This is a genomic window from Pararhodobacter sp. CCB-MM2, from assembly GCF_001691415.1.
In the GTDB taxonomy this organism is placed as follows: Bacteria; Pseudomonadota; Alphaproteobacteria; order Rhodobacterales; family Rhodobacteraceae; genus Pararhodobacter.
In genome coordinates, this window is sequence record NZ_LRRR01000010.1 from 1 (window position 1) to 54,525 (window position 54,525).

Genomic DNA, 54,525 nt, shown 5'->3' on the forward strand with positions numbered 1-54,525 from the left:
CCACCCACCCGCCCGCGCGCTCCGGCCGCCCGTGCTCCTGCCTAAGGGTGGTGTGGATAGGCTAGGGTTTCTGAGTATCGGAAGCAGAATGAAACGCAGGCGCCGGTATCATGCGTCGCTTGAGTACTTGGAACAAGGTTAGACAGGCGCGCGCCTTTTGTTCATCTTCGTTCCGTAGATATCCCGGGGGGAGCCGAAGGCGGGGGGCAGAGCCCCCCTCTTCCGGCGAGCGTAGCGAGCCGCCCGGTCGCCCGAGACCTGCGTGGCGGAGCCATGCCGGGTGAGGGCGAAACCTCTCACCCGCGCGGTGGTCAGGCGTTGAACAGGAAGTGCAGGACGTCGCCGTCCTTGACCTCGTAGGTCTTGCCCTCGACGCGGAACTTGCCCGCTTCCTTCGCGCCACTCTCGCCTTTGCCCGCGACGTAATCGTCATAGGCGATGGTCTCGGCGCGGATGAAGCCCTTCTCGAAATCGCCATGGATGACGCCCGCCGCCTGCGGCGCCAGCATGCCCTTGCGGATCGTCCAGGCGCGCGCCTCCTTGGGGCCCACGGTGAAATAGGTCTGCAGGCCCAGAAGCGCGTAGCCCGCGCGGATCAGGCGGTCGAGGCCAGCCTCTTCCAGACCCATCTCATCGAGGAACATCGCGGCTTCCTCGGCGTCGAGCTGGCTGATCTCTTCCTCGATCCGGGCCGAGATCACCACCGTGCCCGCGCCTTGCTGCGCCGCCATCTCGGCCACGCGGGCGGATTGCGAATTGCCTTCCGAGGCCGCCGATTCCTCGACGTTGCAGACATAGAGCACCGGCTTCGAGGTCAGAAGCTGGAGCATTTTCCAGGCCTTCTGGTCATCCTCGGAGACCTCGACCGTCCGGGCCGGCTTGCCGTCTTCCAGCGTCTTCTGCGCGAGCGCCAGCAGGCGATCCTGATCGGCGGCTTCCTTGTCATTGCCCTTCAGCTTGCGCGCGAGATTGGCGCGGCGACGTTCGATCGACTCGAGGTCGGCAAGCATCAGCTCGGTCTCGATCGTCTCGGCATCTGCCACCGGGTCGATACGGCCTTCGACATGGGTGATGTCGCCATCCTCGAAGCAGCGCAGCACATGGGCAATGGCGTCGCATTCGCGGATATTGGCGAGGAACTGGTTGCCGAGGCCTTCACCCTTCGAGGCGCCCCGCACGAGGCCGGCGATGTCGACGAAGGTCATCCGTGCCGGGATGATCTGCTTCGAGCCGGCAATCGAGGCCAGCGTGTCGATGCGCGCATCGGGCACGGCCACTTCGCCGACATTCGGCTCGATGGTGCAGAAGGGGAAGTTCGCAGCCTGCGCGGCGGCGGTCTTGGTCAGCGCGTTGAACAGGGTCGACTTGCCGACATTCGGCAGACCCACGATGCCCATCTTGAAGCCCATCTCATACCCTCCGGCGCTGGTTTCGCGCCGCTTCTAGGGCCTTGCGGGCTTGGCGGCAAGGGCCGGATGGGGGCTCAGAAGGGTTTGACGACCACGACCCAGAGGATCGCGATCACGCCGATCACGCTGACCTCGTTGAAGATGCGCAGGAACATGTCGCTTTCACGGAACTCGCCGCGTTTCGCCCGGCCGACCATCAGGCCAGTGTAGACGTAATGCGCGGCCAGAAGGGCCACGAGGGTGATCTTCAGATGGGTCCAGGGCGCGAAGCTCCAGAGCGACCAGGCCATCCAAAGCCCGGTGATCGCCGCGAGGATCCCGAGGCCAGAAGAGAAGCGATAGAGCCGGTAGGTCAGCTCGCCGATCTGGGTGGCGTCGCCTCCTGCGGCGGCCCGCTTCCAGTAGATCAGCGCGCGCGGCACGGCGAAGATGGAAGTCATCCAGCCCATGACGCAGAGAATGTGAATGATGAGAACCCAATCCATGCGGCTGTGATGCCGCGATGCGCCGCCCGGCGCAAGAGGGGTTGCCGCGCCTTTAGCGCGAGAGGCATCATCGCGCGGTGAAGACCGACCAGCCCGTCCGCTCGGCCAGCCGCTCGAGCGCCGTCGAGGCGAGGAGCGAGTTTCCGACCGCGTTCAGCCCCGGTGACCAGCAGGCGATGGCGGCCTGTCCCGGTGCCACCGCCATGATCCCGCCACCAACGCCGCTTTTCCCCGGCAAACCAACGCGAAAGGCGAATTCGCCCGAGCCGTCGTAATGCCCGCAGGTCAGCATCAAAGCGTTGATCTGCCGCGCCATCCGGGGCGAGACGGCGCGCGGCCCCTCGGGCCCGAGCCGCCCGTCGAAGGCCAGAAACCGCGCCGCACGGGCCAATTGGCGCACCGTCATCGCAATCGCGCAATGGTGGAAATAGACGCCCAGCACCTTCGCTGGCTCACCCGTGACGATGCCGTAGGAACGCATGAAATTCGCCAGCGCCACATTGCGAAACCCCGTCTCCTGTTCCGAGGCGGCGACGGCGGGGTCGATGGCAATATCCTCGTCGCCCGAGAGGTAGCGCAGAAATCGCAGGATCTCGCCCAGAGCCTCGCGCGGGGCGTAGTGGGACAGCAGCGCATCGGTGACGGCGATGGCGCCGGCGTTGATGAAGGGATTGCGGGGCTTCCCGCGCTCGTGCTCCAGCTGCACGATCGAGTTGAACGGATCGCCCGAGGGCTCGCGTCCGACGCGCGACCAGACGCTGTCGCCATGCCGTCCCAGCGCAAGGGCCAACGTGAAGACCTTGGAAATGCTCTGGATCGAGAAGGGCACCTCGGTATCGCCCGCCGCGATCACCCGGCCGTCGGGCAGGGATAGCGCGAGGCCGAACTGGCCGGGATCGACCCGCGCCAGCTCCGGGATGTAATCCGCGACCGCGCCGCGTTCGGTTTCCGCAGCCATCTCGGCGGCGATCTCGGTGACGATCAGGGGCAGGTCGAGGTCCATCATCGGGCGGAGATACGCTGGCCCGGGCCCGGCTGTCACGGGGATTTCTTGCGCGAAAGGCAAGATCGGCGCAGGTTGGCACGGCAACCGGAGGATCCCATGAGCCTGCATCCCTATATCCACTTTCAGGGCCAATGCGCCCCGGCGCTCGCCTTCTATGCCGAGGTCTTCGACGCGCCCGCGCCCAAGATCATGACCTTCGGGCAGGCCCCCGGCGGGCCTCAGGGGCCAGCGGGAGAGCGGGTGATGCATGCCCATGTCGAGATCGCGGGCGGGCTGCTGATGGCCTCGGACTTCCCGCTGGGCTTCGAGGGCGACCCGCAGAAGGCCTTCTCGGTCACCGTGCTTCTGGACAGCGTCGAGGCCGCGCGACGGATCTATGACCGGCTGATGGAGGGCGGCGACGTGATCCATGAATTCGGCGCGAGCTTCTTCTCCGAGGGGTTCGGGATGCTCCGTGACCGCTTCGGCACGCATTGGATCGTGATGAAGGAGAGCGAGGGCCTGCGCTGAGGCGCCTTCGCCCTTGATTTCCCCCGCGCTCCCATGCAAGGCCTGTGGCCGAGACCGACGGGGGCCCTGATGACACGGATCGACGACACTTTCGCCCGCCTGCGCGCCGAGAAGCGCAAGGCTTTCGTGGCTTACATGATGGGCGGCGACCCCGACATGGCGACCTCGCTGGAGATCATGAAGGGTCTGCCGGGCGCCGGCGTCGACATCATCGAGCTGGGCCTGCCCTTCACCGATCCGATGGCCGACGGCCCGACGATCCAGCTGGCCGGGCAGCGCGCGCTGGACGGCGGCATGACCATGGCCAAGGTGCTGGAGATGGTCCGCGCCTTCCGCGAGGGCGATGCGACCACGCCGATCGTGCTGATGGGCTATTACAACCCGATCTATTCGCGCGGCGTCGAGCGCTTCCTCAAGGACGCGACCGACGCCGGTATCGACGGCCTGATCGTCGTCGACCTGCCGCCCGAGGAAGACAGCGAGCTCTGCCTGCCCGCACAGGCCGCCGGGATGAACTTCATCCGCCTCGCCACGCCGACCACCGATGACAAGCGTCTGCCGGCGGTGCTGACCAATACTTCGGGCTTCGTCTATTACGTATCGATCACCGGGATCACCGGCTCGGCCGCCGCGCAGGCGGGCGACGTGGCCCCCGAGGTCGCGCGGATCAAGGCGCAGACCGATCTGCCGGTGATCGTCGGCTTCGGCATCAACACCCCCGAGCAGGCGCAGTCCATCGCCTCGGTCGCCGATGGCGCGGTCGTCGGCTCGGCCATCGTCAAGCAGATCGGCGAGGGCAAGCCGGTGGCCGAGGTTCTGGCCTTCGTCGCCTCGCTGGCCGAGGGCGCGCATAAGGGCTGATCCGGCCCTTTGCTGCGGTGATCAGGCGGGCCCCTCGGGGCCCGTTTTTCATGTCAACGCCTTGACTTGGCGGGCGTCGTTGCTTTCCTTCCTGCCGCAGACAGGAGTGCCCCATGACCGATGCCATCACCTACCGCGAAGCCCGCCCCGAGGATGCCGAGGGCATGACCCGCGTGACCGAGGCGCTGGCTGCGGCCGGGATCCGCGTGCTGCCCTCGGACCGGGCCTATATTGAGAGCGCCTATCTGGACAACCCGCAGCGCGTCGCCTGCACGGTTGCCGTGGATGGTGCGGGCCGTGTGCTGGGCTTCCAGTGGCTGGGGCACGCCAAGGCCGGCAATCCCTATGGCACGCCCGAAGGCCGCGGCTCGATCGGCACCCATGTCGCGCCGGATGCGCCGCGCAAGGGCATCGGCCGGGGCCTGTTCGCCGAGACGCGCAAGGCCATCGCCGCCGCAGGCCTGCCGCATGTCGAGGCCTGCATCGGGGCCGACAACACCCCGGCCCGGGCCTATTACGCGGCGATGGGTTTCGTCACCTGCCGCGAAGGGCCGGGGCCGCGCGGGCCGCTCGACGTGAAGGCCTTCCCGCCGGTCGTCTGATCTCACGCCCGGCGCGGGCGGCTGCCGAGCCAGACACAGCCCAGCACGATCGCCGCCCCGGCCAATTGCACGGGCGTCAGCGCCTCGCCGGCGATGGCCCAGCCCAGCAGCACTGCGGTCAGCGGGCTGAGGAAGCCGAAGCTGGTAACCGTGGCCGGTCCCAGCCGCTCGATGCCGCGAAACCAGAAGACATAGCTCAGCGCCGCGCCGATGAGCCCCAGCCACAGGAAGCCTGCGATGTTGAGCGGGCTCATCGCGGGCAGGGCGGGTTCCAGCGCCAGGGCCACGGGAAGCAGCAACAGTCCGCCCGCCGTCAATTGCCAGGCGGTGAAGGTCAGGGCCGAGACCTCGGGCCGCCATTTGCGCGTCAGCACCACGCCCGTGGCCATCGACACCGCGCCCAGAAGCGCCGCCGCCATCCCCAGCGGGTCCAGCGCCGCCGTTGGTCCCAGCACCAGCAGCGCCACGCCGAGGATGCCGATCAGCGCCGCCGCAACGCCGCGCGCCGATAGCGGTGTGCCCAGCGCGAAACGGGCGAGGAACAGCACGATCAGCGGCTGCACCGCGCCCAAAGTCGCCGCGACCCCGCCGGGCAGGCGATAGGCGGCGATGAACAGCGCGCCCCAGAACAGCGCGAAATTCAGCGCGCCGAGGATCAACAGCTTCCCCCACCAGTCGCGTGACGGCAGCTGCCGGGTCAGCGCCATCAGCAGCAGGCCGGCGGGCAGGGCGCGGAGCGCCGCATCGGTCAGCGGCGTGCCGGGCGGCAGCATCTGCGTCGTGACGATATAGGTGCTGCCCCAGATCGCGGGGGCCGAGGCGGCGAGGGCCATGTCGAGGCTGCGGGACATCGGGATCTCCTGTCTTGACGTCAAGATAACTATCTCGACGTCGAGATAACTGGAGAAATCTTGACGTCAAGGGATCTCGGGTTAGAAACGGAGCATGGATCAAGTGGACCGCATCGTCGCGCAATGGAATGCCGAGAGGCCGGACCTCGACGTCGGGCCGATGGCGACGTTGGGGCGGCTGAAGCGGCTGGCCGATCATCTGTTGGCCGAGGTCGCCGAGGTCTACAAGGCGCATGACCTGACCGCGGCCAGCTTCGACGTGCTGGCCACGCTGCGGCGGGCGGGGGCGCCCTATGCCCTTAGCCCCTCGGCGCTGATCGGCTGGACGATGGTGACCTCGGGGACGATGACCAACCGGCTGGACCGGCTGGAGGAGGCGGGGCTCATTGAACGGCGGGCCAATCCCGAGGACGGGCGTGGCTCGGTCGTGGCCCTGACGCCTGCGGGCTTCGCGCTGATCGACCAGGTGGTGGCCGAGCATGTCGCCAATCAGGCGCGGCTGGTGGCGCTGTTGCCCGAGGATTTGCGCGGTCCGATGGATGCGGCGTTGCGCGTCTGGCTCGCGGCGTTCGAGGGGGACGTTGCCGGCTGACGGGCTGCGACCTTGAAATCCGGCGCGACAGCTGTCATATCTGATGCGACAGGTGTCGCCAATGCGGCGCCGGGCATCGGAGGCTGTGATGGCGGTACAGGAAATCTTCCCGACGGACACGCTGCTGGCGCGCACCATGGCGCTGCTGGGCGGTGAGCGTGCGTTCCGCCGCCCGCTCAGCTCGCGGATCGAGGCGCATGATGCGTTGGCCGAGGGTTTGCCGGGCACCGCCTTGACGACCTTGCTGCGCGAGTTTCCGTTCCTGACCTCTTCGGGTGAGGTGCTCGATCGCGCGCTGGGGGTGAGCCTGCGCACGGTGCAGCGGCGGGCCGGGGCCTCGGACAAGGCGCTCAACGCCGAGCAATCGAACCGCGCGTGGAAATTCGCCGAGATCGTCGCGCGGGCAACCGAGGTTCTGGGCTCGCAGGACGAGGCCGTCGCCTGGTTGCAGCGCCCGGCCCCCGCGTTGGATCAGCGCCGGCCGATCGAATTGCTGGGCACGGCGGCGGGGGTGGAGCTGGTCGAGGATCTGCTGACCCGGCTCGATTACGGGGTGTATTCGTGATCCCATTGCCGCCGCCTCTGGGCGCGGGCGGGATCACCCTGTGGCGGCTGGACCGGGCCCGCCATGCCGCCAGCTGGGCCAGCGGCGAGGGGGCCTATCAGGTTGGTGGGCGCTGGAATCCCAAGGGGATGCGCGCCGTCTATGCCGCGCTGGACCCGGCGACGGCCATTCTGGAAGTGGCGGTCCACAAGGGGTTCACGGCGCTCGATACCGAGCCGCATGTGCTGACCCGTGCCCGCTGGGCCGATCCTCAGACGCTGAAGGTCGTGGGGGCGGGCGATGTGCCCAACGCCAACTGGTTGGTGCCGGGGGTGGTCAGTGCGGGGCAGCAGGCCTTCGGTGCTCAGGTCTTGCGCGAGCACGGGGCGATGCTGGTGCCCTCGGTCGTCTCGCGCCACAGTTGGAACTTGGTGTTCCTGGCAACGGCGGCGGGGTTCGAGGAGATGGGACAAGAGGCCTTCGCGCTGGACCCGAGGCTGCATCCGGCAGGGTAGCGAGAAGGGGGGCTTTGCCCCCCTCGGCCTTCGGCCTCACCCCCTAGGATATTTGCAGCACAAAGACGCAGGCAGGATGTCGCTTTGTCATCGATCCGTCATGGGGCTGTAACCGCGCTGTTTCCGTGTTTCCCGATGGTGCGCGCGAGCCAAGACTCGCAACCAAGGAAACGGGTAGCCAGATGACCGACAAGACCAAGCTCAGCGCCGACGAATGGGATGAAGTGAACTTCCCGCGTCCGGCCGAGAACGATTTCGACCGCGTGGTCGAGCGCGCCCTCAGCCGCCGTGGCTTCATGGCCGGCATTCTGGCCTTCGGTTCGGGTGCGGCTGTCATGGGCACCGGCATCCTGTCGCCGCGCGCGGCGCTGGCGCAGACGACCGCGCGCTTCCCCTTCACCCCGATCGACGCGCAGACCGATTTCGAGGTCCATGTGCCCGCGGGCTACAAGGTGCAGGTTCTGGCCAAATGGGGCGACGCCCTGTTCGGCAATGCCGCCGGCTATGACGTGGCCGAGGGCGGCCCGGTCGAGGCTTCGGACCGCATCTTCGGCGAGAACACCGATGGCATGGAAACCTTCTCGTACCGCGGGCATCAGCTGATCGCGGTGAACCACGAATACACCAACAACGACATCAACCTGCCCGCGGCGCAAGAGGGCGTTCCGGCCTCGGCCGCGGATGTTCTGAAGCTGCAGAACCTGCAGGGCGTCACCGTGATGGAAGTGGCCGAGGACGAGAGCGGCTGGAAGGTCGTTGTCGACAGCCCCTTCAACCGCCGCATCCACCACAACACGCCGATGACGCTGGTGGGTCCGGCGGCCGGCCATGCGCTGCTGCAGACCTCGGCCGATGCCTCGGGCATGCAGGCTTTGGGCACGCTGAACAACTGCGGCTCGGGCACGACGCCCTGGGGCACCTATCTGACCTGCGAAGAGAACTTCAACGGCTACTTCGGCGCGACCGGCGAGATGCCCTCGGACGAGACGCTGGCCGGCGGGTACACCCGCTATGGTATCGGCGCTGACGGCTGGGGCTACGATTACCACAAGCATGATGCGCGCTTTGACGTCTCGGCCAACCCGAACGAGCCGCATCGTCACGGCTGGGTCGTCGAAATCGACCCGACCAACCCCGATGCCGCGCCGGTCAAGCACACCGGTCTGGGCCGCATCAAGCACGAGAATGCCGAGGTCGTGCTGGCCCGTGACGGCCGTGTCGTGGTCTACATGGGCGACGACGAGCGGGGCGAGTTCCTGTACAAGTTCGTCTCGAACGGGGTCTATGTTCCGGGCGGCTCGACCGAGGGTCTCTTGGATGACGGGCAGCTCTATGTCGCCAAGTTCAACGACGACATGACCGGCGAATGGCTGGCCCTGACGCCGGAGACCACGGGCATGGACGCCGTCGAGATCCTGATCTTCGCCCGGACCGCCGGCTCGGCCGTCGGCGCGACGACCATGGACCGCCCGGAATGGGTGTCGGCCAACCCGCATGCCTGCGAAGTCTATTGCGCGCTGACCAACAACACCCGTCGCGGCACCCGGACCAACGCCGGTGGCGACGAGACCCCGGTCGGCGGCCCGAACCCGCGCGAAGCCAACCAGTTTGGTCAGATCGTCCGCTGGTTCCCGCATGACGACGATCATGCCGGCACCACCTTCGACTGGGATCTCTATGTGATGGCGGGCAACCCCTCGGTGCATTCGGACGCCTATGGCGGCTCGGAGAATGTCACCGCGGGCAACATGTTCAACTCGCCCGATGGCATGGCCTTCGACACGACGGGTCTGCTGTGGATCCAGACCGATGGCGACGATTCGAACGAAGGTGACTTCGCCGGTCAAGGCAACAACCAGATGCTGGCGGGCGACCCGGTTTCGGGCGAGATCGCGCGCTTCCTGACGGGGCCGAATGGCTCGGAAGTGACAGGTCTGGCCTGGTCGACCGACCGCCGCACGATGTTCGTCGGCATCCAGCATCCGGGCGGCTCGTGGCCGACGGGGTCGGGTCTGCCGCGCTCGGCGCTGATCGCGGTGACGCGGGAAGACGGCGCGCTGGTCGGCTGACGCTCTTCGGGGTGAGATAAGGGGGCCGGGCATCCGATGGGATGTCCGGCCTTCGCCGTTTCGGGGGCGTGGGTCGTAAAGGATGGGCCGCACCTCCTGCGGGCAGGGGCAGGGGTGCGGGCCTCGTCGGCATAGGGGAATAGTGATGAGCGGGGCAGGTGGGGTGAAACCCCACCCTACGCCGCGCCGAGAGAGGCTAGCGGCGGCGCGGGCCGTTCAGGACTGGCGGAGGGCGCCGTTTGTCGTGCCAGATCGCTCCGGCGACACACATGCGTCCGCGCAAGTCGAGGCGCCAATCCACGGGCTGTCGCTGGCCCGGTTTCAACGAGCCGAGCCGGCGTAGGGTGGGGTTTCACCCCACCTTTGCGCCCGATGTCAGAGGCCGGTGCCCTCATCCACCCCTAGGAGGATGTTGAGGTTCTGCACCGCCGCGCCCGAGGCGCCCTTGCCGAGATTGTCGAGCACTGCAACCAGCGTCGCCGCCCCGCTTTTCGCGTTGCCATGCACCGACAGCTCCAGCCGGTTGGTGCCGTTCAGGCGCTCGGGCCAGACGCGCGGCTCATGCGTGGCGGGATCGACGACGGCGACGAAGCGTTCGCCCTCATAGGCGGCACGCAGCGCTTCCTCGGCCGCTTTCATCCCGGTCTCGCCGAGATCGCGCATGTGCAGCACGACGGCCATCCCCTGTGCATACTGCCCGACGGACGGCACGAAGACCGGCACCGTCGACAGGTTGCCGTGCAGCTTGATTTCGGGCAGGTGCTTGTGGCCCTGCGTCACGCCGTAAAGGAACGAACCCTGCACTTCGCCGGTCTCGTACTCCGCGATCATCGATTTGCCGCCGCCGGTATAGCCCGACACGCCCGAGATCGCCGGCGGCGAGGCCGGGTCAATGAGACCGGCCTCGACCAGCGGGCGGATCAGCGCGATGGCGCAGGTCGACCAGCAGCCCGGGTTCGACACGCGGGTCGCTTGCGACAAGGCCGCGCGCTGGCCCTTGCTCATCTCGGGGAAGCCGAAGACCCAGTCCGGGTCGACGCGATGCGCCGTCGAGGCATCGATCAGCCGCGTGCCGTAGGGCGCGGCGAGGGCTGCGGCTTCCTTGGCGGCCTCGTCGGGCAGGCACAGGATCGCAACATCCGCTTCGGCGAGGGCTTCGCGGCGGGCCTCAGGGTCCTTTCGGCGCTCAGGCGCGACCTGCACGAGGCTGATATCCTCGCGCGGGGCCAGGCGCTCGCGGATCTGCAGACCCGTGGTGCCGACTTCGCCATCGATGAAGACCTTGTGTGCCATCGGAAAACCCTTTCATGGATGCCCGTGAGATAGGGCAAGCGGGGGCATGGGGCAAGGAAAGTCTGACGCGATCAGACTTGCGTTGGCCACGGTCGAGCGGTAAGGAAACTTGACCAATTCGGGAGGGGCAGATGGCCGTCATCACCACGATCGAGGATCTTCACCGGCTCTACAAGCGCCGCGCGCCGAAGATGTTCTACGATTACTGCGAATCCGGCAGTTGGACCGAGCAGACCTTCACCGAGAACAAGACGGATTTCCAGAAGATCCACCTGCGCCAGCGCGTCGCCGTGGACATGTCGAACCGCACCACGGAATCGACGATGATCGGCGAGAAAGTCTCGATGCCGGTGGCGCTGGCGCCCGTGGGCCTGACGGGCATGCAGCACGCGGATGGCGAGATCCTCGCCGCCCGCGCGGCCGAGAAATTCGGCGTGCCCTTCACCCTGTCCACCATGTCGATCTGCTCGATCGAGGATGTGGCCGAGCACACGACCAAGCCCTTCTGGTTCCAGCTCTACGTGATGAAGGACGAGGATTTTGTCAGCCGGATCATCCAGCGGGCAAAGGATGCGGGCTGCTCGGCCTTGGTGTTGACGCTCGACTTGCAGCTGTTGGGCCAGCGGCACAAGGACCTGAAGAACGGCCTCTCGGCCCCGCCCAAGCTGACCCCCGCGGTCATCGCCGATCTGGCGACCAAATGGCGTTGGGGCATGGGGATGCTGGGCACGAAGCGGCGCTTTTTCGGCAATATCGTCGGGCACGCGAAGGGCGTCAGCGACGCCTCGGCTCTGGGCGCCTGGACGGCCGAGCAATTCGATCCGCAGCTCGATTGGAGCAAGATCGAGAAGCTGCGCGACATGTGGGGCGGCAAGCTGATCCTCAAGGGGATCAACGACCCCGAGGACGCGGTCATGGCCTCGAAAATTGGCGCCGATGCGATCACCGTCTCGAACCATGGCGGGCGCCAGCTCGACGGGGCGATGTCCTCCATTCGCATGCTGCCGTCGATCATGGACGCCGTGGGCGACGAGATCGAAGTGCATCTGGATTCGGGCATCCGCTCGGGTCAGGACGTGCTGAAGGCGCTGGCTCTGGGGGCGAAGGGCACGATGATCGGGCGCTCCTTCGTCTATGGCCTTGGTGCGATGGGCGAGAAGGGCGTGACCACGGCGCTGGAGGTCATCCGCAAGGAGCTGGACATGACCATGGCGCTGTGTGGCGAGCGGGATGTGAAGGCCTTGGGCAAGCACAACCTGCTGATGCCGCAGGGCTTCGGCGATCCGACGGTGGTTCTGTGATGGGATGAAAGGGGGGGCTTGGGCCTCCCTTTTGCATTCGGGGGAGGGGTTTCGCCCTCAGCCGGCATGCCTCCGGCACGCAGGTCTCGGGCGACCGGAGGGCCTCGCTTCGCTCGGCCCCGAAAAAGGAAGGGAGGGGGCTCTGCCCCCTCGGCCTTCGGCCTCACCCCCGGGATATTTGAGGAACGAAGATGAAGGGGGGCGGTGCATTGGCCCCCTCGGGTTTTCCTTCCGGGCCGGGACTGATAGGGTCGGGGCTTCACCGGAGCAATCCGCGAAACGCGACCTCCGCCATTCATCCCGACATCAGGAGCAATCCATGACCAAGGCCACGGCGGGTAACACCGTCCAGTTTCACTATACCGGCACGCTTTCCGACGGCAGCGTCTTCGACAGCTCGGAAGGCCGTGAGCCGCTGTCCTTCACGCTGGGTTCGGGCCAGATCATTCCCGGCCTCGACGCCGCCATCGACGGCATGGCGCAGGGCGAGCAGAAGACCGTGACCATCCCGGCCGCCGAGGCCTATGGCGAGGCCGATCCGCGCGCCCGTCAGGCCGTGCCGCGCGCGCAGATCCCGGATCATATCCCGACCGAGCCCGGCACTTCGCTGCAGATGCAATCGCCGGACGGCCAGGTGATCCCGGTCACCGTGATCGAGGCCAATGACGAGCATGTGGTGCTGGACGCGAACCACCCGCTCGCCGGCAAAGACCTGACCTTCGCGGTCGAGATCGTCTCGGTCGCCTGACGGCTTCAGGCGCGGCGCAAGGTGGCGGTCATCAGGCCCATGCCCACCAGCGCCGCGCCGCCAAGCCGCGTGACGCCCGCCGCCGAGCGCGGCGTTGTCAGGAAGCGGCGCATCCGGTTGGCGAGCAAGGCGAAGAGCAACGCGTTCAGCGCCGCCATGCTGACGAAGGTGGCGATCATCACCGTGAATTGCGGCGCCAGCGGTGCGCCCGGGGTGATGAATTGCGGCACGAAAGCCACGAAGAAGGCGATGGACTTCGGGTTCAGCACCGTGACTAGCGCCGCGTGGCGGAACACCTGACCGGCCGGCAGGTCCTCTGGGCGCGAGAGGCCCGCAAGCCCCGCCTTGCCGGCGCTGCGCCACAGGCCGATGCCCATCCACACCAGATACACCGCGCCCACCCATTTCAAGATAGTGAATAGGGTCGCCGAGGTCGCGACCAGCGCGCCCAGCCCCAGAAGCGAGGCGCTCATCGCCAGCAGATCCCCCAGCGCAACACCCGCCGCCATGGCCAGTGCCACGCGGCGGCCTTGGGTCAGGGCGTAGCTCACGACCAGCAGCAGGGTCGGGCCAGGGATGACCAGAAGGGCGAGCGAGGCGGCGACGAAGGCCAGCCAGAGGTGAAGGTCCATGCGAGGGCTCCCTGTTTCAGCGCCTTCAGCAAAGACAGAGCCGCGACCCGCTGTCCAGAGGCGGGAATCGGGTTTTCCCCTCGGCAGCTGCGCGCTATGACCCGGGCATGGCCAAGCTCTATTTCCACTATTCCACCATGAACGCGGGCAAATCGACGATCCTCTTGCAGGCGTCGTATAATTACCGCGAGCGGGGGATGGACACCTATCTGATCACCGCTCAGTTCGACAATCGCGCGGGCGAGGGGCGGGTCGGCTCGCGCATCGGCATTGGTTCCGACGCCGATACCTTCGGACCGGGCGAGGATCTGTTCGCCAAGATCGAGGCGCGGCTGGCGATGGGTGCAGTGGCCTGCATCTTCATCGACGAAGCGCAGTTCCTGTCGAAGGAGCAGGTCTGGGATCTGGCGCGGGTCGTCGACGATCTGAATGTGCCGATCATGTGCTACGGTCTCCGCGTCGATTTCCGTGGCGAGCTGTTCCCGGGATCGGCCGCGCTGCTGGCCCTGGCGGACGAGATGCGGGAAGTGCGGACCATCTGCCACTGCGGAAAGAAGGCGACGATGGTGATCCGGCAAGGCCCTGACGGGATGGCCCTGAAGGACGGTGCGCAGGTGCAGATCGGCGGAAACGAGACCTATGTCTCGCTGTGCCGGCGGCACTGGCGGGAAGCTGTCGGCCGGTAAGCCGCTAAATTTTCAACGAAAAAGGGCGATCTGACGCGCTGTCGTCAGGGATGTTGACACGACTCATTCCGGCTGTCACCGTATTCTGAATTCAGAATTCGGAGATACCGTGAAGATCCTCGCCCTCAAGCCCAGCCTTGCCGAACAGGTCTACGAGGTCATCGTGGCCGGCATCTGTGACGGCGACCTGCCGGCGGGCGCGCATCTGGTGCAGGAGCAACTGGCCGAGCAGCTCGGCGTCTCGCGTCAGCCGATCCAGCAGGCAATGGCCTTGCTCAAGGCGGATGGCATGGTCGAGGAGATCGGCCGGCGCGGTCTCTGTGTCGCGGCCCTCGATCCGGCGTTGATGCGCCATCACTACGATATCCGGGCGACGCTGGACGGCTTGGCGGCGCGCTTGTCGGCCCTCAGGCTTGCGGCGGCGCCGGGGCTGGCCAAATCCTTCTCGGACCGGGCGGCACAGATCCTCGAGGCGGGGCAGGCGGCCGTATCCAGCGGCGAAGTGGCCGGGCAAGTGCGCCACGACATGGCGCTGCACACCTTGATCTACGAGACCTCGGGCAACCCGTTGCTGGCGCGGACGGCCGAGCCGCATTGGCGCTTCCTGCGCCGGGCGATGGGCGAGGTTCTGCGCCGCGCGACCCTGCCGCGCGAAATCTGGCGCCAGCATGCCGAGATCGTCGAGGCGATTGCGCGGGGCGATGCGCAAGGGGCCGAGGCGCTGATGGTGCATCACGACCTGTCTGCGGCGGGGACGCTGCAAGCGGCGCTGGAGGCGATGGAGGCGGCCAGCGCCTGACCAAACACGCGCCGGGGCGGGGAGGCCTCGACGCTTGTGTCTCACCGGGGGGAGGAACCCATGAAAGACGTCCTGACGGTCGGTCAGGTGCTGTCCGCGCAGGCGCGCGTGCAGCCTGACCGCATCGGCGCGCGCGATCTGGAGCGCAGCCTGACTTTCCGGCAATGGAACCAGCGCGCCTGCCAATTGGCGAATGCGCTGCTGAAGCTGGGACTGACGCCCGGCGAACGGGTGGCGGTGCTGGCCTATAACCGGCTCGAATGGGCGGAGATCTATGCCGCCGTGGCCAAGGCCGGGCTGGTCGCGGTGCCGTTGAACTTCCGCCTGACCGCGCCGGAGGCCCAGTTCATCGCGCAGGATTGTGCGGTCTCGGCTTTGATCTGCGAGGAGGCGCTGATCGACATCGGTGAGGCCCTGCGCAGGGCGCTGGCGTTGCCGTCCGAGCGGGCCGTGGTGATCGGAGCCGCCGAGGGCTGGGGAAGTTATGAGGGCTTGGTCGCAAATGGTGACGCGGGCGAACCCGATACGGCCCCGCAACCCGGTGACCCGTGGTGCCTGATGTACACCTCGGGGACTACGGGCAATCCCAAGGGCGCGATCCGCAGCCATCGCGGCATGGGTATGCTGGCGATGATGACGGCGGTGGAACTGGGGCTCGTCCGCGGCGACGATGCGCTGCTGGTGATGCCGATGTGCCATGCGAACTCTCTGAATTTCTTCACGTCGTTCCTGTTCGCGGGCGCCTGCAACACGATCTATTCTCGCGCCAGCTTTGCTGCGGGCCACGCGCTGCGCACCATTGGGGCGCTGGGGATCAGCTTCACCTCGCTGACGCCGACACATTTCATGATGATGCTCGACATCCCCGAGGCCGACCGGGGCGCGGCGGATTTCGGACGGGTGGCGAAGCTGATGATCTCCTCGGCGCCCGCCCGGATCGAGACCAAGCGGGCAGTGATGGACATGTTCCCGAACTCGGGCCTGTTCGAGCTCTATGGCTCGACCGAGGCGGGGTGGGTGACCATGCTGCATCCCGACGAGCAATTCGACCATCTGGGATCCGTCGGGCGCGAGGTCATCGGCTCGGCCCCGATCCGCCTGCTGGACGAGGCCGGGAACGAGGTGCCCGACGGCACGGTGGGCGAGCTTTACTCCTGCGGCCCCTATGCCTTCGAGGGCTATTGGAACCTGCCCGAGAAGACGGCCGAGGCCTTTCGCGGCGATTACCTCAGCGTGGGGGACATGGCGCTGCGCGATCCGCAGGGCTTCATCAAGCTGATCGACCGCAAGAAGAACATGATCATCACCGGCGGCGAGAATGTCTATCCGACCGAGGTGGAGGCCGTGTTGGGCCAGCATCCCTCGGTGCGCGACGTAGCGGTGGTGGGCGTCGCGGATGACCGCTGGGGCGAGCGGGTCGAGGCTGCCGTGGTCCTGCGCGACGGCGCCGAGACCAGTGCCGAGGCGCTGATCGACTGGTGCCGAAGCCGGCTGGCCGGGTTCAAGCGCCCGAAGCGCATCACCTTCCTTGCCCCCGGCGAAATGCCCCGCAACGCGACCGGCAAGATCCTGCACCGGGTCTTGCGGGACACATTGGCCGAACGCCGCGAAGGAGAGAGCGCATGACCGACCGTCAGGACCTGAACCTGCATGACGATACCGTGGCGGCGTGGATCGCCCATGTCCTTGCCGCGCGCGGTGTGGATCGCGTCTTCGGCCTGCAGGGCGGGCATATCCAGCCGATCTGGGACCATCTGGGTCGCCGCGGCATCCGCATCATCGATGTCCGCGACGAAGGCGCCGCGGTCCATATGGCCCATGCCCATGCCGAGCTGACGGGCGGCTTTGGCGTGGCGATGGTCACGGCCGGACCCGGCGTGACCAATTGCGTGACCGGCATCGCCAATGCGGCCCTCGCGCGGGTGCCGCTGCTGCTGATCGGCGGCTGTACCTCGCGGCCACAGGCGAACATGGGCCCGTTGCAGGACATCCCGCATGTCGAGATCATGAAGCCGGTGACGCGCTATTCCCGCACCGCCCGCGTCGCGGAGCAGGCGATCCGCGAGCTGGACGAAGCCATTGCGCGGGCGATGGGGGATATGGGCGAGCCGGGGCCGGTCTATCTGGAGGTGCCGACCGATGTGCTGCGTCAACGCGTGGCTGCAACGCTGATCCCGCAGGACTGGATCGACCCCAAACCGCCGCGCCTGCCTGCGCCCGAACCCGCGCGCATCGATGAGGCGATCGCGGCGATCCGCGCGGCCAAGCGCCCCTTGGTGGTCAGCGGTCGTGGCGCGTGCGGGGCCGGGGCCGCGTTGACCGCGTTCCTTGACGCGGCGGATGCGCTCTACCTCGATACGCAGGAAAGTCGCGGGTTGGTCGACGCCGGGCACCCCTCGGTCGTCGGCGCGGTCCGGGCGGCGGCCATGGCACAGGCGGATCTGGTGATCACGCTGGGGCGGAAGTTGGACTACCAGCTAGGCTTCGGCTCTCCGGCGGTTTTCCCGCAGGCCCGGTTCCTGCGCATCGCCGATACGGCGGGCGAGCTGGTCGACAACCGACGCGGCACGCCCGAGATCCTCGCGCCGGTTGCCACGGCGCTGGAGGCGATCACGGCGGGCTTGGCCGGTACCCCTGGCGCGCGCGACGAGGCCTGGCTGGAGGGGCTGCGCGCCAAACACCGCGACCGGATCGCGCAGGGCAAGGCCCGCAACGGGCCGCAGCGCGGCAGCGACGGCAAGATCCATCCGATGGCGATCTTCGAGGCGCTGCAAGAGGTGGTCGAGCCCGATCACATCGCCGTCGCCGACGGGGGCGATCTGTTGAGCTTCGCGCGCGTCGGGCTGACGGCCTCGACCTATATGGATGCCGGGGCGTTTGGCTGCCTCGGGGTCGGGGTGCCCTTCGCCGTCGCGGCGGCGCTGGCGTTTCCGGGACGGCAGGTGATCTCGGTCAATGGCGACGGGGCCTATGGCATCAACGCGATGGAGATCGACACCGCGGTGCGGCACGGGGCCAAGGCGGTGTTCATCGTCTCGAACAACGCGGCCTGGAACATCGAACGCTTCGATCAGGAGTTCAACTACGGCGGCCGCGTCTTGGGAACCACCCTGCGCCATTCCGATTACGCGGCCATGGCCCGGGCCCTCGGCGCGCATGGCGAGCGGGTCGAGGATCCGGCAGAACTGGCCGCGGCGATCCGTCGGGGGCTGGAGAATGCGCCGGCGGTGATCGACGTAGTCACCTCGCAGGATGCGGTCTCGTCTGATGCGCGTAAGGGGCTGGGATTCGTGCCCGATTATCAGGCGCTGACGGCGTGGGACGATGCCGAGCGTCGACGGCGGGAGTGATCGCGGACGGCCTGAGTGACGGCCAAAATGACAAGGGCCGAGGGGGCAGATCGCCGCCTCGGCCCTTGACGTTGGTCGGAAGGGGAGCCGCTGTTGCGGATCAGTCCTCCATCGCCTCCAGCTCGTCGATGAAGCCCGAGATCATCGACAGACCTTTGTCCCAGAAAGCCGGGTCCGAAGCGTCGAGGCCGAAGGGCGCGAGCAGCTCCTTGTGGTGCTTCGAGCCGCCCGCCGAGAGCATCTCGAAATACTTGTCCTGGAAGCCCTCGGGCGCGTCCTTGTAGGCGGCGTAGAGCGCGTTCACGAGCCCGTCGCCGAAGGCATAGGCGTAAACGTAGAAGGGCGAGTGCACGAAGTGGGGCACGTAGGACCAGAAGGTCTCGTAGCCGTCCATGAAGCGGAACACCGGCCCGAGGCTTTCCGCCTGCACCGACATCCACAGCGCGTTGATGTCGTCGGGGGTGAGTTCCCCCTCGCGGCGCGCGGCGTGCAGCTTGCACTCGAAGTCGTAGAAGGCGATCTGGCGCACGACTGTGTTGATCATGTCCTCAACCTTGCCGGCCAGCAGCGTCTTGCGCTCGGCCTTGGTCTTGGCATTGGCCAGAAGGCGCTGGAAGGTCAGCATCTCGCCGAAGACCGAGGCCGTCTCGGCCAGCGTCAGCGGGGTCGACGACAGCAGTTCACCCTGACCCGCCGCGAGGCGCTGGTGCACGCCATGGCCCAGCTCATGCGCCAGCGTCATCACGTCGCGCGGTTTGCCGAGGTAGTTCAGCATCACATAGGGATGCACGGTCGTGACGGTCGGATGCGCGAAGGCGCCCGGCGCTTTGCCGGTCTTCACGCCCGCGTCGATCCAGCCATCGGTGAAGAAGGGTTTCGCAAGCTCGGCCATGCGCGGGTCGAATTCGGCATAGGCGTTCATCACCGTCTCGCGTGCGTCGTCCCAGCCGATCAGGCGCGGGTTCTCCAAGGGCAGGGGCGCGTTGCGGTCCCAGATCTCCAGCCGCTCCAGCCCCAGCCATTTCGCCTTCAGCGCGTAATAGCGGTGCGAGAGGCGCGGATAGGCGGCGACAACGGCGTTGCGCAGGGCCTCGACGACCTCGGGCTCGACATGGTTCGACAGGTGGCGGCCATGTTGCGGCGAGGGCATCTTGCGCCAGCGGTCCGAGATCTCCTTCTCCTTGGCCAGCGTGTTGTGGACGCGGGTGAAGAGGCGGATGTTCTTCTCGAAGACACCGGCCAGCGACTGGGCGGCAGCTTCGCGCTTGGCGCGGGCCGGGTCCGTCAGCAGGTTCAGCGTGGCCTCAAGCGGCAGTTCCTCGTCCTCGCCTTCAACCTCGAAGGACAGGCCGGCCATGGTCTCGTCGAACAGTCGGTTCCAGGCGGCGGCGCCGACGGTGGATTGGTCGTGCAGGAATTTCTCCAGCTCGTCCGACAGCTGGTGCGGGCGCATGGCGCGCATGCGTTCGATCACCGGGCGGTAGCGGGCCAGATCGGCATTGGCTGTCAGCAGCGCCTCCATCCGCGCGTCCTCGATCCGGTTCATCTCGAGCGAGAAGAACACCAGAGGCGTCGTGGCGACGGTCACCCGGTCCTGCGCGTCGGCCATGAATTTGGCGCGCTCGCTGTCGGTGGTCATCTGGTAATAGCGCAGGCCGGCGAAGCTCATCAGGCGGCCGGCGATGATGTCGATTTCCTCGTAATCCCGGATGCACGTCAGCATCGCCTCCGCGTCGAGCGTGTCGAGCTTGCCCTCATAGGCCGCAGCGAAATCGGCGCAGGCCTGATCCAGCCAGTCGAGGTCGCGATCAACCTCGGGCGCGTCCTGCGAGGGATAAAGGTCGCTGAGGTCCCATTCCGGGAGATTTCCGAGGGCCTTGCCCGAGACATCGGCATCGAAGCGGCGAAGATCGGTCAGAGCGGGCAGTCGGAACATGGGTCACCTTTCCTTGGGTTGCCCAAGATGTAGTCAGGCTGGGGCGGGGGTGCAAGCGGGCCGCGCGGTCAGGCTGAAGGGGGCGTAAACGCGAAACGCCCGGCACGGGGCCGGGCGTCTTGCACGATGTGGTCGGGTGATCAGGTCCGGCGGCGGCCGCGGCGCTCACGCCCGTGGTTGTGGGTGGGGTCGCCGCAACCGGTGACCTCGGTCCCGTCCTGCGCCGAGGAGAAGGCGCCGAGGGCGGCGGTGATCTGCTCCAGCGTCGGGCGCTCGCCCACCGGGCGGGTATCCAGCGCCTCGCGCATGGCGCGCAGGTGCACGGGCATGGTGCCGCAGCAGCCGCCGATGATCTTCGCGCCGGCATCGCGGGCAAGGACGGCATATTCGGCCATCAGCTCGGGCGTGCCGTCATACTTGATGGCGCCGTCGACATATTTCGGGATGCCCGCGTTGCCCTTGGCGATGACCGGCAGTTCCGGACCCTGCGCCATGAAGCCCAGCACGGTGCGCATCAGATCCGAAGCGCCGACGCCGCAATTGGCGCCGAAGGCCACGGGCGGATTGGCCAGCTTGCCGACCAGCTTGACGAAATCGGCCGAGGTCACGCCCATCATGGTGCGGCCCGCGGTGTCGAAGCTCATGGTGCCGACCCAGGGCATGCCCGCCATGGCGCAGGCCTCGGCGGCGGCCTTGTATTCCTCGGGCGCCGAGATCGTCTCGACCCACAGGACATCTGCGCCGCCCTCTTTCAGACCCTCGGCCTGCTCGTGGAACATCTCGACGGCCAGCTCATGCGTCAGGTTGCCCATCGGCGCCATGATCTCGCCGGTCGGGCCCATCGAGCCCGCGACCAGCACCTTGCGGCCGGCCTTGTCAGCCACCTCGCGGCCAATCTCGGCGCCCACGCGGTTGAGTTCCCGCACGCGGTCCTGCGCGTTGTGCAGCTTCAGGCGGCTGGCGTTGCCGCCGAAGGTGTTGGTCAGGAACAGGTCCGAACCCGCCTCGACCGCCGAGGCATAGAGTGTGGTGATCCGGTCGCGGTGATCCACGTTCCAGAATTCGGGCGCATCGCCCGAGGAAAGGCCCATGTTGAACAGGTTGGTGCCGGTGGCGCCATCGGCCAGCAGGACGCCGCGCTCGGCAAGGAGGGCGCTCAGGGGATCGGGCTTCACGGACATCGGTTCCTCGGAAAGGTTCGGTCAATGCAAAACGCGCCGCGGAATGCGGCGCGTCTGTCTTGTCGCATATCGGGGCCCCGGGCGCAAATGCGGCGCACTCATGAAGTTCATGCAGAAGGCTTCAGGCGGGCAGGGCAGAGGCGGGTGGGCAAGGGCGATCAGCCCTCGCGGACCATCTTGTCCTTCACCTCGATCAGGATCGCGGCCATCTTGGCGCGGATCTCGGCTTCCGAGGCCTTGCCGTCGAGGTCCTTGACCAGCTTTCGGATCACGTCCTCGTCGCCGTCTTCTTCGAAATCGGCGGTGATCACGGCCATCTGGTAGGCGGCAACCGCATCCCCTTCGAGGCCCAGCAGGCCGGCCGCCCAAGCGCCGACGGCCTTGTTGCGGCGGGCGACGGCTTTGAAGGCCATCTCGGCGTCATGGGCGAATTTCGCTTCGAATGCGTTCTCGCGATCGTCGAAGGTGGTCATGTCACGGGCCTTTCTCAACGGTGGTCGCAGCGGTGCGGCGAGGCACCGGTGCGGGGATAATTCGGCCCCAGATATGGGCATTGCGCCCCGGTGCTGCAAGCATTCTTTGCAGCCGCGGCGAGGCATTTGGCCGCATCGGGCGCCTCGCGGCCTTGCGGGGCTGAGGATCGGGGGCCCATGCTTGCGGGCCGGGGCCGCTTGGCGTATAGGCGGGGCTGACTTCAGACGCCTGCGCGCCGCCGCGGGCCCATCGGGGAATCACCTGACATGGCGAGACGCACCAAGGTTTACGAGGGCAAGGCCAAGATCCTTTACGAAGGCCCGGAACCCGGAACCTATGTTCAGTACTTCAAGGACGACACCAGTGCCGGCGACGGGGCGAAGAAAGCCCAGATCGAGGGCAAGGGTGTCCTGAACAACCGCCTGTCCGAGTATTTCATGTCCGGTCTCAACGAGATCGGCGTGCCGACCCATTTCATCAAGCGCATCAACATGCGCGAGCAGCTGATCCGCGCCGTCGAGATCATCCCGCTGGAAGTGGTCGTGCGCAACATCGCTGCCGGTTCGATCTCGAAGCGTCTGGGCATCGAGGAGGGCACGCCCCTGCCGCGCCCGATCGTCGAATTCTACTACAAGAACGACGAGCTGCATGACCCGATGGTCAGCGAAGAGCATATCCTCGCCTTCGGCTGGGCCACGCATCAGGATCTCGACGATATCGTCGCGCTGGCCCTGCGTGTGAACGACTTCCTGTCGGGCGTGATGATGGGCGTCGGCATCAAGCTGGTGGACTTCAAGATCGAGATCGGCCGGATCTATGACGGCGATTTCATGCGCCTTGTCGTGGCCGACGAGATCTCGCCGGACAGCTGCCGCCTGTGGGATGCGAAGACCGGCCAGAAGCTGGACAAGGACGTGTTCCGCCGCGATCTGGGCAACCTGTCGGAAGCCTATACCGAGGTGGCGCGGCGTCTGGGCGTGATGCCCTCGAACGCGACTCCGATCACCAAGCCGAAACTGATGAACTGAGGGACGACCCGATGAAAGCGCGTGTTCATGTCATGCTGAAAACCGGTGTTCTGGACCCCCAGGGCGAAGCCGTGCGCCATGCTCTGGGTGCCTTGGGTTTCGACGGGGTCGAGGCGGTCCGTCAGGGCAAGGTGATCGAGCTCGATCTGGCCGAAACCGACCGCGCGGCGGCCGAGGTGGCGGTCAAGGCGATGTGCGAGAAGCTTCTCGCCAACACCGTGATCGAACGCTACGAGGTCGAGCTGGTCTGATCGCGGCGCGGCGTGTCGGGGGAGGGGTTTCGCCCTCGACCGGCAGGCGTGCGGCCAGCAGCTCTCGGGCGACCGGGGAAGGGGGGCTTTGCCCCCCTCTTTGCTGCGCAAATTCACCCCCCAGGATATTTTCGGAACGAAGATGCAAGGGGCGCGGGGCTTCTGGCCGGGGTCAGGAATGTTCCTCGGCGGCCGTGGCGGCCAGGGCCTGGTTGAAGGCCCGGAGCGCGTCGACATGGCTGAGCGAGCCTATGACGCGCAGGGTGCCATCCGCGCCAAGCTGGGTGACGGCGAGGTGGCTGGCGCTGGTGCGTTCGAACAGGCGCAGGGCGGGTTTCAGGCGCGAGCCGGCGGGGATCGAGCGGCCCTCGGCGGCAAGGGCTTCGAGGGCCTCTTGGTCCGGTGCGCCTTGTTGGCCAGCTCTGCGCATCGCGGTGCCGACATGGACCAATTGCAGCAGGTATTCTTGTGGGCCTTGGGCGATGCGCACGTCGCGGCGCGCCAGCTGGGTCAGGAAGAACGAGCGTTTGACGAAGCGGCTGGCCACGGCCGAGGCGGTGGAGATCGCGGCCATCACGGCAATCGCCGTCTGCCAGTCACCGGTCAGCTCGAACACGATGAGCGTGGTAGAGACCGGCGCGCCGAGGACCGCAGCCGCGACGGCGCCCATCCCGGCCAGCGCATAGGTCGTGGCGCTGCCGGAATAGGCCGGGATCAGCCCCGTCGCGATCAGCCCGAAGGCGAGCCCCGTCAGCGACCCCACCACCAGCGCCGGTGAGAAGACCCCGCCGCCCATGCGGCCGCCCAAGGTGATCGAGACAGCAACGACCTTCGCGACGGCGATCAGGATCGCCTCGGTGAGGCCGATGCGGCCGGTCAGCGCCAAGGTGGTCACCTCGTAGCCGATGCCGATCACCTGCGGGGCGGCGATGGCGATGGCCCCGACCAGCGCTCCGGCCAGAGCAGGGCGCAGCCAGCGGGGCAGCCCGGTGCGGCGCTGCAGGCGGTTGGCGGTATCCTCGGTCCAGAAGATCGCCCGCATCAGTGCCAAGGCCACCAGCCCGGACACGAGTCCGAGGATCAGATAGGCCGGGATCTCCCAGTAGAAGGCGACCATGTTGCGCACCGGCAGGGTGAACTCGGCGACATCCCCGAAAGCCAGCCGGTTGACCAGCGTGCCCATGATCGAGGCGATGGCAATCGGCGCGAAGGCGTGCAGCGCGTAATGGCGTAGCACCACCTCCATCGCGAAGATCGCCCCGGCGATGGGGGCATTGAACGAGGCCGACACCGCCGCTGCCACCGCGCAGCCCAGAAGGTCGCGCCCGGTGACCCCGTTGGCGTGGATGCGTTCGGCGATGCGGGTGGAAATCACGGCGGCGAGGTGGACGACCGGCCCCTCGCGTCCCGCCGATCCGCCCGATCCCAGCGTGATCATCGACGCGAAAGCCGAGGCCAACCCCTCGCGCATTTCCACCCGGCCGCGGTGGAGGGCGGCGCCCTCGATCACATCGGCCACGGCGCGCACGCGGCCGTCGGGGGTGAAGCGGTGCAGGATCAGGCCGACGACCAAGCCTCCGGTCGCGGGAATGGCGATCAGCGCCCACCAAGGCATCGCGGCGGCGCGGGCCAGCACGGCGTGGTTCTGCGCATCGTAGAGCAGGCTCTCCAGCCCCGTGATCCCAAGGCGGAACACCACCGCAGCCAGGCCGCCGAGCGTGCCGAGGATGAAGGCGATCATCCAGAATTGCAGCTCGTCGGGGCCATGCAGGCGGATGCGCTTCAGCCACAGCTGCGCGAGGCGCAGGATCTTCAGGCGGGGAACGGGGCGTGGCATGGCGACTCCTTCCCGTCCTCACAAGCGCAGAATGCCGGAGGTTGCAAGAGCTTGTCGGCGGATCTGGCATCCCCGCGCGGCAGGGGATAGGGTCCGCCCAAAGGACGAGGGCCAAGGCCAGGGAGGGCTGCGATGACCACCAAGGATGACGCGCTGGAGGCCCTGTCGGCCCTGCTGGGCGAGCGGCTGAATCGCTCGCAATCGGACCGTGACCTGCACGGTCGTTCCGAAGGGCATTTCCAGGACATGCCGCCGGATGCCGTGGCTTACCCTGAGACCACCGCCGAAGTGGCCGAGATCGTGAAGATCTGCCGCAGCGCCGGTCTGCCGATCATCGGCTGGGGCGCGGGCACCTCGCTGGAGGGGCATGCGCTGGCCCCGCGCGGCGGTGTCACGGTCGATTTCCAGCGCATGGCCGCGGTGCTGGAGGTGGTGCCGGAGGATATGGTGGTCGCCGTCCAGCCCGGCGTCACGCGCGAGGCGCTCAACACCGAATTGCGCGCGACCGGGTTGTTTTTCCCGATCGACCCGGGCGCGAATGCCTCGCTGGGGGGCATGGCTTCGACCCGGGCCTCGGGGACCACGGCGGTGCGTTACGGGACGATGAAGGCCAATGTGCTGGGGCTGGAGGTGGTGTTGCCCGATGGCCGGATCATCCGCACCGGCACGCGCGCGCCGAAAAGCTCGACGGGTTACGACCTGACGGCACTCTTCGTGGGCTCGGAAGGGACCTTGGGCCTGATCACCGAGCTCACGCTGAAGCTGCATGGTCAGCCCGAGGCCGTGCGCGCCGCGGTCTGTGCCTTCGACACCTTTCAGGGCGCGGTGGATACGGTGATCGCGACCATCCAGTCCGGCATCCCCATGGCCCGGATCGAATTCGTCGATGCGGCCTCGGCGGCGGGCTTCAACAAGGCGGCGGGCACCGATTGGCCCGATGCGCCGCATCTGATGCTGGAGTTCCACGGCACCGAGGCGGGCGTGGCCGAGCAGATGGAGCGCTTCGCCGAACTGGCCGAGGATTTCGGCGGCCAAGGCTTCCGCTGGGCCGAGAAAGCTGAGGACCGCAACGCCCTCTGGGCAATGCGCCACAATGCCTACCGGACGATCTTGCAGGCGCATCCCGGCTCGGACCCGATCACCACCGACATCTGCGTGCCGATCTCGCGTCTGGCGGAAGCTGTCGAGGAAACCGCGGCTGAGATCGCCGCCTCGGGGATCCCGGGCCCGATCGTCGGCCATGTCGGCGACGGCAATTTCCACGCGCTGCTGCTGCCGCAGTTGGGGGACGCCGCGCAAAAGGAGATCGCCCTGCGCCTGTCCGCCAATATGGCCGAGCGCGCTTTGCGTCTGGGCGGCACCGTCAGCGGCGAACATGGCATCGGCATGGGCAAGACCAAATACATGCGGGCCGAGCACGGCGACGCCTGGGACGTGATGGGCGCGATCAAGGCCGCCATCGACCCCGACGGCCTGATGAACCCCGGCAAGCTCTTGCCCGGCAACTGATCACACGAACGCCCCCCTCATCTTCGTTCCGAAAATATCCTCGGGGGTGAGGCCGCAGGCCGAGGGGGCAGACAGCCCCCTCCTTTCGGGCGCCGAGCGAAGCGAGGCGCCCTTGGTCGCGCGAGGCCTGCGTGCCGGAGGCATGCCGGACGAGGGCGAAACCCCTCCCTGCCGCTGACCCAGCGCACCAAAGCCCCGACAGGACTTCCTGACCCCAAAGGGTTGCGATGACCGGCGTCCTCCGGCAGGGTCGGGGCTCATTTTGACGTTTGCGATATTGACGGAGCTTTTCATGCGGGTGTTTTCCCCCCGGCGGCTTTTGCTGCCCGTTTTCCTGTCTTCTCTCACCCTCTCGGTGCCCCCCGCCCAAGCCGGCAGCTGGTGGGACGACGATAGCAGCACGCTTGGTTCGCTGCTCGAAACCCTGCCTGAGCGTGCCTTTGGCCCCCGCGCCGAAATCGGCTACGGCGACCTCGCGGCGGCCGAAGGTCAGCAACAAGCCGGTGAGCCGGCGTCGGGTCTGGTCAGCCGCGTGTTGCTGACGGCCGTCGGCCCGACTCCGGGCGCGCAGGCCTTGGTTGCCGATCCGGACAGCACCGCGGCGCAGGGGTTTGCCCGTGACGCCATCACCCAGCTGGTGACCTTTGGCCGGGGACGCAATGAGGGGGTGATCCAACTGGATGACGAGGCGACGGCCGCCTTGCCCGGCTTCCTCGCCGATCACGGCTATCACTCGCTGGCCGACGGTGTCTGGGGCGGCGGCTCGGCTATCGTCGACGCCTCGGCGCTCTGGAGCGGGCCCTTCCCGCGGGACGTGGCGCTGCGGCTGAGGGGCAGCGACCTCCACTACGCGGCGATGTCGCAGGCCGAGGCGCTGATGGCCGACAGTGACGGGGCCTTGGCCGGGCAGGAAGCCCTCGCCCCTCTGGTCGAGACGATCGACAGCATGGATGAACACGGCACCGCAGGCGATCTGATCGCAGCACTGCTTTACCCGGCTGCACCCGTGTCCGAGACCGCGCTGCCATGGCGCGCGCTGGCCTTGGCCGATTTCGCCGAGGGGGACACGGCCACCGGCCTGTTGCTGGCGACGCTCGACTGGCCGGTCGAAGGCTATGCCTCGCCGGTCGCACTGGGCGCCGAACTGACCCGGCTGTGGCGCGAGGCGCCGGTGCCGGGGGCCGCAAGCCTGCTCGACGCGCTTGATGGCGCGGGATCGCTCAGCGTCTCGGTGCTGGACGACGGTCTGGCGCTGCTTCAGGTTGAGGTCTCGCTTCCGGCGCGGCTGGGGCGGAACGGCTTCAGCGTCAATCCGGCGATGGATATCTGGCAACAGGCGCTGATCTTCGGCGAGCTGCCGATCCTGCCGTAAGCCTCGCACGGAACGCGGCGGTCAGTCCGCCTCGTCCTTGCGCGGTTGCGCCAGCGGGTGGTGGTCCATGACCAGCGCCCGCAATTTTTCATCGAGAACATGGGTGTAGATCTCGGTCGTGCCCAGATCGGCATGGCCCAGCAGGGTCTGGATCACCCGCAGATCGGCGCCGCCGGCCAGAAGATGCGTCGCGAAGGCGTGGCGCAGCACATGCGGGCTGACCCGCGCAGGGTCGAGGCCCGCCTCCAGCGCGATCTGCTTCACCAAAGCGTGGAACCGCACGCGGCTCAGATGCCCCTCGGCACCCCGCGCCGGAAACAGGAAGCGCGAGGGGGGATGGCCCTGCTGACGGGCCAGATCCTCGGCGGCGTCGCGGTGGGACAGCCAGATCGCCACCGCGGCGCGAGCGGGATCGGATAGCGGGACCATCCGGTCCTTGCCGCCCTTGCCGCGCACCATCAACATCTCCGGCGCGCCGCGCAGGGCGGCATGGGGCAGCGAAACCAGCTCGGTCACCCGCAGCCCGCTGGCATAGAGCAGCTCGAACAGGCAGGCATTGCGCGCGCGGGTCGCAGCATCAGGGCCGTGGTCGCGGGCGGCATCGAGCAGCCGGATCACCTCGTCCTCGGTCAGTGTTCCGGGAAGGCGCTGGCTGCGACCGGGGCCATCGATGCGCAGGGTCGGGTTGTCGCCGCGCCAACCCTCGTCATAGGCGAAGCGGAAGAACTGCTTCAACGCGGACAGCCGCCGGGCGCGGGTCGCGCGGGACAGCCCTTCGGCATCGAGCGAGACAAGATACCCTTCGATATCGTCGCGCTCGGCTGCCGGCAGGCCGGGGCCGTTGTCCTGCAGCCAATCGGCGGCATGGGACAGGTCGCGCCCATAGGCCAGCAGCGTGTTACGCGCGGCGCCATTCTCGGCGGCGATGGCTTCGAGGAAGGTGGAAATCTGGCGCTGCGCCTCAAGGTCAGGCATCAGCCGTTCCGTTCGAGCAGCAGGCTCTCCAGCGCCATGCGGCGGGCCACGTCCTCCAGCCCCAAGGCGCGCAAGGCCGTGAGCCCCTCGGCCATGGTGCGCGGATCGCCGGGGCCACCTAGCTGGTTCAGGAGGCGCAGGATTTCCTCGCCCAGACGCCCTTCGGACAGGCGCTCGGCCATGCCTTCGGGCAGGGGGCCTTCCGGGCCGAACGCCAGCGCAACCGCGCGCGCCAGCTCACCGGGCATCGAGCCGCGCAGCTCGCCGGGATCCATGCCACGGGCGATGGCGGCGAGGAACCGCGCGTCCGAACTGGCGCTGTCCATCTCAAGACCCAGCGCGATCGTCTCGTAATCGCTGGACAAAAGCCCCATGCGGAAGGCGATGGCATCAGCCTCGCCGGTCAGGGGCAGGTGCTGCAACGGCTGGGCAAAGAGCTCGGCCATCGGCACTTCCAGCTCGCCTGCCTGAATGAGCGGCCAAGCCTCCAGCAAGGCTGCCGTCACGCGGGCCGTGTCTTCCGAGGCAATGGCCGCGTCCAAGGCCTGAATGGCACTGACGCGTTCCCAAATCCCGCCCGAGGCCGCTGCGCGGCGCTCGGTATAGAGGCCCAGCAGGCGGTTGGGGGTGACGGCGCCGACACGGGTCAGACGCTCGGCCGCTTCGATCTGGCTGCGCCAGCCGTTGAGACCGCGCAGGTCGGAATGGGCATAGGCGACCGGCATCCCCAGCGAGGCCTCGGCATCGCCCGTGGCTTCGCGCAGGCGCCAGACCAGCGGGCTGGGCACGCCGGGCGGCGGCGGCAGCAGGGTGGGCGAGAGGGGCAGAACCTCATCGTCATGCAGGAACTTATGCATGAGATCCGCCAGATAGGGCTGCATCCGACCCGCCTGCGTGGCCTCATCCAGCAGGGCGGCCGCCTGTTCCCATTCCCCGGCGCGGGCGAGGCAGAAGATCATCGCGGCGTCGTCGCCAATCGGCGGCTCCGGCGTGAGGATGGCCGGGCAGGTTCGGTCCTCATCCCCCAGAAGCAGGCCGATGTCGAAGCGCCGCAGCCGGAGCACCGGCTGGTCCGAGCCGAGCGTATCCAGCAGGACCGCCGCTTGGTCGAGCGCGCCGAAATCGATCAGCTTGTCGATCCGGGCAAGCAGGTAGTCCGGCGCCTCGTTCGGCGTGGTGCCGGGCAGGGGCGCGTTGAACTCGGCCAGCAACAGGCGGTGCGACAGGTCGCGCAGCGCCGGCAGCATGTCGGCGGGCAGGGTGGCGATCAGCTCGGACAGGCGGGCGGCCGGGGTCGGGCCCCACAGCGTCGCAGGCAGGCCCACGCGCGCGGCAGGGAACAGGCCCACGGCCTCGGGGCGCAGGGCATCGAGCGCGCGGACCGAGATCTCGGTCGGGGTGCCGGCGCCCGCGGCGGGGGGCGTGACCGGATAGGCGCCGGGCAGCGGGCGGTCGGGGTTGTCGCGCAGCCAGTCGATGGCAGACAGCGGGCCGGGCGCTGCGGCTTCGGCGGGTTGCTGGGCCAGCACCGGTCCGGGCAGGACCAGCGCGAGGATCAACAGTGATTCGCGGAAGGCGCGCTGTGTGGCCATGGCAATCAGCCGAGCTGCAGGTCGACGGGAAGGCTGCGAGGCTCAGGCGCGCGGCCCAGATCGCCGAAATAGGCGAAGGCCACAAAGCCCACGCCGCCCACCAGAACCAGGATCAGCACCAGCCGGAACAGGTAGCCAAAAAATCCGGGGCCATCGTTGTATCGGGGCATAGGGGGCTCGGTCCTCGTTGTTGTGTCATCGCCGGTCCGCGGGTCGTGACGGGCGTTCGCGGCGATTTATAACTGGAACTTGGCGCGAGTTCACGCCATTCAGGGGCGCGTGGCGAAAAATCGCCTTCTTGTGAACTGAGGCGATCTGCGAGGGGAGGCCGGCGAGGTTTTGCCGATGGAGCCAAGGCTGAAAAAGACCGTGGTCATGGTCGGCATGATGGGCGCCGGCAAGTCCGCCGTCGGCAAGGAGCTGGCGGTGAAGCTGGGTGTGCCGTTCCTCGATTCGGATGCCGAGATCGAACGCGCGGCCAATGCCTCGATCGCCGAGATTTTCGCGCGGGACGGCGAGGCCTTTTTCCGCGAGAAGGAAGCGCAGGTCATCGCCCGTCTGATCGATGGCGAGCCCTGTGTGCTGTCGGTGGGCGGCGGCGCATTCCTGAGCGAGCGGACGCAGCGCCGCATCACTGCCTCGGGCGTGTCGGTCTGGCTGAAGGCCGACCTCGACACGCTGTGGCAGCGGGTGAAGCGCAAGGACACCCGGCCGCTTCTGAAGACGCCGAACCCTTACCAGACGCTGGCCGACCTGATGGCCGCGCGCGAGCCTGCCTATGCGCAGGCCGATCTGATCGTGGCCACCGAGGCCGATTATCCCATTGAAACCACGGCGGATAAGGTGATCGAGGCGCTGGCGAAGCGGCCCGATGTGCTGGATGTCGCCGACGCCTGAGGCCTGCCCCATGAGTGACGCTCTCCCTGCCATCGACGACGTTCGCGTGAACCTGGGCGAGCGCTCGTATACCGTGCGGGTCGGCTGCGGGCTGATTGACCGCGCCGGGGCCGAGATCGCGCCGCTCTTGCGCCGCAAGCGGGTGGCGGTGGTGACCGAGGAGACGGTGGCCTGGGCGCAGCTGGAGCGGTTGCGGACGGGGCTCGCGGCCGAAGGGATCGCGCTGGAGGCGCTGATCCTTCCGCCGGGCGAGAGCACCAAGGGTTGGGTTCAGTTCGAGCGGACGGTGGAATGGCTGCTGGCCCAGCGGGTCGAACGCGGGGATATCGTCGTGGCCTTGGGCGGCGGCGTGATCGGCGACCTCGTGGGCTTCGCGGCGGCAGTGCTGCGCCGGGGCGTGCGTTTCGTGCAGATCCCGACCTCGCTGTTGGCGCAGGTGGACAGCTCGGTCGGGGGCAAGACCGGCATCAACTCGCCTTTGGGCAAGAACCTGATCGGGGCGTTCCATCAGCCCTCGCTGGTGCTGGCGGATATCGACGCGCTGGACACGCTGAAGGGGCGCGACTTCCTCGCCGGTTATGGTGAGGTGGTGAAATACGGGCTGCTGGGCGATGCGGCGTTCTTCGACTGGCTTGAGGTGAATGCCCCGGCGATGGCGGCGGGCGACAAGGCCCTGCGGCAGGAGGCGGTGCGGCATTCGGTGCGGATGAAGGCCGATATCGTCGAGCGCGACGAGACCGAGCAAGGGGACCGCGCGCTTTTGAACCTCGGCCATACCTTCGGGCATGCGCTGGAGGCGGCGACGGGCTTCTCGGACCGGCTTCTGCATGGGGAAGGCGTGGCGATCGGTTGCCTGCTGGCGTTCGATCTGTCGGCGCGGCTGGGGCTGTGCTCGCAGGAGGCGCCCGAGCGCGTGGCCGAGCATCTGGCGCGGATGGGGATGAAGCGGAAGCTGTCGGATATTCCGGGCGAGCTGCCGGGGCGCGAGGCGCTGATCGAGCTGATGGCGCAGGACAAGAAGGTGGTCGACGGGACCATGCGCTTCATTCTGGCGCGCGGGATCGGCGAGAGCTTCGCGACCTCGGACGTCCCGCGCGAGGCCTTGGCCAGACTTCTGGACGACGCGCTGGCGTAACGGTCGCGACGGTGGGTTGAAAACCCACCCTACGGGGCTGCGCGGGACGGGTAGGGTGGGATTTCATCCCACCGTTGCGCCAAACTGCCTGTGAATTGGGCAAACCGGACGCTCCTCGCCGATTTCAAAATTTTACCCGTTGATAAAATTTTGATCCGTGGCAAGCTGGTGAAAAAAGAACACCAGCCAACCCGGAGGTAGCCCGTGACGAATTCCCCGCAGACAGACGGCGTGGTCGCCGCGCGTCTGGACGACGCGACGCTGGCCGCGCATTTCGACGATCTCTATCCCGATCTCGACGCGCATGAGGCCCGAGTCGCCGCCGACCGCTGTTATTTCTGCCATGATGCGCCCTGCATCACCGCCTGTCCCACCGACATCGACATCCCGCTCTTCATCCGCCAGATCCAGGCCGGCCAGCCCGATGCTGCCGCTCGCACGATCCTGTCGCAGAACATCCTCGGCTCGATGTGCGCCCGTGTCTGCCCGACCGAGACGCTCTGCGAAGGCTCCTGCGTGCGCAACGACGCCGAGGGCAACCCGGTCGAGATCGGCCGCCTGCAGCGCTATGCCACCGACGGTCTTCTGGCCGCGAACGAGCATCCCTTCACCCGCGCGCCCGCGACCGGCAAGTCGGTGGCCGTGGTGGGGGCGGGGCCCGCGGGCCTGTCCGCCGCGCATCGTCTGGCCATGCTGGGTCATGCGGTGACGATGTATGACACCCGTCCCAAGCCCGGCGGCCTCAACGAATACGGCATCGCGGCCTACAAGGCGGCCAATGGCATCGCGCAGGCCGAGGTTGACTGGCTGCTGCAGATCGGCGGCATCGCTGTCGAGACCGGCAAGGCGCTGGGCGGCGATCTGACGCTGGACGGGCTGAAAGGCCAGTTTGATGCGGTGTTCCTTGGGGTCGGTCTGCAGGGCGTGAATGCCCTGCGTGTGCCGGGTGAAGATCTTCCCTCTGTCCGCGACGCGGTCGATTTCATCGAAGAACTGCGCCAGACCGAGGACAAATCCACCCTCGCCATCGGTCGTCATGTCGTGGTCATCGGCGGCGGCATGACCGCGGTCGACGCCGCCGTGCAATCGCGGCTTCTGGGCGCCGAGCATGTCTCGATCGTCTATCGCCGGGATCGCGGGGCGATGTCGGCCTCTGATTACGAGCTCGACCATGCCGCGACCGAGGGCGTGACGATCCTCACCAACGCCATGCCGGTCGAGGTGAGTGCCGCGGGCGTGACCTTTGCCTATACCCGCAGCGGCGCCGCGGGGCTGGAGAAGACCGGCGAGACCTTCACCCTGCCGGCGGATCAGGTGTTCAAGGCCATCGGCCAGACGCTGAAGGGCCAGCCCGAGGCGCTGGCGCTGGAGGGCGGCAAGATCGCCATCGACGCACAGGGCCGGACCTCGGTCGCAGGTGTCTGGGCCGGGGGCGATTGCGCCACCGGGGGCGAGGACCTGACGGTCACCGCCGTGGCTCAGGGCCGTGACGCGGCGCTGGATATCCACGCGGCGCTCGGCGCATGAGCGCGGTGCCGAAACCCCTGACGCTGCCCGCCGAGGGCGGCTGCCGTTGCGGGGCGCTGCGGTTTCGCGTGACGGCGCAGCCCATCGCCTCGGCCGCCTGCCATTGCCGGGGGTGCCAAAAGATGTCGGGAAGTGCCTTCTCGACCACGCTGATGGTGCCCTTGGGCGGCTTCGAGGTGACACAGGGCGACCCCGTTATCGGCGGGATGAAGGCGCCCGGATTGCAGCACATGCATTGCCCGGATTGCCTGTCCTGGGTCTTCACGCGCATTCCGGGGATGGAATTCCTCAATGTGCGGGCGGTGATGCTGGACGATCCCTCGGGTTTCGTGCCCTTCATGGAAACGTGTACCTCCGAGAAACTGCCCTGGGCGGAGACCCCCGCCCGGCACAAGTTCGAACAATTCCCGCCGGGCGAGGCTTATGGCCCGCTGCTGGCCGAATATGCGGCGCTGATGGCGTCCGAGGAGTGCTGACATGGCTGACCTGACCTCCAATTTCGTGGGCATCAAGTCCACCAACCCCTTCTGGCTGGCCTCGGCGCCGCCGACCGACAAGGAATACAACGTCCGCCGCGCCTTCGAGGCCGGCTGGGGCGGCGTTGTCTGGAAGACGCTGGGTGAGGAAGGCCCGCCCGTCGTCAACGTCAACGGACCGCGCTATGGCGCGATCTGGGGCGCGGATCGCCGGCTGCTCGGCTTGAACAACATCGAGCTGATCACCGACCGCCCGCTGGAGGTGAACCTGCGCGAGATGAAGGCGGTGAAGCGCGACTATCCTGATCGCGCGCTCATTGCCTCGATCATGGTGCCCTGTGTCGAGGAGGCGTGGAAGGCGATCCTGCCCTTGGTCGAGGAGACCGGCGCCGATGGCATCGAGCTGAACTGCGGCTGTCCGCATGGCATGTCCGAGCGCGGCATGGGTGCTGCGGTCGGCCAGAACCCCGACCTGATCGAGCAGATCACCCGCTGGTGCAAGCAGTACACCCGCATGCCGGTGATCGTGAAACTCACGCCCAACATCACCGATGTGCGCAAACCCGCGCAGGCCGCGAAGCGGGGCGGGGCGGATGCGGTCTCGCTGATCAACACGATCAACTCGATCACCTCGGTGGATCTCGATGATTTCGCGCCCGAGCCGACGATCGACGGCAAGGGCACGCATGGCGGCTATTGCGGCCCGGCGGTGAAGCCCATCGCGCTGAACATGGTGGCCGAGATCGCGCGCGACCCGATGACGGCGGATCTGCCGATCTCGGGCATCGGCGGGGTCACGACATGGCGCGATGCGGCCGAGTTCCTGACGCTGGGCGCGGGCAACGTGCAGGTCTGCACCGCGGCGATGACCTATGGCTTCGGCATCATCAAAGAGATGACGGCGGGCCTGTCGCTGTGGATGGACAAGAAGGGTTTCACCTCGGTCGATCAGATCACCGGCCGCGCGGTGCCCAATGTCACCGACTGGCAGTATCTGAACCTCAACTACGTCACCAAGGCGGTGATTGATCAGGACAAGTGCATCTCCTGCGGGCGTTGCTATGCCGCCTGCGAGGATACCTCGCATCAGGCGATCCTGATGAAAGAGGGCCGGGTGTTCGAGGTCGATGACAGCGAATGCGTGGCCTGCAACCTCTGCGTCAATGTCTGCCCGGTCGAGGAATGCATCACCATGAAGCGCGTGGCGCCCGGTTCGTTGGACGAGCGCACGGGCAATGTCGTCCCCGCCGAGAAGGGCGACTGGACACAGCATCCCAACAACCCGATGGCCAGCGCGGCCGAGTGATCGGCGCTGACGGGTGGAACAAGGGGCGGCCTTCAGGCTGCCCCTTTCTTATGGGCGGATCGGGCCGGCGCGGTCGATGGTCTGGTCGCCAGTGAAGCAGATGTAGAGCTGGCTCTCGTCGACGCCGAAGAGGCTGCAGGCACCGAGCGGGTAGAAATCGCAATCGTCAAACTGACGGTCAGCGAGGGTCAGCGCGCCGGTTCGCGTGGGCGGGCCGAGGAACTGCCGGGTGGCGGTTCGGTCCGAGCGTGCGCGTTGCAGGTGGTTCTCCACGAGGTCTTCGACCATCGGGCCGCGCAGGCACTGGGATTGTTGGCGTTGGCAATCGGCGGGGGATAGCTGCGGGTCGCAACGCTGGGCGTCGTGCCAGCGGGCGACATCGAAACTCTCGCCCCGGAACGGCGTGACGCGCAGCGAATAGGTCAGGGCCAGTGCGGTGGCACCCGCAAGGAGGGCCAGCAGCGGGATCAGAAGCAAGGCCCAAAGGCGGAGGAGGGGGCGACGCTGGGGCACGGGAACGGGTCACACGGGGGAAGGGTATCGGCAGACGCTAGCAGTCCATGCGCCTTCAGAGGGTCAACAACCGGTGAGGCCGAATGACACTTGCCCCGCCTCCCGCGGACGGGAGGGCGGGGCAAGGCACGGCTCGGTGCGAGGGGCCATGCGGAACGGCGCGGGAGGGCGCGCCGGTTAGGGTCAAACCTTCTTGTCGAGGGCGTGCGCGGATTCGCTTTCCGAGCCGAGCAGCATCGCGGTGGCCGAGACATCGACAGGCTCACGCCGTTCGACCTCGCGCTCGGACATGCCGCGGGGGCCGTCGTCTGCGCGGCTGCGCTCGCTTCGGTCGACACGTTCGTTTTCGGCTTCCGCGCTTTCGTCTTGACGGGCATTCGCATCCTCGATCGCCTGTTTCATGTCGGGATCGGCGATGCGCGTGCGAATGTCCTGCAAGACATTGATATCAAAGCTGGGCGGCGGCCCGACGGGCCGTTCGCGTTGGGCGTGGTAACGCGCCATCTCGGCGGCGCGGCTGTCGTCGACGGGCTGCACGGCGCGAGGCGATTCCACCGGGCTGACAGGGGCGACATGGCGCGTGGCTGTCGACAAGTGGGGCTGCGTTTCACGCGTGTAGGCCGCCGTCGGTACAATCGGGGTCAAGGCGGTCATGGCTGAACCTCAAAGATGAGCGATACCAAAAGGCTAGGTCCAACGACGTTAATGTCTTCTTAAGGTATAAAATTTTAAGGAAATATCGCTTAAGGGGGCGTCGCGCTGGTGACGAAATCTCAACGCTGACCCTGATAAACGCCCGCGCCCTTTGTTGGGGCCCAACGAAAACGGCCGCCCCAAGCGGGACGGCCTTTCATCAAATTTCGCGCGGGCCTCAGCCCTTCAGGATCGAGCGGCCGGCGTATTCGGCCACTTCGCCCAGCATTTCCTCGATGCGGATCAGCTGGTTGTACTTCGCGAGCCGGTCCGAACGGGCCAGCGAGCCGGTCTTGATCTGGCCGCAGTTGGTGGCGACGGCGAGGTCGGCGATGGTGGCGTCCTCGGTCTCGCCCGAGCGGTGCGACATGACGTTGGTGTAGCGCGCGCGGTGGGCCATATCGACGGCCTGCAGCGTCTCGGTCAGCGACCCGATCTGGTTCACTTTCACCAGCATCGAGTTGGCGACACCGGCTTCGATGCCACGGGCCAGACGCTCGGGGTTGGTGACGAACAGGTCATCGCCCACCAGCTGGACCTTGCCGCCGAGCTTGTCGGTCAGGATCTTCCAGCCTTCCCAGTCATCCTCGGACATGCCGTCCTCGATCGAGATGATCGGGTACTGGGCGCAGAGCTTCGCCAGATACTCGGCGTTCTCTTCCGAGGTCAGCGAGAGGCCTTCGCCCTTCATCTCGTACTTGCCGCCCTTGAAGTATTCGGTCGAGGCGCAGTCGAGCGCGAGGTAGATGTCCTCGCCGGGCTTGTAGCCGGCCTTTTCGATCGACTTCAGGATCAGGTCCAGCGCGGCGGTGGTCGAGCTGAGGTTCGGCGCGAAGCCGCCCTCATCGCCCAGACCGGTCGAGAGGCCGGCGGCGGTGAGTTCTTTCTTCAGGGTGTGGAAGACTTCCGACCCCATGCGGACGGCGTCGCGGATATTGCCCGCGCTGACCGGCATGATCATGAATTCCTGGATGTCGATCGGGTTGTCGGCATGCTCGCCGCCGTTGATGATGTTCATCATCGGCACCGGCAGGACGCGGGCCGAGGTGCCGCCGACATAGCGATACAGCGGCTGGGTGCAGCTTTCGGCAGCGGCCTTGGCCACGGCCAGCGAGACACCGAGGATGGCGTTGGCACCGAGACGGCCCTTGTTGTGGGTGCCGTCGAGTTCGATCATCGCGCGGTCGATGGCAACCTGCTCGGTCGCGTCGATCCCCATCAGGGCTTCGGCGATCTCGCCGTTGACGGCGGCGACGGCGTGCAGGACGCCCTTGCCCATGTAGCGGGCCTTGTCGCCATCACGGCGCTCGACGGCCTCATGCGCGCCGGTCGAGGCGCCCGAGGGCACGGCCGCGCGGCCCATGGTGCCGTCTTCCAGGATCACGTCGACTTCGACCGTCGGGTTGCCCCGGCTGTCGAGGATCTCGCGGCCGTGGATGTCGATAATGGTGGTCATGGCGCCCCTCATTGCAAATGGTTGACGCCTCTATACGGCAGGGCTTGTGACGATAAAAGGACGTTAAGGCGTCCTCCGCGCGGCCGTCGGGGCCGTTATCGCTGCCGATAGCGCTGCCCGTTTCCGATCATGGCAGGGTGGCGGTTTCCGAGGTCTGCACGGGCCGGCGGTTCAGCCGGATCTCGCGCAGCAGGGTATAGAGGCCCGCCGCCACGATCACCGCCGAGCCGATCAGGGTCCAGCCATCCGGGCGCTCGCCGAAGACCAGCACGCCGATCAGCATCGCGAAGACGAGGCGCGCGTAGCGGAACGGCGTCGTCGAGGCGACATCGCCCAGACGGGTCGAGAGGACCAGCATGACATAGGCCGTCGTGCCGACCAGCACGTTGAGGATCAGAAAGGTGCTGTCCAGCGCCGAGGGTATCACCATCGACTCGCCCCGGATCAACAGCAGCAGGATGCCGCCGGGCACGACGGCGAAGAAGCCCCAGCCCGACAATTGCAGCGAGGTGACATCGGGCGAGACCTTGCGGGTGGCGATGTCGCGGGTGGTCAGGAAGACAACGGCGGCCAGCGGGATCAGGGCGAGGCTGTCGAACCCCTCGGTTCCCGGGCGCAGGATCAGCAGCACGCCGAGGAAGCCCACGAGGATCGCACTCCAGCGGCGCCAGCCGACGGGCTCGCCCAGAAACAGCGCGGCGGCCAGCGTGACGGCCAGCGGCATGGCCTGCAGGATCGACGAGACGACGCTCAGCGGCACAAGGGCCACGCCGAGGATCATGCACATCGCCGCCAGCATCTCGGAGATGTTGCGCAGCAGCGCCGCGCCTTTCAACGCGCGCCGGTCGAAGAACCGCTCGCCCTTGCGCCACATGGCCAGCCCGAAGACCAGCGCCCCGCCGGCGCCCAGCGCGAGGCCGACCTCGCCGGGAGGCATGCGGGTGGACAGATCCTTGATGATCGCATCTTCGATCGCGAATCCGGCCATGGCGGCCACCATGAGCATCGGCCCCTTGAGGCTGGACATCGCGTTTCCTCCCTATCCCTTAGCGTGTGAGATAACCGGGGCGGCGGGCCGGGGAAAGGGTTCGTCTGGGCGACGCGACGACTTTCCTTGCAGGCGTGCGCTGGGGGTTGACCCTACGACAGGGCGCCTGTTCTATGCCGGCCCTTAACCCGTGAAGGAATGCCATGACGCCGACCGAACGCCGCTCTCTCGATCCTGTCGGTTTCTGGCTGATGCTGGGGCTGGCCATGCTGTTCGGGGCCAACAACCTGATGATCAAGCTGGGGAATGAGGGGTTGCAGCCCGCGTTCTTCGCCGGCCTGCGCTCGATCGTGGCGATCCCGGTGCTGGGCGCCTGGATGCTGTGGCGCGGCTTCTCGTTCCGCTGGGATCTGTGGCGCGAGGGGATTTTGGCGGCGCTGCTGTTCTCGGCCGAGTTCCTGCTCTTGTTCATCGCCTTGGACAATACCAGCGTGGTCCGCGCCTCGTCGCTGTTCTACGCGATGCCGATCTGGCTGGCGCTGGCCGCGCATTTCCTGTTCCCGGGCGAGCGTCTGACACCCCTGCGCCTGCTGGGCTTTGCCTTGGGGTTCGGCGGCGTGGTCCTCAGCATCGCGGGCCGGGGCGCGGGGAGCGGGGTTCCCGGCAATCTGTGGGGCGATCTGGCGGCCGTGGTCGCGGGCATGAGCTGGGCGGCCATCGTCGTCGTCTCCCGCCGGACGCGGTTCGGCACGGCCTCGGCCGAGGCGCAGATCTTCTGGCAGGTGATCGGCTCGGCCCTGTTGCTGACGGCAACGGCGCCCCTGTTCGGCGGCCCCTTGGTGCGGGACTTCACCACGCTGCATGGCGTGATGCTGGTGGTGCAATCGGTGGGGGTGGTGACGGCGGGTTTCGTCACCTGGTTCTGGCTGATCGGGCGCTACAAGGCCTCGACGGTGGCCAGCTTCAGCTTCCTGACGCCGCTGCTCAGCGCGCTTCTGGGATGGCTGGTGCTGGGCGAGACCGTGGGGCCGGTCACGCCGATCGCGCTGGCGCTGCTGATCGCCGGGTTGTTCCTGATCAACCGGCGTTGAGCCTGTCCGGGCGGCTGCGCTTACAGCCGCGCCAACCGTTCGGTCAGCAGGGCGTAGAAGCCCTCGGCATCGCAGTCGCCCATGAAGAAGGCGTTCTTCGGCCGGTCGGTGATGCCCCACCAATCGGCCACCGTCATGCCCAGCGTCAGCTCGGAGCCGGTTTCGATCTCGACGTTGATATGGCGGCCGGTGAACAGCTCGGGCTTGATCAACCAGGCGATGGTGCAGGGATCGTGCAGCGGCGCGCCCTCGGAGCCGTATTTGGCCATGTCGAAACGCTCGAAGAAATCCGTCCAGCTGGCGACGGCAGGACCGACGGGACCGCTGAGCGCGCGCAGGGCGGCAATGCGCGGTTTCGTGGTCAACACCTTATGCGTCACATCGAGCGGCATCACCGTCAGCTTGATGCCGGATTTGAACACGATATCCGCAGCTTCCGGGTCGACGTAAATGTTGAATTCCGCCGCCGGGGTGATGTTTCCGACCTCGAAATACGCGCCGCCCATGATGACGATCTCGTCGATCTTGGCGGCAATGTCGGGGGCGCGTTGAAGGGCCGTGCCGATGTTCGTCAAGGGACCGATCGGCACGAGGGTGATGCCGTCATGGGCGCGGGCCTGTTCGATGATGAAATCGACGCCGTGACCCTCTTGCAGCGCCATCTGCGGGTCGGGCAGGTCGATTCCGTCGAGCCCGGTCTTGCCATGCACATGCTCGGCCGTGACCAGCTTGCGCTGCATCGGGCGGTCGCAACCGGCGAAGACCTTCACGTCGGTGCGCCCGGCCAGCTCGCAGACGATGCGGGCGTTCTTGGTGGTCAGCGCCAGCGGCACGTTGCCGGCGACGCAGGTGATGCCCAGCAGGTCGATCTCCTCGGGCGAGGCGAGGGCCAGCAGGATGGCAACGGCATCGTCCTGACCGGGATCGGTGTCGATGATGATCTTGCGGGACATGGCAACCCTCAGTGCACGGAGAAAAGGTGACTCTTTGGTCAAGTTTTCTGCCCTAACAGAATCGCCTGCCGGTTGTCGAGCTTTGCGGGCAGGTCTGGACCGAAGCGGACGCAGGGTTATCTTGCCCCAAAATGGCCCTGTTGCTCTGGTATTCAGGGGACGGAACAGGCTAGGAACCCCTTGATGACCCTTGCACAAGCTAAGTGGATGACCGACCCGATCGAGCCTGCCAGCTTCGCACCCGGCCCCGGAAACGAGCGCCCGTTCCGCAACGCGTTGGGGGCCTTCGCGACCGGCGTCACGGTGATCACCGCGCAGTCCGAGATCGGGCCTCTCGGGATCACCGCCAACAGCTTTGCCTCGCTGTCGATGGACCCGCCGCTGGTGCTGTGGTCGCCGGGCAAATTCTCGCGTCGCTTCGATACCTTCGTGAAGGCCGAGCATTTCGCCATCCACGTGCTGGGCGCCGAGCAGTACGAACTGGGTGCGCATTTCGCCAAGCAAGGGCACGATTTCGACCTGCCCAACGTCGTCGAGAATGCGCAGGGTGTGCCGGTGCTGCCGGGCTGCCTTGCCGTGTTCGAATGTGCGCGTGAGGCGGTGCATGACGCGGGTGACCACGCCATCGTCGTCGGTCGCGTGCTGGCCGTGCGACATCGTCCGGGCGTCCCGCTGGTGTTCCATGCCGGCAGCTACGGCGGCTTCGGCCAATAGTGTTGCGCGCCTGCGCTGATGCGTACGATCGCTTCAGCCGGTCTTGAGACCCGCGCGGCAGCTTGAGGGCCCCTGACCGGAGCCCGCAATGCCCTTCCTTTCCCCGATCCTGCCATGATCCATGCCATCGCCTTTGCCGCGATGCGGCCGTTGCTGCCTTGGCTTCTGTTGGGTGTTCTGGCCTCGCATGGGGGCGCTGTCTGGTACGGCTGGCACTGGCGCGGCGGTGTCGAGGCCGCGCGACTGGACCGCGCTCAGGCGGCCTTGCGACTGGCGCAGGCGCGGGTCCTCGGGCTGATCGAGGCGCAGGCCGCCACCACCGCCGAACGCAACGCCCTTCGTGAGGAACAGGACCATGCCGCTGCAACGGATCCCGATGCTGACCGCCTGTGCCTTGGCGCTGACAGCGTGCAGCGTCTTCGCCGTCCCTGATGCGCCGCCGGAAGCTCTTGCGGCGCCGTGCCCGGCTCCTGTGGCTCTGCCTACAAGGGCGATGACACAGAGAGAGGTGGAGACGGCTTGGCGGGCTGATCGGGACAACCTCACCGATTGCGGGGAACGGCTCGCGCTGCTGGCGCAGTGGGTTCGGGCGAGGTGAGGTAAAGTAAAGCCAGAAGCCCAACAATTGCTCAGCGGCCACAGGCGCGGTTTTGTTGCCGCTTAGAGCATGCGGTGCCGGTCTCGGCCGGCGACCCGCTCCACATGGCGCTTGCGCGTGTGGGGGCGGATCCGCGGGCGTACCGAGACCACGTACGCGGATACCTCGGCCCAGGCGGCTGGTATGACACGCTGCAAAGCCGTTGGGGGCCGCAGTGACGGCGCGTGTATCTCGCCGCGGTGCTTGAGCTCTGCGCCTTATGCCTTGGCCTTGCGTCGTTCGATGACGCTTCGAAGTGACGTTGCCCGCGTCGGGTCGAGTTCATCTAGCGTCGCGAGCTCCTGCTCTGCCGTGTCGTATTCACCAGCGCTGACCAAGGCTTGAGCAACGTTGTAGACATACGATGCCGAGGTCCGCTTCACCGGGTTGTAGATCGCAAGAAGCTCCTCTTCCGTTGCCTTGCCCTGGAACAACCTGCTCACGATATCGCGCAGTATCCCGCATTCTTTCAGGGTGTTCAGGAGCTTGTGCCCGCCATACGGGAAGCGCAACTCTTCGACTGTGACGCGGGACTTCAGTTCATCGACATGGCGAAGGTCGCGTGCCCTGTGGGGATCGTATAGGATCTCGGGGACTACCCGCAGACTCTCAGCAACGTTGTCTCGAAGAATCGGCCGTTGGGCGATCGCCTCTGCCCACACAGGCGCCAGTGGCACATCGGGATCGGAGATGATCGATTGCGGCGCGACGGCCAGCACTCGTGTACTGGCTATGTCCGACGACAACAGCAGCGCACCATAGCCTCCCATGCTTGAACCGTAGGAGATCCGTTCGGCGTAGCCTTCCGTCAACGAGCGAATGCATGCGCACATTTCTTTCAGGTCGGGAATTTGCCACCAGTGGTTCGTTTTCGCAGAGACGAACACTGCTGAGTGCCCTCGGAACCTGATATTGTCCTCTCGACTGGCGATGGCCTGCCAGTCTGCTTCCTTGAAGTTGGAGAAAAACACGATGACGTTGGGGGAGCCGTCCAGAACATCCTGCGTGATCTTGATGTCTTCGCTCTCGTAAATCGCTTGGCGCATATTGTTTTCTTATCCTACGGGCCCTCGACCCACACTACCCGACATCGATCGCTGTGCAACGGCGAGTTGCGCCGCCGAAGGTCCCGCGATCACCGAGGAACAAAATCAGCATGACGGATACACCTTAACATCCGGTGTCGGATTTTGGGCAGCGCCACACAGAAAAGCCGTTACCGCCGGCCCGTTAGACGGCTTCGCGCAATAGCAATTTCCGGGGGGGAGATTGGAGCGGGTAGCGGGAATCGAACCCGCGCCAAGAGCTTGGGAAGCTCGTGTGATACCATTTCACCATACCCGCGCAGGGGATCGTCTACAAAGGGCGGGGCAGGCCGTCAAGATCGCGCGTCGGGCTGGAACGAAAAAGGCCCGGCGCTTGGCCGGGCCTTGAAACCATTCGGGTCGGATCAGAACGGGATTTCGTCGTCCATGTCCGAGGGGCCGCTGTAGCCGCCGCCCGAACCCCCGCGCGAGCCACCACCGGAGCCGCCGCGCGAGCCACCGCCCGACCCGCCGCCGTAACCGCCACCCGAGCCGCCGCCGTAGCCGCCACCGCCCATCGGGTCGTCATAGCCGCCGCCACCGCCGCCGCCATTGCCGCCGCCGTCACGCCCGTCGAGCAGCGTCAGCTCGCCGCGATAGGGGCGCAGAACGATCTCGGTGGTGTAGCGGTCCTGGCCGGACTGGTCCTGCCATTTGCGGGTTTCCAGCTGGCCCTCGATATAGACCTTCGAGCCCTTGCGCAGGTACTGCTCGGCGATCTTGGCGAGGGGCTCCGAGAAGATGGCGACCGAGTGCCATTCCGTGCGCTCCTTGCGCTCGCCCGAATTCCGGTCACGCCAGTTTTCCGAAGTGGCGATGCGCAGGTTGCAGACCTTGCCGCCGTTCTGGAAGCTGCGGACCTCGGGGTCGCGGCCCAGATTGCCGACCAGGATGACCTTGTTGACCGATCCCGCCATGTAATGCTCCCGTTGTCGAATCTGTAAGATGGCCATGGGTACACCACCCGCTCTCGGATGAAAATTGCCTATCGGGGGGCCGCGGACGGGGCCTCGCTTGGCGCCTTGGCGATTCGGGTGTAGGATCCGCGCCACTTGGGGATAGTGATGGGGCGAAGAATGCTGCGGACGCTTTTGGCGGCGGGCCTTCTGGTTTGTGCGACACCGGGTTTCACCACGCAGGCATCGGCCAGCGGTTTGCGGCTGGGCGGCGGCAGTGGGTCTACCTCGCGGGCGGACACCTTCCGCAGCCAGACGCGGCTGATGGACAGCCGTCTGTCTCGGCAATATTCCGCCTCGGCCCCTGAGGGCGCCGCGCCCGCCGTGCGCTATACCGGCAGCTACCGGGGCGAGTATATCGGCGTCGCCCGCGCCGCCGCTTCACGGCACAACGTGCCTGAGGAGCTGTTCCTCCGCCTCGTCCATCAGGAAAGCCGCTGGAACCCCGGCGCCGTCTCGCCCGTGGGCGCGCGCGGCCTCGCGCAGTTGATGCCCGAAACCGCGCTGCTTCTGGGCGTAGACATCAATGACCCGCAACAGAATCTCGAGGGCGGCGCGCGCTACCTCAGGATGATGTATGACCGTTTCGGCAGCTGGCGCCTCGCGCTTGCCGCCTATAACGCCGGCCCCGGCGCGGTCGAACAGCACAACGGCGTGCCCCCCTATGCCGAGACGACGAATTACGTCAGCGTCATCCTCGGCGCGGGCTGACCTGCCCCTCACCTTGTCTCAAATACTCCCTTCAGGCGCGGGCCATCCGTCAGTGCGCAGGTGACGTAGTCCGCGAAGGCCCGGGCCAGCGGCGAGGGATTGTCCGAGGCCTGCGATAGCGTCACGCCCAGCCGGGGCAGGGGCGGCAGCCCGTCCGCCAGCACATACAGATCCCCCGGCACCGCCGAGCGCGTGACCACGCTCACCGCCAGCCCCGCCCGCGCCACGGCCAGAAGCCCCGCGAGGCTGGCCGAGGCAAAGGCCAGCCGGTACGCCCGCCCGGCCTGATCCAGCGCCATCCGGGCGGCGCGGTGGTCCAGGGTCTCGGGTGCCGAAAGGGCGAGGGGCAGCACGGGGTCGGACAGGAAGGCCGGCGCCGGATCCGCCGCGACCCAGACCAAGGGTTCCTCACGCAGAAGCGCCACGCCCGTTGCCCCCTCGGCCACCGACGTCAACGCCAGATCGACCCGACGCCGGCGCAAGAGGCCGTGCAACTCCACCGTCGGTGCGCAATGGATCTCGATATCCACTGCCGGATGCGCCGCCGCGAAGCCGCGCAGCAGGGCGGGGAAGAACGAGGTCAGGTAATCCTCGGGGCAACCGACGCTCAGCGCGCCCGAAAGCGCCCGTCCGGTGATCGCATCCAGCGCCTCGTCATGCGCGGCGAGGATGCGCTCGGCCTGCGCCAGCAGCCGCTCACCCGCCGCCGTCAGCGCCATGCCCTGACCCGTCCGGTGCAGCAGCGGCTGGCGGGTGATGTCCTCCAACCTGCGCATCTGCATCGACAGCGCCGATTGCGTGCGCCCGACCTGACCCGCCGCGGCGCTGATCGAGCCGGTCCGCGCAATCGCCAGAAAACTGCGCAAGAGGGGAATATCGAGGCTCTGCATCATCAAGATCCTTGAGATCGGACCGAAGCATTATGAATTTCCCTGACGGCGCGGCAAGGGCTAGTCTCGACCCAAATCCTCCTCACACGGACCACATCATGACCCGCTCTGACGCCGACCTTTGGGATGCCGCCTCGAAACATGTGATGCGCTACGGCCCGGTCTTCGAGCCCCGGATCATCGACCGGGCCGAGGGCGCGCGGGTCTTTGACCGCGCCGGCAAGCCGATCCTCGATTTCACCTCGGGGCAGATGAGCGCGGTGCTGGGCCATTCGCATCCGGCCATCGTCGCGACGGTGCGCGAGCAGATCGGGCGGCTCGATCATATCTTCAGTGGCATGCTCTCCGAGCCGGTGATCGAACTGTCGGAACGCCTCGGCTCGTTGGTGCCGGGCTTGGAGAAGGTGATGCTGCTCTCGACCGGCGGTGAATCCAACGAAGCGGCGATCCGGTTGGCGAAATGCGTGACCGGCAAACACGAGATCGTCGCCTTCACCAAAAGCTGGCACGGCATGACTGGGGCGGCGGCAGGGGCGACCTATTCCTCGGCGCGCAAGGGCTATGGCCCGGCGGGCGTCGGCAACTTTGCCATCCCCGCGCCGCATGCCTACCGCCCGCGCTTCACCCATGCGGATGGCTCGCTCGACTGGCAGACCGAACTCGACGATGCCTTCGCCATGGTCGACGCGCAATCGACCGGCAGCCTCGCCGCCTTCATCGCCGAGCCGATCCTTTCCTCGGGCGGGATCATCGACCTGCCGGAGGGTTATCTGAAGGCGCTTAAACAGAAATGCGACGAGCGCGGGATGCTGCTGATCCTTGATGAGGCGCAGACCGGCATGGGCCGCACCGGCCATATGTTCGCCTTCCAGCGCGACGGCATCGTGCCGGATATCCTGACGCTGTCGAAGACGCTGGGCGCGGGCCTGCCGCTGGCCGCCGTGCTGACCTCGTCGGCCATCGAACAGGAGGCCCATGCCCGCGGCTTCGTCTTCTTGACCACCCATGTGAACGACCCGCTGCCGGCGGCGATCGGCCTCACGGTGCTGGATGTGATCGAGGCGCAGGGGCTGACGGAACGCGCCGTCACCGCTGGCGCCCGTCTGCGCGCCGGGCTGGAAACCCTGATGCAGCGCTTCGACTGCATCGGTGATGTGCGGGGCCGCGGGCTGTTGCTGGGGCTGGAGATCGTCACCGACCGTCAGAGCCGCGTGCCCGATCTGGACATGGGCGACCGCATCGCCACCGAGGCGATGGCGCGCGGGCTCAGCATGAACGTGGTGAAAGTGCCGGCCATGGGCGCGGTGTTCCGCATTGCGCCGCCGTTGACGGTGACCGATGCCGAGATCGACGAGGCACTGGCGATCATGGCCGAGGCGATTGCCGCCGCCTCGGCGTAAGCCTCAGGCCCGCGGGACGACCGGGGCGAGGGGTTTCTTGCGGAAGGCCGAGGGCGTCATGCCCGCGGTCTTCTGGAAGGCGCGGGTGAAATAGCCGGCCGAGTTGAAGCCCAGCATCTCGGCCACGTCCTTGATCGGCAGGCGCGTCTCGCTGAGAAGGCGGCGGGCCTCAAACAGGATGCGGTCTTCCAGCAGCTGATGCGCGCCCTTGCCGCAGGTGGTCTTGCACACGCGGGTCAGGTGGGTGGGCGTCACGCCCAGAGCCTCGGCATAATCGGCGACGGCGCGGTTCGAGCGGAAGTCACGCTCCAAGAGCGAGGCATAACGGGCGACCAGCCGCTGCGAGGCGCCGGGGCGCTGGGGCAGGGGATCGAAGGCTTTCTCGCGCTCCAGCTGGCGGTCCATCCAGACGCCCAACAGCCCCAGATGGTGCTGCGCGGCCTTCTGCGAGCCCGAGCGCGCGCTTTCCAGCTCACGCTGGATCGCTTCCAGAATGCCGGTCAGCTCCTTTTGGCTGATCGGGTCGCGCGGGCGCAGGTATTGCGGGCTGCCTGGCAGCTCCAGACCATGGTTGCGGCCGAAGAACACGACCGTGCCCTGCGTGCGGGGCGCGAAATCGAAGCCATGCATCACCCCAGGCGGGATGAAGATCGCGTTATTGGGGCCGTAGCCCCGGGTCGTTCCGGCGACGGTGATCCGGCCCTGGCCCTGGGTGAACCACAGCAGCACGGGTTCACGCAGCGAGCGCATGGCCTCGACCCGCCATCGCCCACCGGCCGCAAGCCGCGACATCGGCGTGAGGCGCAATTGGGACGGGGAATCGGGAATGATCGTCATGACAGGTCCAGCGGCAGCTTCCCGCTTACGGTAAATAACCCGCTTGCGAGACGGCTAGGGGATTCCCGCGGAAGACGAAGACCGGGCTCGAATCGACCCGATTCCGTGGCCTTTCGGTGACTCTGGATAAAGCTGGGGATAACTTTGGGACAGTCAGGGGATAACCACCGGCTGCCAGTCCTTCATCCGGTTCCGGAACCAGCTGCGCTGCCGTTTTGCATATTGCCTTGTTGCCAAGGTCGCGGAATCGCGGGCTTTTTCCAGATCCGTCTCGCCCAGCAGATAGCCGACCAGTTCCGGCGCGCCGATCGCCTTTGTCCACAGCGGCGCGCTGGTGAGGCGGGCATCGGCGGGCCAATAGGGCAGGATGGCCTGGGTTTCCGCGATCGCACCATTGGCGAGCATCAGGTCGAATCGTTGACCGATTCGCTCGTTGAGCCAATCGATGTCCGGGCGCAGGACCAGCCGTGTCGCCCTCTCGGGCGGCAGAAGGGGCGCGCCAGTTTCAGCCTGCCACGCGGCCAGCCCGCGGCCGGTGGCCCGCAAGACCTCCCATGCGCGTTGCACCCGCGCGGGGTTGCGTTGATCGAGGCCCGAGGCCGTTTGCGGGTCCAGTTCGGTCAGCAGCGCGGCGAGGCCCTGATCGCGCAGGCGGGCGTCCGCCTCGGCGCGAATCTGCGGCGGCGTGGCGGGGATCTCGGCCAGCCCTTGGGTCAGGGCGGTGAAATAGAGGCCGGTGCCGCCGACAATCACCGGGTTCTGCGGCAGGAAGGGCGCCACCTCGCGCAGCCAATGGCCGACGGAATACTCGGCCCCCAGCGGCACATGGCCATAGAGGTGATGGGGCGCGAGCGCTTCGTCCACGGGATCGGGGCGCGCGGTCAGCACGCGCCAGGGGGCGTGCACCTGCAGCGCATCGGCGTTGACGATGCAACGGCCCTGCGCCTGCGCGATCCGCAGGGCCAGCGCGGATTTGCCGCTGGCGGTGGGGCCGGCGATCAGCACCGGCAGGGCCGGGTCGGGCAGGGGAAGGCGGTCGAACGGGTCGTGGGGCATTGTCATCGATTGAGGCGTTGATCCCGGGCCGGTTTTCCGACATTTTGCGCGCGATTGAAACCACTCCATCGCCACCTGTCCGCTGCCCCCTCGGGGCGCCCGACCGTGCGCGCAAAGGAAAGGCCCTGCCATGATGGATCGTACCCCCTCCGCCTATAGCCGCGTCATGCTGAAGATTTCCGGCGAGGCCCTGATGGGCGACCAAGGGTATGGCCTGAACCCGCCGACCGTCGCGCGTATCGCGCAGGAGGTGAAGGCGGTGCACGACATGGGCACCGAGATCTGCATGGTGATCGGCGGCGGCAATATTTTCCGCGGTCTTGCCGGCTCGGCGCAGGGGATGGAGCGCACGACGGCCGATTACATGGGCATGCTGGCCACGGTGATGAACGCGCTGGCCATGCAATCGGCGCTGGAGGAGCTGGGGATCTTCACGCGGGTGATCTCGGCCATCCCGATGGATCAGGTCTGCGAGCCCTATATCCGCCGCCGCGCCGTGCGCCACCTTGAGAAGAAGCGCGTCTGCATCTTCGCTGCCGGCACCGGCAACCCCTATTTCACCACCGACACGGCAGCGACGCTGCGGGCTTCGGAAATGGGCTGCGAGGCGGTGTTCAAGGGCACCAAGGTCGACGGCGTCTATGACAAGGACCCCAACAAATTCGCCGATGCCAAGCGCTACGACACCGTCAGCTACGACGAGGCGCTGGAGAAGAACCTCGGCGTGATGGACGCGACGGCGATCGCGCTGGCCCGTGACAACAAGCTGCCGATCATCGTCTTCTCGCTGGATGCGGCGGGCGGGTTCCGCTCGATCCTTGCGGGCGAGGGGACCTATACCCGCGTCTCGGGCTGAGCGCCCTAGAAGACGACATCTGAACAGGGCCGCCCCATGGGGCGGCCCTTTGTCGTTGTCGGAGCGTCGATTGGCTCAAGCGACGGATGCGGCATGCGCTCGCAGGAAGTCAGCGTGCGAATAGGGGCGCGTGTCCGGGCCCATGGCAGCGACCCGCTCTGCTGCGAGATCAAGGTAATCCTGCAGCAGCGGGAAGGTCTGGAAGGTCAACGCGGGAGGAACGTCGGCCTCGGGGGCCTGCTCCGTGCTCGGCTCGGGGCCCAGCAGATCGAAGGCATCCAATGCGGCGCTCAGCGTATCCTGCCAGCCCAAGTCCGCGCCGAGGTTGATATCCACCAGATTGTCGCGGTTGAGGAAATACTCGCGGACGGCTGCGTGATACTGACGGCGATCCAGAATCCAGCGGTCGATGCAGAGGGTCGGCGCCGGGAAGAAAGCCTGCATCAAGGCATCGCCGCCATAGGGCGGACGCGGTGCGCCACCGTGCTTTCGGCCGGTCCAGTTGTCGGCCGCGTGGCGCAAGACATGACGGATGCGTCCCTGCAGCCATGTCAGCTCGTCCGTGGTTTGCAGCACAAAAAGCGAGCCTGGGAACCACGCATCCAGATTGACGAAATTCGCCTGCTCGCCGCCACAAAAGGCCTTGGCGGACAAGGATCGATGCTTGGCGGCGAATTGGCTCGCCTGTGCCCATCGGCCGTTGCCGGACGCGGCCAGACCGCGCTGTGCGAGGAAGCTGCGCAGAGCCTCGTTGCCAGCCTGGTCGAAGCCGAGGCAAAAGACCTTGCGGTCCTGCAACGCATCGTTGCCCTGCGGGAGCGCTTGGGCGCGCGCGGCTCTGGCGGCACCCTTGCGCGCCTTGCCACCTTTGCCGGCCGCCTTCGCACGTCCTTTCTCCACCGGCGCGACACCGGCGTCGCCCGCTTGCGCGGCGCTCCTTGCCTTGCGACGGGCGCCGGCTTGCTTCCCGGGATTGCCCTCGGAAGACGCGGCCTTGCGGGCCTGACGCCTTGCCTTGCGCAGAGCCTTCCGTTCCTCCGGTGAGCGGGCAACCGCTCCGTCTTCCACACCCATGGTCAATCTCCACACTTCTTTGCCTGCGAAGAGCGCAAAATCCGGTCGTGTCGTCAACCGTTCGCGGTAACCCGGATGCGCTGATGTTCACGAAGGCGCTATCTTTGCGATCTGACATGCGTTGCGGCACGCGCCGCGGGCAGCATTGTGCCGGAATGTCTGGATCATTCCCCTGTCACCCGGCTATACAAGGTGCCGACGACGGCCTAGAACCGCGTCTTGAGAGATTTGCCTGACGGAGACCGCCGCGCCATGTCCGACGACATCGAGATTGACATCGACGACCTCAGCCGCCGCATGGATGGCGCCATCGCGTCGCTTCGGGTGGAATTCGCTTCGCTGCGCACCGGCCGGGCCTCGGGCTCGATGCTGGAGCCCGTTCAGGTCGAGGCTTACGGCCAAATGACCCCGATCAACCAGCTGGGCACCGTCAACGTGCCCGAGCCGCGCATGGTCACGATCAACGTCTGGGACAAGGCGATGGTCGGCAAGGTCGAGAAGGCGATCCGTGAATCGGGCCTCGGCATCAACCCGCAGCTCAACGGCACGATCATCATGCTGCCGATCCCCGAGCTGAACGAGGAACGCCGCCGCGAGCTGACCAAGGTCGCCGGCTCCTATGCCGAACACGCCCGCGTCGCCGTGCGCAACGTGCGCCGCGACGGCATGGACAAGATCAAGAAGGCCAAGAACGACGGCATGTCCGAGGATGATCAGAAGCTTTGGGAATCCGAGGTGCAGGAGCTGACGGATAAGCACATCGCCATGATCGACAAGGCGCTCGAGACCAAGCAAGAAGAGATCATGCAAGTGTGACGGGTTCCCTTCGGGGAATCTGCTTGTTGTATCCGGAACCGGAGTATCCATGTCCGACGCCAGCGTCACACCACGGCATGTCGCCATCATCATGGATGGCAATGGGCGCTGGGCGACCCAAAAGGGTTGGCCGCGTCTGGTGGGGCACCGGAAGGGCTCGGAACGGGTGAAGACCATCGTGCGCGCCGCGCCCGATCTGGGGATCACCCACCTCACCGTCTATGCCTTCTCGACCGAGAACTGGAAGCGCTCGACCGAGGAAGTGCTGGGGCTGATGAAGCTCTTTGCGCGCTACATCCAACGCGAGGCCGAGGCCTTGTCGAAGGAAAACGTGCGCATGTGCTTCATCGGCGACCGCAAGCGTCTGGAGCCCAAGCTGCAAGAGCTGATGGCCTGGATCGAGAAGCGCACCGAGAACAACACCCGTCTGACGCTGACCGTCGCCATCAATTATGGCGGTCGGGATGAGCTGATGCGTGCCGCGCGCAAGCTGGCGCAGCAGGCGGCGGAGGGGTTGATCGATCCCGATGCCATCGACGAATCCATGCTGGACGGCGCTTTGGACACGGCGCATCTGCCGCCGCCGGATCTGGTGATCCGCACCTCCGGCGAGACGCGGGTGTCGAACTTCCTGCTGTGGCAGGCGGCCTATTCTGAATACGAATTTACGCCGATCCTGTGGCCTGATTTCACCCCCGAGGTCCTGGCCGAGATCCTCAGCCGCTTCGGGCACCGCGATCGCCGCTTCGGCGGGGTCAAGACGTGAGGCGCAAGCCATGAGCAACTTCTCCGACCTGCGTGCGCGGGTTCTGTCCGGCGTGGCGATGGCCGTTGTCGGCCTCGGCGCCATCTGGGCTGGCGGCTGGATCTTTGGGGCGCTGGCCCTGCTGCTCGCCGGCCTCATGGGCTGGGAATTGCACAAGATGCTGGTCCCCGAGGCACCGCAGGGCCCGGCCGAGGCCACGGGCCTCAGTGCCGCGATCCTCGTGGGCGCGATGACCTTCTGGCAGGCCGGATGGATCTCGCTTCTGGGCTTGGCGCTGGGCGCGGCGGTGATGGCGTGGCGGATGCCCAAGGATCGGGTGATCTTCGGCCTCTATTACGCGCTGATCCTCTGGGCGGCGCATGCGCTGATCGTGCTGCGCCTTGGCGCGGGGCTGGAGATCGTGCTGTGGCTGGTCTTGGTGGTGATCGCCTCGGACGTCGCGGGCTATTTCGCCGGACGCGTGCTGGGCGGGCCGAAATTCTGGCCGCGGGTCAGCCCCAAGAAGACCTGGTCCGGCACTGTCGCGGGTTGGGTTCTGGCCGGCATCGTGGGCGCGATCTTTGCTGCGACCATGGGGCTCAGCTGGGCTCTGGTGCCGGTGTCGGCCGTGCTCGCCTTCGCGGGGCAGATGGGCGACATCGCCGAAAGCGCGATCAAACGCTACACCGGCGTCAAGGATAGCTCGAACCTGATCCCCGGCCACGGCGGTGTGCTGGACCGCTTCGACGCGATGATCGCAGTCGCTGCGCTGGCGCTGATCCTCGCCTATCTGGGTGCCTTCGGCGGGCTGGCGAGCTGATGCGGCGGGTTTCTGTCTTCGGGGCCACCGGGTCCGTCGGGGTGAGCACGCTGGACCTGCTGGCCCGGCGTGACGATCTGAAGGTCGCGGTGCTGACCGGCGGGCGCAATGTCGAGCTGCTGGCCGAACAGGCCCGCGCGCATCGCCCGGAGCTGGTCGTCACCGCGTTCGAGGAATGCTACCGCCCACTGAAGGAGGCCCTCGCCAACACCGGGATCGAGGTCGCAGGCGGCCCCGGCGCGGTGGTCGAAGCGGGCTACCGCGAGGCGGATTGGGTCATGTCGGCGATCGTCGGTGCGGCCGGCCTCGCGCCCGGCTTCGCGGCATTGAGCCAAGGCAAGACGCTGGCGCTGGCGAACAAGGAATCGCTGGTGACGGCGGGTCCGCTGCTGCTGGCCGAGGCCCGCACGCATGGCGCGACGATCCTGCCGGTCGACAGCGAGCATTCCGCCGTCTTTCAGGCGCTGGTCGGCGAGAGCCTCGAG

The 54,525-nt window shown here is 67.0% G+C and carries 56 protein-coding genes and 1 tRNA gene (1 of these 57 only partly in view); 32 read left to right on the plus strand and 25 right to left on the minus strand.

Translation table 11 applies throughout. The features are described 5' to 3' along the window. Window positions 1–311: 311 nt before the first annotated feature. The 3 genes from ychF to BCY78_RS11865 form a co-directional block, all read right to left on the minus strand. A complete protein-coding gene (ychF, locus tag BCY78_RS11855; protein WP_068301896.1) occupies window positions 312–1,409 on the minus strand; it encodes a redox-regulated ATPase YchF in 1,098 nt (365 codons plus the stop codon). Between the two features lie 74 nt (window positions 1,410–1,483). Next, the gene (locus BCY78_RS11860) at window positions 1,484–1,894 is read right to left on the minus strand and encodes a CopD family protein (RefSeq protein WP_068301899.1); all 411 of its coding nucleotides are present in this window, start codon (window positions 1,892–1,894) and stop codon (window positions 1,484–1,486) included. Window positions 1,895–1,961: 67 nt separating this feature from the next. Then, complete coding sequence (locus BCY78_RS11865; protein ID WP_139103155.1) at window positions 1,962–2,897, minus strand: glutaminase; 936 nt, start codon at window positions 2,895–2,897, stop codon at window positions 1,962–1,964. Between the two features lie 99 nt (window positions 2,898–2,996). Here BCY78_RS11865 and BCY78_RS11870 point away from each other — a divergent pair, with 99 nt between their 5' ends. From BCY78_RS11870 to BCY78_RS11880, 3 genes are all read left to right on the plus strand, one after another. Beyond that, window positions 2,997–3,410, plus strand: a complete 414-nt coding sequence (locus BCY78_RS11870) for a VOC family protein (protein WP_068301904.1) — start codon at window positions 2,997–2,999, stop codon at window positions 3,408–3,410. A 69-nt stretch (window positions 3,411–3,479) separates the two neighbouring features. Next, a complete protein-coding gene (gene trpA, locus BCY78_RS11875) occupies window positions 3,480–4,271 on the plus strand; it encodes a tryptophan synthase subunit alpha (RefSeq protein ID WP_068301907.1) in 792 nt (263 codons plus the stop codon). 113 nt (window positions 4,272–4,384) lie between these two features. Beyond that, the gene (locus tag BCY78_RS11880; RefSeq protein ID WP_068301909.1) at window positions 4,385–4,873 is read left to right on the plus strand and encodes a GNAT family N-acetyltransferase; all 489 of its coding nucleotides are present in this window, start codon (window positions 4,385–4,387) and stop codon (window positions 4,871–4,873) included. A 2-nt stretch (window positions 4,874–4,875) separates the two neighbouring features. Here BCY78_RS11880 and BCY78_RS11885 read toward each other — a convergent pair whose 3' ends face one another. Continuing rightward, window positions 4,876–5,724 (minus strand): EamA family transporter, encoded by an 849-nt coding sequence (locus BCY78_RS11885; protein WP_068301912.1) that lies wholly within the window; start codon window positions 5,722–5,724, stop codon window positions 4,876–4,878. Between the two features lie 94 nt (window positions 5,725–5,818). Between BCY78_RS11885 and BCY78_RS11890 the strand changes: the two genes are divergently transcribed. The 4 genes from BCY78_RS11890 (at window position 5,819) to BCY78_RS11905 (ending at window position 9,444) form a co-directional block, all read left to right on the plus strand. Then, window positions 5,819–6,316 (plus strand): MarR family winged helix-turn-helix transcriptional regulator, encoded by a 498-nt coding sequence (locus BCY78_RS11890; RefSeq protein ID WP_068301914.1) that lies wholly within the window; start codon window positions 5,819–5,821, stop codon window positions 6,314–6,316. 88 nt (window positions 6,317–6,404) lie between these two features. Next, the gene (locus BCY78_RS11895; RefSeq protein ID WP_068301917.1) at window positions 6,405–6,881 is read left to right on the plus strand and encodes an antitoxin Xre/MbcA/ParS toxin-binding domain-containing protein; all 477 of its coding nucleotides are present in this window, start codon (window positions 6,405–6,407) and stop codon (window positions 6,879–6,881) included. Further along, the gene (locus BCY78_RS11900) at window positions 6,878–7,375 is read left to right on the plus strand and encodes an RES family NAD+ phosphorylase (RefSeq protein WP_068301920.1); all 498 of its coding nucleotides are present in this window, start codon (window positions 6,878–6,880) and stop codon (window positions 7,373–7,375) included. The genes BCY78_RS11895 and BCY78_RS11900 overlap by 4 nt, the downstream gene beginning before the upstream one ends. A 182-nt stretch (window positions 7,376–7,557) precedes the next feature. Beyond that, a complete protein-coding gene (locus BCY78_RS11905; protein ID WP_068301923.1) occupies window positions 7,558–9,444 on the plus strand; it encodes a PhoX family phosphatase in 1,887 nt (628 codons plus the stop codon). Window positions 9,445–9,819: 375 nt separating this feature from the next. On the opposite strand, the gene argC is transcribed toward BCY78_RS11905, so the two are convergent. Beyond that, the gene (gene argC, locus BCY78_RS11910) at window positions 9,820–10,737 is read right to left on the minus strand and encodes an N-acetyl-gamma-glutamyl-phosphate reductase (protein WP_068301924.1); all 918 of its coding nucleotides are present in this window, start codon (window positions 10,735–10,737) and stop codon (window positions 9,820–9,822) included. 131 nt (window positions 10,738–10,868) lie between these two features. Here argC and BCY78_RS11915 point away from each other — a divergent pair, with 131 nt between their 5' ends. Beyond that, window positions 10,869–12,038, plus strand: coding sequence for an alpha-hydroxy acid oxidase (locus tag BCY78_RS11915; RefSeq protein WP_068301925.1), 1,170 nt, complete (start codon window positions 10,869–10,871; stop codon window positions 12,036–12,038). Window positions 12,039–12,357: 319 nt separating this feature from the next. Next, window positions 12,358–12,786, plus strand: coding sequence for a peptidylprolyl isomerase (locus BCY78_RS11920; RefSeq protein ID WP_068301927.1), 429 nt, complete (start codon window positions 12,358–12,360; stop codon window positions 12,784–12,786). A 5-nt stretch (window positions 12,787–12,791) separates the two neighbouring features. On the opposite strand, the gene BCY78_RS11925 is transcribed toward BCY78_RS11920, so the two are convergent. Beyond that, complete coding sequence (locus tag BCY78_RS11925; protein ID WP_068301935.1) at window positions 12,792–13,418, minus strand: LysE family translocator; 627 nt, start codon at window positions 13,416–13,418, stop codon at window positions 12,792–12,794. Window positions 13,419–13,525: 107 nt separating this feature from the next. Between BCY78_RS11925 and BCY78_RS11930 the strand changes: the two genes are divergently transcribed. The 4 genes from BCY78_RS11930 to BCY78_RS11945 all read left to right on the plus strand — a co-directional run bounded on the left by BCY78_RS11930 (window position 13,526) and on the right by BCY78_RS11945 (window position 18,253). Continuing rightward, the gene (locus BCY78_RS11930) at window positions 13,526–14,104 is read left to right on the plus strand and encodes a thymidine kinase (protein ID WP_068301938.1); all 579 of its coding nucleotides are present in this window, start codon (window positions 13,526–13,528) and stop codon (window positions 14,102–14,104) included. Between the two features lie 109 nt (window positions 14,105–14,213). Then, window positions 14,214–14,903, plus strand: a complete 690-nt coding sequence (locus BCY78_RS11935; RefSeq protein WP_068301944.1) for a GntR family transcriptional regulator — start codon at window positions 14,214–14,216, stop codon at window positions 14,901–14,903. Window positions 14,904–14,963: 60 nt separating this feature from the next. After that, entirely contained in the window at window positions 14,964–16,529 is a 1,566-nt protein-coding gene (locus BCY78_RS11940; protein ID WP_068301948.1) for a class I adenylate-forming enzyme family protein, read from the plus strand. After that, complete coding sequence (locus tag BCY78_RS11945; RefSeq protein WP_199523145.1) at window positions 16,526–18,253, plus strand: thiamine pyrophosphate-binding protein; 1,728 nt, start codon at window positions 16,526–16,528, stop codon at window positions 18,251–18,253. Before BCY78_RS11940 ends, BCY78_RS11945 begins: the two co-directional genes overlap by 4 nt. Before the next feature lie 100 nt (window positions 18,254–18,353). Here BCY78_RS11945 and BCY78_RS11950 read toward each other — a convergent pair whose 3' ends face one another. From BCY78_RS11950 to BCY78_RS11960, 3 genes are all read right to left on the minus strand, one after another. Next, a complete protein-coding gene (locus BCY78_RS11950) occupies window positions 18,354–20,189 on the minus strand; it encodes a M3 family oligoendopeptidase (RefSeq protein ID WP_068301951.1) in 1,836 nt (611 codons plus the stop codon). A gap of 140 nt (window positions 20,190–20,329) precedes the next feature. Beyond that, a complete protein-coding gene (gene bmt, locus BCY78_RS11955) occupies window positions 20,330–21,370 on the minus strand; it encodes a betaine--homocysteine S-methyltransferase (protein WP_068301954.1) in 1,041 nt (346 codons plus the stop codon). A 158-nt stretch (window positions 21,371–21,528) separates the two neighbouring features. Further along, complete coding sequence (locus BCY78_RS11960) at window positions 21,529–21,843, minus strand: DUF1476 domain-containing protein (RefSeq protein WP_068301958.1); 315 nt, start codon at window positions 21,841–21,843, stop codon at window positions 21,529–21,531. 267 nt (window positions 21,844–22,110) lie between these two features. Here BCY78_RS11960 and purC point away from each other — a divergent pair, with 267 nt between their 5' ends. Together purC and purS are read left to right on the plus strand one after the other, a co-directional pair. Further along, window positions 22,111–22,872 carry a phosphoribosylaminoimidazolesuccinocarboxamide synthase gene (purC, locus tag BCY78_RS11965; RefSeq protein WP_068301961.1) on the plus strand — a complete coding sequence of 254 codons (762 nt, stop codon included), beginning with the start codon at window positions 22,111–22,113 and terminating at the stop codon, window positions 22,870–22,872. Between the two features lie 11 nt (window positions 22,873–22,883). Further along, window positions 22,884–23,123, plus strand: a complete 240-nt coding sequence (gene purS / locus BCY78_RS11970) for a phosphoribosylformylglycinamidine synthase subunit PurS (protein ID WP_068301964.1) — start codon at window positions 22,884–22,886, stop codon at window positions 23,121–23,123. Between the two features lie 172 nt (window positions 23,124–23,295). Here purS and BCY78_RS11975 read toward each other — a convergent pair whose 3' ends face one another. Next, complete coding sequence (locus tag BCY78_RS11975) at window positions 23,296–24,960, minus strand: chloride channel protein (RefSeq protein ID WP_068301965.1); 1,665 nt, start codon at window positions 24,958–24,960, stop codon at window positions 23,296–23,298. 132 nt (window positions 24,961–25,092) lie between these two features. On the opposite strand from BCY78_RS11975, the gene BCY78_RS11980 reads away from it, so the two are divergent. Next, complete coding sequence (locus tag BCY78_RS11980; RefSeq protein WP_068301966.1) at window positions 25,093–26,469, plus strand: FAD-binding oxidoreductase; 1,377 nt, start codon at window positions 25,093–25,095, stop codon at window positions 26,467–26,469. A 292-nt stretch (window positions 26,470–26,761) separates the two neighbouring features. Next, entirely contained in the window at window positions 26,762–27,841 is a 1,080-nt protein-coding gene (locus BCY78_RS11985; RefSeq protein ID WP_068301970.1) for a hypothetical protein, read from the plus strand. 21 nt (window positions 27,842–27,862) lie between these two features. Here the strand turns inward: BCY78_RS11985 and BCY78_RS11990 are convergent, their stop codons facing one another. From BCY78_RS11990 to BCY78_RS25585, 3 genes are read right to left on the minus strand one after another with little or no spacing between them, the layout of a single operon-like run. After that, window positions 27,863–28,816 carry a site-specific tyrosine recombinase XerD gene (locus BCY78_RS11990; RefSeq protein ID WP_068301973.1) on the minus strand — a complete coding sequence of 318 codons (954 nt, stop codon included), beginning with the start codon at window positions 28,814–28,816 and terminating at the stop codon, window positions 27,863–27,865. Continuing rightward, a complete protein-coding gene (locus BCY78_RS11995) occupies window positions 28,816–30,408 on the minus strand; it encodes a hypothetical protein (protein WP_083194986.1) in 1,593 nt (530 codons plus the stop codon). Before BCY78_RS11995 ends, BCY78_RS11990 begins: the two co-directional genes overlap by 1 nt. A 5-nt stretch (window positions 30,409–30,413) precedes the next feature. Further along, window positions 30,414–30,578 carry a hypothetical protein gene (locus BCY78_RS25585; protein WP_158515927.1) on the minus strand — a complete coding sequence of 55 codons (165 nt, stop codon included), beginning with the start codon at window positions 30,576–30,578 and terminating at the stop codon, window positions 30,414–30,416. 175 nt (window positions 30,579–30,753) lie between these two features. Between BCY78_RS25585 and BCY78_RS12000 the strand changes: the two genes are divergently transcribed. The 5 genes from BCY78_RS12000 to preA all read left to right on the plus strand — a co-directional run bounded on the left by BCY78_RS12000 (window position 30,754) and on the right by preA (window position 35,749). Further along, window positions 30,754–31,305, plus strand: a complete 552-nt coding sequence (locus tag BCY78_RS12000; RefSeq protein WP_068301974.1) for a shikimate kinase — start codon at window positions 30,754–30,756, stop codon at window positions 31,303–31,305. 10 nt (window positions 31,306–31,315) lie between these two features. Continuing rightward, entirely contained in the window at window positions 31,316–32,440 is a 1,125-nt protein-coding gene (aroB, locus tag BCY78_RS12005) for a 3-dehydroquinate synthase (protein WP_068301975.1), read from the plus strand. Between the two features lie 204 nt (window positions 32,441–32,644). Further along, entirely contained in the window at window positions 32,645–33,967 is a 1,323-nt protein-coding gene (locus BCY78_RS12010; RefSeq protein WP_068301978.1) for an NAD(P)-dependent oxidoreductase, read from the plus strand. Next, window positions 33,964–34,443 carry a GFA family protein gene (locus tag BCY78_RS12015; RefSeq protein ID WP_068301979.1) on the plus strand — a complete coding sequence of 160 codons (480 nt, stop codon included), beginning with the start codon at window positions 33,964–33,966 and terminating at the stop codon, window positions 34,441–34,443. Before BCY78_RS12010 ends, BCY78_RS12015 begins: the two co-directional genes overlap by 4 nt. 1 nt (window position 34,444) lies before the next feature. Then, complete coding sequence (gene preA, locus BCY78_RS12020) at window positions 34,445–35,749, plus strand: NAD-dependent dihydropyrimidine dehydrogenase subunit PreA (RefSeq protein WP_068301980.1); 1,305 nt, start codon at window positions 34,445–34,447, stop codon at window positions 35,747–35,749. A 48-nt stretch (window positions 35,750–35,797) separates the two neighbouring features. Here the strand turns inward: preA and BCY78_RS12025 are convergent, their stop codons facing one another. The 4 genes from BCY78_RS12025 to BCY78_RS12040 form a co-directional block, all read right to left on the minus strand. Next, entirely contained in the window at window positions 35,798–36,262 is a 465-nt protein-coding gene (locus BCY78_RS12025) for a hypothetical protein (protein WP_158515928.1), read from the minus strand. A 183-nt stretch (window positions 36,263–36,445) separates the two neighbouring features. Next, window positions 36,446–36,916 carry a hypothetical protein gene (locus tag BCY78_RS12030; protein WP_068301986.1) on the minus strand — a complete coding sequence of 157 codons (471 nt, stop codon included), beginning with the start codon at window positions 36,914–36,916 and terminating at the stop codon, window positions 36,446–36,448. A 217-nt stretch (window positions 36,917–37,133) separates the two neighbouring features. Continuing rightward, window positions 37,134–38,411 carry a phosphopyruvate hydratase gene (eno, locus tag BCY78_RS12035; RefSeq protein WP_068301988.1) on the minus strand — a complete coding sequence of 426 codons (1,278 nt, stop codon included), beginning with the start codon at window positions 38,409–38,411 and terminating at the stop codon, window positions 37,134–37,136. 127 nt (window positions 38,412–38,538) lie between these two features. Further along, entirely contained in the window at window positions 38,539–39,438 is a 900-nt protein-coding gene (locus tag BCY78_RS12040; RefSeq protein ID WP_068301991.1) for a DMT family transporter, read from the minus strand. 164 nt (window positions 39,439–39,602) lie between these two features. Here BCY78_RS12040 and BCY78_RS12045 point away from each other — a divergent pair, with 164 nt between their 5' ends. Next, window positions 39,603–40,490 carry a DMT family transporter gene (locus tag BCY78_RS12045; protein WP_068301994.1) on the plus strand — a complete coding sequence of 296 codons (888 nt, stop codon included), beginning with the start codon at window positions 39,603–39,605 and terminating at the stop codon, window positions 40,488–40,490. Between the two features lie 20 nt (window positions 40,491–40,510). Here the strand turns inward: BCY78_RS12045 and BCY78_RS12050 are convergent, their stop codons facing one another. Further along, window positions 40,511–41,443 carry a nucleoside hydrolase gene (locus tag BCY78_RS12050; protein ID WP_068301999.1) on the minus strand — a complete coding sequence of 311 codons (933 nt, stop codon included), beginning with the start codon at window positions 41,441–41,443 and terminating at the stop codon, window positions 40,511–40,513. Between the two features lie 207 nt (window positions 41,444–41,650). Between BCY78_RS12050 and BCY78_RS12055 the strand changes: the two genes are divergently transcribed. Both BCY78_RS12055 and BCY78_RS12060 read left to right on the plus strand, forming a co-directional pair. Next, the gene (locus BCY78_RS12055; protein WP_199523146.1) at window positions 41,651–42,157 is read left to right on the plus strand and encodes a flavin reductase family protein; all 507 of its coding nucleotides are present in this window, start codon (window positions 41,651–41,653) and stop codon (window positions 42,155–42,157) included. Between the two features lie 114 nt (window positions 42,158–42,271). Continuing rightward, entirely contained in the window at window positions 42,272–42,589 is a 318-nt protein-coding gene (locus BCY78_RS12060) for a hypothetical protein (RefSeq protein WP_068302007.1), read from the plus strand. A 423-nt stretch (window positions 42,590–43,012) separates the two neighbouring features. Here BCY78_RS12060 and BCY78_RS12065 read toward each other — a convergent pair whose 3' ends face one another. The 3 genes from BCY78_RS12065 to ssb all read right to left on the minus strand — a co-directional run bounded on the left by BCY78_RS12065 (window position 43,013) and on the right by ssb (window position 44,796). Then, entirely contained in the window at window positions 43,013–43,840 is an 828-nt protein-coding gene (locus tag BCY78_RS12065; RefSeq protein WP_068302008.1) for a hypothetical protein, read from the minus strand. A 224-nt stretch (window positions 43,841–44,064) separates the two neighbouring features. Next, window positions 44,065–44,138, minus strand: a tRNA-Gly gene (locus BCY78_RS12070). 106 nt (window positions 44,139–44,244) lie between these two features. Continuing rightward, window positions 44,245–44,796, minus strand: coding sequence for a single-stranded DNA-binding protein (gene ssb, locus BCY78_RS12075; protein WP_068302009.1), 552 nt, complete (start codon window positions 44,794–44,796; stop codon window positions 44,245–44,247). A gap of 159 nt (window positions 44,797–44,955) precedes the next feature. On the opposite strand from ssb, the gene BCY78_RS12080 reads away from it, so the two are divergent. After that, on the plus strand, window positions 44,956–45,546 hold the full coding sequence (locus BCY78_RS12080) for a lytic transglycosylase domain-containing protein (protein WP_083194987.1): 591 nt from the start codon (window positions 44,956–44,958) through the stop codon (window positions 45,544–45,546). 8 nt (window positions 45,547–45,554) lie between these two features. Here BCY78_RS12080 and BCY78_RS12085 read toward each other — a convergent pair whose 3' ends face one another. Further along, entirely contained in the window at window positions 45,555–46,436 is an 882-nt protein-coding gene (locus tag BCY78_RS12085) for a LysR family transcriptional regulator (RefSeq protein WP_139103153.1), read from the minus strand. A gap of 98 nt (window positions 46,437–46,534) precedes the next feature. On the opposite strand from BCY78_RS12085, the gene BCY78_RS12090 reads away from it, so the two are divergent. Then, entirely contained in the window at window positions 46,535–47,836 is a 1,302-nt protein-coding gene (locus BCY78_RS12090; RefSeq protein WP_068302021.1) for an aspartate aminotransferase family protein, read from the plus strand. A 3-nt stretch (window positions 47,837–47,839) separates the two neighbouring features. Here BCY78_RS12090 and BCY78_RS12095 read toward each other — a convergent pair whose 3' ends face one another. Both BCY78_RS12095 and miaA read right to left on the minus strand, forming a co-directional pair. Further along, window positions 47,840–48,673, minus strand: a complete 834-nt coding sequence (locus BCY78_RS12095) for an AraC family transcriptional regulator (RefSeq protein ID WP_068302023.1) — start codon at window positions 48,671–48,673, stop codon at window positions 47,840–47,842. Window positions 48,674–48,826: 153 nt separating this feature from the next. Further along, complete coding sequence (gene miaA / locus BCY78_RS12100; protein WP_068302026.1) at window positions 48,827–49,735, minus strand: tRNA (adenosine(37)-N6)-dimethylallyltransferase MiaA; 909 nt, start codon at window positions 49,733–49,735, stop codon at window positions 48,827–48,829. 124 nt (window positions 49,736–49,859) lie between these two features. Between miaA and pyrH the strand changes: the two genes are divergently transcribed. Next, window positions 49,860–50,585, plus strand: a complete 726-nt coding sequence (gene pyrH / locus BCY78_RS12105; protein ID WP_068302029.1) for a UMP kinase — start codon at window positions 49,860–49,862, stop codon at window positions 50,583–50,585. A gap of 75 nt (window positions 50,586–50,660) precedes the next feature. Here pyrH and BCY78_RS12110 read toward each other — a convergent pair whose 3' ends face one another. After that, the gene (locus BCY78_RS12110; RefSeq protein ID WP_068302032.1) at window positions 50,661–51,659 is read right to left on the minus strand and encodes a hypothetical protein; all 999 of its coding nucleotides are present in this window, start codon (window positions 51,657–51,659) and stop codon (window positions 50,661–50,663) included. A 252-nt stretch (window positions 51,660–51,911) separates the two neighbouring features. Here BCY78_RS12110 and frr point away from each other — a divergent pair, with 252 nt between their 5' ends. The 4 genes in view from frr to dxr are tightly spaced (at most 49 nt apart) and all read left to right on the plus strand, a layout consistent with a single transcriptional unit that may run on beyond the window. Continuing rightward, window positions 51,912–52,475 (plus strand): ribosome recycling factor, encoded by a 564-nt coding sequence (gene frr, locus BCY78_RS12115; RefSeq protein WP_068302037.1) that lies wholly within the window; start codon window positions 51,912–51,914, stop codon window positions 52,473–52,475. A 49-nt stretch (window positions 52,476–52,524) separates the two neighbouring features. Then, window positions 52,525–53,241 (plus strand): polyprenyl diphosphate synthase, encoded by a 717-nt coding sequence (gene uppS, locus BCY78_RS12120; protein WP_068302040.1) that lies wholly within the window; start codon window positions 52,525–52,527, stop codon window positions 53,239–53,241. Between the two features lie 10 nt (window positions 53,242–53,251). Beyond that, window positions 53,252–54,040, plus strand: coding sequence for a phosphatidate cytidylyltransferase (locus BCY78_RS12125; protein ID WP_068302041.1), 789 nt, complete (start codon window positions 53,252–53,254; stop codon window positions 54,038–54,040). After that, window positions 54,040–54,525, plus strand: partial view of a 1-deoxy-D-xylulose-5-phosphate reductoisomerase gene (gene dxr, locus BCY78_RS12130; protein ID WP_068302044.1) — the beginning only. Its footprint extends 693 nt past the window's final position; the window shows 486 of its 1,179 coding nt (coding positions 1–486); it begins with the start codon at window positions 54,040–54,042; its stop codon lies off the right edge, out of view. Before BCY78_RS12125 ends, dxr begins: the two co-directional genes overlap by 1 nt.

Bases quoted from the DNA above. Each gene is read 5' to 3' on its own strand.
- BCY78_RS11940 (WP_068301948.1), top strand. From the start codon at position 14,964: ATGAAAGACGTCCTGACGGTCGGTCAGGTGCTGTCCGCGCAGGCGCGC.
- frr (WP_068302037.1), top strand. From the start codon at position 51,912: ATGTCCGACGACATCGAGATTGACATCGACGACCTCAGCCGCCGCATG.
- BCY78_RS11980 (WP_068301966.1), top strand. From the start codon at position 25,093: ATGACCACCAAGGATGACGCGCTGGAGGCCCTGTCGGCCCTGCTGGGC.
- BCY78_RS11870 (WP_068301904.1), top strand. From the start codon at position 2,997: ATGAGCCTGCATCCCTATATCCACTTTCAGGGCCAATGCGCCCCGGCG.
- BCY78_RS11995 (WP_083194986.1), bottom strand. From the start codon at position 30,408: ATGGCCACACAGCGCGCCTTCCGCGAATCACTGTTGATCCTCGCGCTG.
- BCY78_RS12110 (WP_068302032.1), bottom strand. From the start codon at position 51,659: ATGGGTGTGGAAGACGGAGCGGTTGCCCGCTCACCGGAGGAACGGAAG.
- BCY78_RS11880 (WP_068301909.1), top strand. From the start codon at position 4,385: ATGACCGATGCCATCACCTACCGCGAAGCCCGCCCCGAGGATGCCGAG.
- BCY78_RS12000 (WP_068301974.1), top strand. From the start codon at position 30,754: ATGGAGCCAAGGCTGAAAAAGACCGTGGTCATGGTCGGCATGATGGGC.
- BCY78_RS11945 (WP_199523145.1), top strand. From the start codon at position 16,526: ATGACCGACCGTCAGGACCTGAACCTGCATGACGATACCGTGGCGGCG.
- BCY78_RS12055 (WP_199523146.1), top strand. From the start codon at position 41,651: ATGACCGACCCGATCGAGCCTGCCAGCTTCGCACCCGGCCCCGGAAAC.
- BCY78_RS25585 (WP_158515927.1), bottom strand. From the start codon at position 30,578: ATGCCCCGATACAACGATGGCCCCGGATTTTTTGGCTACCTGTTCCGG.
- BCY78_RS11960 (WP_068301958.1), bottom strand. From the start codon at position 21,843: ATGACCACCTTCGACGATCGCGAGAACGCATTCGAAGCGAAATTCGCC.
- argC (WP_068301924.1), bottom strand. From the start codon at position 10,737: ATGGCACACAAGGTCTTCATCGATGGCGAAGTCGGCACCACGGGTCTG.
- BCY78_RS12125 (WP_068302041.1), top strand. From the start codon at position 53,252: ATGAGCAACTTCTCCGACCTGCGTGCGCGGGTTCTGTCCGGCGTGGCG.
- uppS (WP_068302040.1), top strand. From the start codon at position 52,525: ATGTCCGACGCCAGCGTCACACCACGGCATGTCGCCATCATCATGGAT.
- pyrH (WP_068302029.1), top strand. From the start codon at position 49,860: ATGATGGATCGTACCCCCTCCGCCTATAGCCGCGTCATGCTGAAGATT.
- BCY78_RS12050 (WP_068301999.1), bottom strand. From the start codon at position 41,443: ATGTCCCGCAAGATCATCATCGACACCGATCCCGGTCAGGACGATGCC.
- aroB (WP_068301975.1), top strand. From the start codon at position 31,316: ATGAGTGACGCTCTCCCTGCCATCGACGACGTTCGCGTGAACCTGGGC.
- BCY78_RS12015 (WP_068301979.1), top strand. From the start codon at position 33,964: ATGAGCGCGGTGCCGAAACCCCTGACGCTGCCCGCCGAGGGCGGCTGC.
- BCY78_RS12080 (WP_083194987.1), top strand. From the start codon at position 44,956: ATGCTGCGGACGCTTTTGGCGGCGGGCCTTCTGGTTTGTGCGACACCG.
- preA (WP_068301980.1), top strand. From the start codon at position 34,445: ATGGCTGACCTGACCTCCAATTTCGTGGGCATCAAGTCCACCAACCCC.
- BCY78_RS12090 (WP_068302021.1), top strand. From the start codon at position 46,535: ATGACCCGCTCTGACGCCGACCTTTGGGATGCCGCCTCGAAACATGTG.
- BCY78_RS11885 (WP_068301912.1), bottom strand. From the start codon at position 5,724: ATGTCCCGCAGCCTCGACATGGCCCTCGCCGCCTCGGCCCCCGCGATC.
- BCY78_RS11990 (WP_068301973.1), bottom strand. From the start codon at position 28,816: ATGCCTGACCTTGAGGCGCAGCGCCAGATTTCCACCTTCCTCGAAGCC.
- purS (WP_068301964.1), top strand. From the start codon at position 22,884: ATGAAAGCGCGTGTTCATGTCATGCTGAAAACCGGTGTTCTGGACCCC.
- purC (WP_068301961.1), top strand. From the start codon at position 22,111: ATGGCGAGACGCACCAAGGTTTACGAGGGCAAGGCCAAGATCCTTTAC.
- BCY78_RS12030 (WP_068301986.1), bottom strand. From the start codon at position 36,916: ATGACCGCCTTGACCCCGATTGTACCGACGGCGGCCTACACGCGTGAA.
- eno (WP_068301988.1), bottom strand. From the start codon at position 38,411: ATGACCACCATTATCGACATCCACGGCCGCGAGATCCTCGACAGCCGG.
- BCY78_RS11985 (WP_068301970.1), top strand. From the start codon at position 26,762: ATGCGGGTGTTTTCCCCCCGGCGGCTTTTGCTGCCCGTTTTCCTGTCT.
- BCY78_RS12095 (WP_068302023.1), bottom strand. From the start codon at position 48,673: ATGACGATCATTCCCGATTCCCCGTCCCAATTGCGCCTCACGCCGATG.
- BCY78_RS12045 (WP_068301994.1), top strand. From the start codon at position 39,603: ATGACGCCGACCGAACGCCGCTCTCTCGATCCTGTCGGTTTCTGGCTG.
- miaA (WP_068302026.1), bottom strand. From the start codon at position 49,735: ATGACAATGCCCCACGACCCGTTCGACCGCCTTCCCCTGCCCGACCCG.
- BCY78_RS11895 (WP_068301917.1), top strand. From the start codon at position 6,405: ATGGCGGTACAGGAAATCTTCCCGACGGACACGCTGCTGGCGCGCACC.
- BCY78_RS11865 (WP_139103155.1), bottom strand. From the start codon at position 2,897: ATGGACCTCGACCTGCCCCTGATCGTCACCGAGATCGCCGCCGAGATG.
- BCY78_RS12085 (WP_139103153.1), bottom strand. From the start codon at position 46,436: ATGCAGAGCCTCGATATTCCCCTCTTGCGCAGTTTTCTGGCGATTGCG.
- BCY78_RS11920 (WP_068301927.1), top strand. From the start codon at position 12,358: ATGACCAAGGCCACGGCGGGTAACACCGTCCAGTTTCACTATACCGGC.
- BCY78_RS11905 (WP_068301923.1), top strand. From the start codon at position 7,558: ATGACCGACAAGACCAAGCTCAGCGCCGACGAATGGGATGAAGTGAAC.
- BCY78_RS12060 (WP_068302007.1), top strand. From the start codon at position 42,272: ATGATCCATGCCATCGCCTTTGCCGCGATGCGGCCGTTGCTGCCTTGG.
- BCY78_RS11915 (WP_068301925.1), top strand. From the start codon at position 10,869: ATGGCCGTCATCACCACGATCGAGGATCTTCACCGGCTCTACAAGCGC.
- ychF (WP_068301896.1), bottom strand. From the start codon at position 1,409: ATGGGCTTCAAGATGGGCATCGTGGGTCTGCCGAATGTCGGCAAGTCG.
- trpA (WP_068301907.1), top strand. From the start codon at position 3,480: ATGACACGGATCGACGACACTTTCGCCCGCCTGCGCGCCGAGAAGCGC.
- BCY78_RS11925 (WP_068301935.1), bottom strand. From the start codon at position 13,418: ATGGACCTTCACCTCTGGCTGGCCTTCGTCGCCGCCTCGCTCGCCCTT.
- BCY78_RS11975 (WP_068301965.1), bottom strand. From the start codon at position 24,960: ATGCCACGCCCCGTTCCCCGCCTGAAGATCCTGCGCCTCGCGCAGCTG.
- BCY78_RS11930 (WP_068301938.1), top strand. From the start codon at position 13,526: ATGGCCAAGCTCTATTTCCACTATTCCACCATGAACGCGGGCAAATCG.
- bmt (WP_068301954.1), bottom strand. From the start codon at position 21,370: ATGTCCGTGAAGCCCGATCCCCTGAGCGCCCTCCTTGCCGAGCGCGGC.
- BCY78_RS11860 (WP_068301899.1), bottom strand. From the start codon at position 1,894: ATGGATTGGGTTCTCATCATTCACATTCTCTGCGTCATGGGCTGGATG.
- ssb (WP_068302009.1), bottom strand. From the start codon at position 44,796: ATGGCGGGATCGGTCAACAAGGTCATCCTGGTCGGCAATCTGGGCCGC.
- BCY78_RS12040 (WP_068301991.1), bottom strand. From the start codon at position 39,438: ATGTCCAGCCTCAAGGGGCCGATGCTCATGGTGGCCGCCATGGCCGGA.
- BCY78_RS12065 (WP_068302008.1), bottom strand. From the start codon at position 43,840: ATGCGCCAAGCGATTTACGAGAGCGAAGACATCAAGATCACGCAGGAT.
- BCY78_RS11950 (WP_068301951.1), bottom strand. From the start codon at position 20,189: ATGTTCCGACTGCCCGCTCTGACCGATCTTCGCCGCTTCGATGCCGAT.
- BCY78_RS11890 (WP_068301914.1), top strand. From the start codon at position 5,819: ATGGATCAAGTGGACCGCATCGTCGCGCAATGGAATGCCGAGAGGCCG.